Annotated in this window: 55 protein-coding genes and 1 tRNA gene (2 of these 56 only partly in view); 22 read left to right on the plus strand and 34 right to left on the minus strand. The window is 65.4% G+C overall.

The annotated features are described in order from the left end of the window. The 3 genes in view from ACE3TJ_RS10905 to ACE3TJ_RS10915 are tightly spaced (at most 10 nt apart) and all read right to left on the minus strand, a layout consistent with a single transcriptional unit that may run on beyond the window. Window positions 1-286, minus strand: partial view of a VOC family protein gene (locus ACE3TJ_RS10905; RefSeq protein WP_374596083.1) — the 5' portion only. 269 nt of this gene lie to the left of the window's left edge; the window shows 286 of its 555 coding nt (coding positions 1-286); its start codon is at window positions 284-286; its stop codon lies off the left edge, out of view. 10 nt (window positions 287-296) lie between these two features. After that, window positions 297-1,049: an SDR family oxidoreductase gene (locus ACE3TJ_RS10910; protein WP_374596084.1), complete on the minus strand. Its 753-nt coding sequence runs from the start codon at window positions 1,047-1,049 to the stop codon at window positions 297-299. Between the two features lie 5 nt (window positions 1,050-1,054). Further along, window positions 1,055-1,840 carry an SDR family oxidoreductase gene (locus ACE3TJ_RS10915; protein WP_374596085.1) on the minus strand — a complete coding sequence of 262 codons (786 nt, stop codon included), beginning with the start codon at window positions 1,838-1,840 and terminating at the stop codon, window positions 1,055-1,057. Window positions 1,841-2,029: 189 nt separating this feature from the next. Between ACE3TJ_RS10915 and ACE3TJ_RS10920 the strand changes: the two genes are divergently transcribed. Beyond that, the gene (locus ACE3TJ_RS10920; protein WP_374596086.1) at window positions 2,030-2,509 is read left to right on the plus strand and encodes a 2,4'-dihydroxyacetophenone dioxygenase family protein; all 480 of its coding nucleotides are present in this window, start codon (window positions 2,030-2,032) and stop codon (window positions 2,507-2,509) included. Window positions 2,510-2,517: 8 nt separating this feature from the next. Beyond that, window positions 2,518-4,143: a long-chain fatty acid--CoA ligase gene (locus ACE3TJ_RS10925; protein ID WP_374596087.1), complete on the plus strand. Its 1,626-nt coding sequence runs from the start codon at window positions 2,518-2,520 to the stop codon at window positions 4,141-4,143. A gap of 2 nt (window positions 4,144-4,145) precedes the next feature. Here the strand turns inward: ACE3TJ_RS10925 and ACE3TJ_RS10930 are convergent, their stop codons facing one another. The 8 genes from ACE3TJ_RS10930 to paaI form a co-directional block, all read right to left on the minus strand. After that, window positions 4,146-4,940 carry a PEP-CTERM sorting domain-containing protein gene (locus ACE3TJ_RS10930; protein WP_374596088.1) on the minus strand — a complete coding sequence of 265 codons (795 nt, stop codon included), beginning with the start codon at window positions 4,938-4,940 and terminating at the stop codon, window positions 4,146-4,148. 104 nt (window positions 4,941-5,044) lie between these two features. Continuing rightward, window positions 5,045-6,124, minus strand: a complete 1,080-nt coding sequence (paaE, locus tag ACE3TJ_RS10935; RefSeq protein WP_374596089.1) for a 1,2-phenylacetyl-CoA epoxidase subunit PaaE — start codon at window positions 6,122-6,124, stop codon at window positions 5,045-5,047. Window positions 6,125-6,132: 8 nt separating this feature from the next. After that, window positions 6,133-6,600: a 1,2-phenylacetyl-CoA epoxidase subunit PaaD gene (gene paaD / locus ACE3TJ_RS10940; RefSeq protein WP_374596090.1), complete on the minus strand. Its 468-nt coding sequence runs from the start codon at window positions 6,598-6,600 to the stop codon at window positions 6,133-6,135. Beyond that, a complete protein-coding gene (paaC, locus tag ACE3TJ_RS10945; protein WP_374596091.1) occupies window positions 6,597-7,349 on the minus strand; it encodes a 1,2-phenylacetyl-CoA epoxidase subunit PaaC in 753 nt (250 codons plus the stop codon). The genes paaD and paaC overlap by 4 nt, the downstream gene beginning before the upstream one ends. Further along, complete coding sequence (gene paaB, locus ACE3TJ_RS10950) at window positions 7,349-7,633, minus strand: 1,2-phenylacetyl-CoA epoxidase subunit PaaB (protein ID WP_374596092.1); 285 nt, start codon at window positions 7,631-7,633, stop codon at window positions 7,349-7,351. Before paaB ends, paaC begins: the two co-directional genes overlap by 1 nt. A 14-nt stretch (window positions 7,634-7,647) precedes the next feature. Then, on the minus strand, window positions 7,648-8,634 hold the full coding sequence (gene paaA / locus ACE3TJ_RS10955; RefSeq protein ID WP_374596093.1) for a 1,2-phenylacetyl-CoA epoxidase subunit PaaA: 987 nt from the start codon (window positions 8,632-8,634) through the stop codon (window positions 7,648-7,650). Window positions 8,635-8,702: 68 nt separating this feature from the next. Next, window positions 8,703-9,905 (minus strand): 3-oxoadipyl-CoA thiolase, encoded by a 1,203-nt coding sequence (gene pcaF / locus ACE3TJ_RS10960; RefSeq protein ID WP_374596094.1) that lies wholly within the window; start codon window positions 9,903-9,905, stop codon window positions 8,703-8,705. Next, a complete protein-coding gene (paaI, locus tag ACE3TJ_RS10965) occupies window positions 9,902-10,369 on the minus strand; it encodes a hydroxyphenylacetyl-CoA thioesterase PaaI (protein ID WP_374596095.1) in 468 nt (155 codons plus the stop codon). The genes pcaF and paaI overlap by 4 nt, the downstream gene beginning before the upstream one ends. Before the next feature lie 91 nt (window positions 10,370-10,460). On the opposite strand from paaI, the gene paaG reads away from it, so the two are divergent. Both paaG and paaZ read left to right on the plus strand, forming a co-directional pair. After that, window positions 10,461-11,249, plus strand: a complete 789-nt coding sequence (gene paaG, locus ACE3TJ_RS10970) for a 2-(1,2-epoxy-1,2-dihydrophenyl)acetyl-CoA isomerase PaaG (protein ID WP_374596096.1) — start codon at window positions 10,461-10,463, stop codon at window positions 11,247-11,249. A gap of 23 nt (window positions 11,250-11,272) precedes the next feature. Continuing rightward, the gene (paaZ, locus tag ACE3TJ_RS10975; protein WP_374596097.1) at window positions 11,273-13,285 is read left to right on the plus strand and encodes a phenylacetic acid degradation bifunctional protein PaaZ; all 2,013 of its coding nucleotides are present in this window, start codon (window positions 11,273-11,275) and stop codon (window positions 13,283-13,285) included. On the opposite strand, the gene ACE3TJ_RS10980 is transcribed toward paaZ, so the two are convergent. Together ACE3TJ_RS10980 and ACE3TJ_RS10985 are read right to left on the minus strand one after the other, a co-directional pair. Continuing rightward, on the minus strand, window positions 13,282-14,013 hold the full coding sequence (locus tag ACE3TJ_RS10980; protein ID WP_374596098.1) for a LuxR C-terminal-related transcriptional regulator: 732 nt from the start codon (window positions 14,011-14,013) through the stop codon (window positions 13,282-13,284). The genes paaZ and ACE3TJ_RS10980 overlap by 4 nt on opposite strands. 19 nt (window positions 14,014-14,032) lie before the next feature. Then, complete coding sequence (locus ACE3TJ_RS10985) at window positions 14,033-15,127, minus strand: LuxR C-terminal-related transcriptional regulator (RefSeq protein WP_374596099.1); 1,095 nt, start codon at window positions 15,125-15,127, stop codon at window positions 14,033-14,035. Between the two features lie 278 nt (window positions 15,128-15,405). On the opposite strand from ACE3TJ_RS10985, the gene ACE3TJ_RS10990 reads away from it, so the two are divergent. Continuing rightward, window positions 15,406-17,607: a TonB-dependent receptor gene (locus ACE3TJ_RS10990; RefSeq protein WP_374596100.1), complete on the plus strand. Its 2,202-nt coding sequence runs from the start codon at window positions 15,406-15,408 to the stop codon at window positions 17,605-17,607. 63 nt (window positions 17,608-17,670) lie between these two features. Here ACE3TJ_RS10990 and ACE3TJ_RS10995 read toward each other — a convergent pair whose 3' ends face one another. Genes ACE3TJ_RS10995 through ACE3TJ_RS11040 form a run of 10 tightly spaced genes read right to left on the minus strand, consistent with a single transcriptional unit; the run spans window position 17,671 to window position 31,258 of the window. Continuing rightward, the gene (locus tag ACE3TJ_RS10995; RefSeq protein ID WP_374596101.1) at window positions 17,671-20,034 is read right to left on the minus strand and encodes a TonB-dependent receptor; all 2,364 of its coding nucleotides are present in this window, start codon (window positions 20,032-20,034) and stop codon (window positions 17,671-17,673) included. A gap of 34 nt (window positions 20,035-20,068) precedes the next feature. Beyond that, window positions 20,069-21,208, minus strand: coding sequence for a thiolase family protein (locus tag ACE3TJ_RS11000; protein ID WP_374596102.1), 1,140 nt, complete (start codon window positions 21,206-21,208; stop codon window positions 20,069-20,071). Between the two features lie 7 nt (window positions 21,209-21,215). Further along, a complete protein-coding gene (locus ACE3TJ_RS11005) occupies window positions 21,216-21,629 on the minus strand; it encodes a Zn-ribbon domain-containing OB-fold protein (RefSeq protein ID WP_374596103.1) in 414 nt (137 codons plus the stop codon). After that, the gene (locus ACE3TJ_RS11010) at window positions 21,626-23,236 is read right to left on the minus strand and encodes an AMP-binding protein (protein ID WP_374596104.1); all 1,611 of its coding nucleotides are present in this window, start codon (window positions 23,234-23,236) and stop codon (window positions 21,626-21,628) included. The genes ACE3TJ_RS11005 and ACE3TJ_RS11010 overlap by 4 nt, the downstream gene beginning before the upstream one ends. A 7-nt stretch (window positions 23,237-23,243) precedes the next feature. Continuing rightward, the gene (locus ACE3TJ_RS11015; protein ID WP_374596105.1) at window positions 23,244-25,322 is read right to left on the minus strand and encodes a hydantoinase B/oxoprolinase family protein; all 2,079 of its coding nucleotides are present in this window, start codon (window positions 25,320-25,322) and stop codon (window positions 23,244-23,246) included. A gap of 12 nt (window positions 25,323-25,334) precedes the next feature. After that, a complete protein-coding gene (locus ACE3TJ_RS11020; RefSeq protein ID WP_374596106.1) occupies window positions 25,335-27,476 on the minus strand; it encodes a hydantoinase/oxoprolinase family protein in 2,142 nt (713 codons plus the stop codon). Between the two features lie 14 nt (window positions 27,477-27,490). After that, on the minus strand, window positions 27,491-28,243 hold the full coding sequence (locus tag ACE3TJ_RS11025) for a hypothetical protein (protein WP_374596107.1): 753 nt from the start codon (window positions 28,241-28,243) through the stop codon (window positions 27,491-27,493). After that, window positions 28,240-28,578, minus strand: a complete 339-nt coding sequence (locus tag ACE3TJ_RS11030) for an acetone carboxylase subunit gamma (protein ID WP_374596108.1) — start codon at window positions 28,576-28,578, stop codon at window positions 28,240-28,242. The genes ACE3TJ_RS11025 and ACE3TJ_RS11030 overlap by 4 nt, the downstream gene beginning before the upstream one ends. A 3-nt stretch (window positions 28,579-28,581) precedes the next feature. Next, complete coding sequence (locus ACE3TJ_RS11035; RefSeq protein ID WP_374596109.1) at window positions 28,582-30,597, minus strand: hydantoinase/oxoprolinase family protein; 2,016 nt, start codon at window positions 30,595-30,597, stop codon at window positions 28,582-28,584. Between the two features lie 43 nt (window positions 30,598-30,640). Then, window positions 30,641-31,258 carry a TetR/AcrR family transcriptional regulator gene (locus tag ACE3TJ_RS11040; protein ID WP_374596110.1) on the minus strand — a complete coding sequence of 206 codons (618 nt, stop codon included), beginning with the start codon at window positions 31,256-31,258 and terminating at the stop codon, window positions 30,641-30,643. 274 nt (window positions 31,259-31,532) lie between these two features. Here ACE3TJ_RS11040 and ACE3TJ_RS11045 point away from each other — a divergent pair, with 274 nt between their 5' ends. Next, window positions 31,533-32,402: an alpha/beta fold hydrolase gene (locus tag ACE3TJ_RS11045; protein WP_374596111.1), complete on the plus strand. Its 870-nt coding sequence runs from the start codon at window positions 31,533-31,535 to the stop codon at window positions 32,400-32,402. Then, window positions 32,399-33,175 carry an SDR family oxidoreductase gene (locus tag ACE3TJ_RS11050; RefSeq protein ID WP_374596112.1) on the plus strand — a complete coding sequence of 259 codons (777 nt, stop codon included), beginning with the start codon at window positions 32,399-32,401 and terminating at the stop codon, window positions 33,173-33,175. Before ACE3TJ_RS11045 ends, ACE3TJ_RS11050 begins: the two co-directional genes overlap by 4 nt. Here ACE3TJ_RS11050 and recQ read toward each other — a convergent pair. The 6 genes from recQ to hisG form a co-directional block, all read right to left on the minus strand. Continuing rightward, window positions 33,172-34,944, minus strand: a complete 1,773-nt coding sequence (gene recQ, locus ACE3TJ_RS11055) for a DNA helicase RecQ (protein ID WP_374596113.1) — start codon at window positions 34,942-34,944, stop codon at window positions 33,172-33,174. The genes ACE3TJ_RS11050 and recQ overlap by 4 nt on opposite strands. A gap of 51 nt (window positions 34,945-34,995) precedes the next feature. Beyond that, window positions 34,996-35,628 carry a TonB family protein gene (locus ACE3TJ_RS11060; RefSeq protein ID WP_374596114.1) on the minus strand — a complete coding sequence of 211 codons (633 nt, stop codon included), beginning with the start codon at window positions 35,626-35,628 and terminating at the stop codon, window positions 34,996-34,998. Window positions 35,629-35,632: 4 nt separating this feature from the next. Further along, window positions 35,633-37,750, minus strand: coding sequence for a TonB-dependent receptor (locus ACE3TJ_RS11065; RefSeq protein WP_374596115.1), 2,118 nt, complete (start codon window positions 37,748-37,750; stop codon window positions 35,633-35,635). 97 nt (window positions 37,751-37,847) lie between these two features. Continuing rightward, on the minus strand, window positions 37,848-38,243 hold the full coding sequence (locus tag ACE3TJ_RS11070; protein WP_374596116.1) for a hypothetical protein: 396 nt from the start codon (window positions 38,241-38,243) through the stop codon (window positions 37,848-37,850). Window positions 38,244-38,302: 59 nt separating this feature from the next. Further along, entirely contained in the window at window positions 38,303-39,583 is a 1,281-nt protein-coding gene (gene hisD / locus ACE3TJ_RS11075) for a histidinol dehydrogenase (RefSeq protein ID WP_374596117.1), read from the minus strand. Continuing rightward, entirely contained in the window at window positions 39,573-40,229 is a 657-nt protein-coding gene (gene hisG / locus ACE3TJ_RS11080; protein WP_374596118.1) for an ATP phosphoribosyltransferase, read from the minus strand. The genes hisD and hisG overlap by 11 nt, the downstream gene beginning before the upstream one ends. 95 nt (window positions 40,230-40,324) lie before the next feature. On the opposite strand from hisG, the gene ACE3TJ_RS11085 reads away from it, so the two are divergent. From ACE3TJ_RS11085 to ACE3TJ_RS11135, 11 genes are all read left to right on the plus strand, one after another. Beyond that, window positions 40,325-40,627, plus strand: coding sequence for a hypothetical protein (locus ACE3TJ_RS11085; protein ID WP_374596119.1), 303 nt, complete (start codon window positions 40,325-40,327; stop codon window positions 40,625-40,627). Between the two features lie 102 nt (window positions 40,628-40,729). Then, on the plus strand, window positions 40,730-40,948 hold the full coding sequence (gene infA, locus ACE3TJ_RS11090) for a translation initiation factor IF-1 (protein WP_121053282.1): 219 nt from the start codon (window positions 40,730-40,732) through the stop codon (window positions 40,946-40,948). An 11-nt stretch (window positions 40,949-40,959) separates the two neighbouring features. Then, window positions 40,960-41,538: a nucleoside triphosphate pyrophosphatase gene (locus ACE3TJ_RS11095; protein WP_374596120.1), complete on the plus strand. Its 579-nt coding sequence runs from the start codon at window positions 40,960-40,962 to the stop codon at window positions 41,536-41,538. Beyond that, window positions 41,531-42,508 carry a ribonuclease gene (locus tag ACE3TJ_RS11100; RefSeq protein ID WP_374596121.1) on the plus strand — a complete coding sequence of 326 codons (978 nt, stop codon included), beginning with the start codon at window positions 41,531-41,533 and terminating at the stop codon, window positions 42,506-42,508. Before ACE3TJ_RS11095 ends, ACE3TJ_RS11100 begins: the two co-directional genes overlap by 8 nt. Then, the gene (locus tag ACE3TJ_RS11105) at window positions 42,492-42,668 is read left to right on the plus strand and encodes a DNA gyrase inhibitor YacG (protein WP_374596122.1); all 177 of its coding nucleotides are present in this window, start codon (window positions 42,492-42,494) and stop codon (window positions 42,666-42,668) included. The genes ACE3TJ_RS11100 and ACE3TJ_RS11105 overlap by 17 nt, the downstream gene beginning before the upstream one ends. 70 nt (window positions 42,669-42,738) lie before the next feature. After that, a tRNA-Phe gene (locus ACE3TJ_RS11110) sits at window positions 42,739-42,814 on the plus strand. A 363-nt stretch (window positions 42,815-43,177) separates the two neighbouring features. Next, window positions 43,178-43,933: an SDR family NAD(P)-dependent oxidoreductase gene (locus tag ACE3TJ_RS11115; protein ID WP_374596123.1), complete on the plus strand. Its 756-nt coding sequence runs from the start codon at window positions 43,178-43,180 to the stop codon at window positions 43,931-43,933. A gap of 235 nt (window positions 43,934-44,168) precedes the next feature. Further along, window positions 44,169-46,493, plus strand: coding sequence for a TonB-dependent receptor (locus ACE3TJ_RS11120; RefSeq protein ID WP_374596124.1), 2,325 nt, complete (start codon window positions 44,169-44,171; stop codon window positions 46,491-46,493). Between the two features lie 93 nt (window positions 46,494-46,586). Then, a complete protein-coding gene (locus tag ACE3TJ_RS11125) occupies window positions 46,587-47,567 on the plus strand; it encodes an MBL fold metallo-hydrolase (RefSeq protein ID WP_374596125.1) in 981 nt (326 codons plus the stop codon). A 23-nt stretch (window positions 47,568-47,590) separates the two neighbouring features. Further along, window positions 47,591-49,243 carry an FAD-binding protein gene (locus ACE3TJ_RS11130; protein WP_374596126.1) on the plus strand — a complete coding sequence of 551 codons (1,653 nt, stop codon included), beginning with the start codon at window positions 47,591-47,593 and terminating at the stop codon, window positions 49,241-49,243. A gap of 14 nt (window positions 49,244-49,257) precedes the next feature. Then, window positions 49,258-49,629: a VOC family protein gene (locus tag ACE3TJ_RS11135; RefSeq protein WP_374596127.1), complete on the plus strand. Its 372-nt coding sequence runs from the start codon at window positions 49,258-49,260 to the stop codon at window positions 49,627-49,629. A 3-nt stretch (window positions 49,630-49,632) separates the two neighbouring features. Here ACE3TJ_RS11135 and ACE3TJ_RS11140 read toward each other — a convergent pair whose 3' ends face one another. From ACE3TJ_RS11140 to ACE3TJ_RS11155, 4 genes are all read right to left on the minus strand, one after another. Next, a complete protein-coding gene (locus ACE3TJ_RS11140) occupies window positions 49,633-50,079 on the minus strand; it encodes a nuclear transport factor 2 family protein (RefSeq protein WP_374596128.1) in 447 nt (148 codons plus the stop codon). Next, on the minus strand, window positions 50,069-50,638 hold the full coding sequence (locus ACE3TJ_RS11145) for a carboxymuconolactone decarboxylase family protein (protein WP_374596129.1): 570 nt from the start codon (window positions 50,636-50,638) through the stop codon (window positions 50,069-50,071). Before ACE3TJ_RS11145 ends, ACE3TJ_RS11140 begins: the two co-directional genes overlap by 11 nt. Before the next feature lie 25 nt (window positions 50,639-50,663). Then, the gene (locus ACE3TJ_RS11150) at window positions 50,664-51,218 is read right to left on the minus strand and encodes a hypothetical protein (protein ID WP_374596130.1); all 555 of its coding nucleotides are present in this window, start codon (window positions 51,216-51,218) and stop codon (window positions 50,664-50,666) included. Between the two features lie 72 nt (window positions 51,219-51,290). Beyond that, a complete protein-coding gene (locus ACE3TJ_RS11155) occupies window positions 51,291-52,226 on the minus strand; it encodes a VOC family protein (protein WP_374596131.1) in 936 nt (311 codons plus the stop codon). A gap of 109 nt (window positions 52,227-52,335) precedes the next feature. On the opposite strand from ACE3TJ_RS11155, the gene ACE3TJ_RS11160 reads away from it, so the two are divergent. The 4 genes from ACE3TJ_RS11160 (at window position 52,336) to ACE3TJ_RS11175 (ending at window position 55,408) form a co-directional block, all read left to right on the plus strand. Further along, entirely contained in the window at window positions 52,336-53,544 is a 1,209-nt protein-coding gene (locus tag ACE3TJ_RS11160; protein WP_374596132.1) for a flavin-dependent monooxygenase, read from the plus strand. 20 nt (window positions 53,545-53,564) lie between these two features. Further along, window positions 53,565-54,389 carry an alpha/beta fold hydrolase gene (locus ACE3TJ_RS11165; protein WP_374596133.1) on the plus strand — a complete coding sequence of 275 codons (825 nt, stop codon included), beginning with the start codon at window positions 53,565-53,567 and terminating at the stop codon, window positions 54,387-54,389. A 66-nt stretch (window positions 54,390-54,455) separates the two neighbouring features. Further along, entirely contained in the window at window positions 54,456-54,929 is a 474-nt protein-coding gene (locus ACE3TJ_RS11170) for an Lrp/AsnC family transcriptional regulator (RefSeq protein ID WP_374596134.1), read from the plus strand. Beyond that, a complete protein-coding gene (locus tag ACE3TJ_RS11175) occupies window positions 54,926-55,408 on the plus strand; it encodes an Lrp/AsnC family transcriptional regulator (RefSeq protein ID WP_374596135.1) in 483 nt (160 codons plus the stop codon). Before ACE3TJ_RS11170 ends, ACE3TJ_RS11175 begins: the two co-directional genes overlap by 4 nt. Here ACE3TJ_RS11175 and ACE3TJ_RS11180 read toward each other — a convergent pair. Continuing rightward, window positions 55,403-56,211, minus strand: partial view of an acyl-CoA dehydrogenase family protein gene (locus tag ACE3TJ_RS11180; protein ID WP_374596136.1) — the 3' portion only. It continues 160 nt past the right edge of the window; 809 of the gene's 969 nt are visible here — the last part of the coding sequence; the start codon falls outside the window, past its right edge; the stop codon is at window positions 55,403-55,405. The two genes, ACE3TJ_RS11175 and ACE3TJ_RS11180, sit on opposite strands and share 6 nt — an antisense overlap.

Raw genomic sequence — 56,211 nt, forward strand, 5'->3', positions numbered from 1 at the left:
AGCCGCGCTTCTGCTGCACTTCGGTGTAGACCGAAGGCGTCTCCCAATTGTTCTGCTGGATGAGCTCAAAGCTCATCGAGCCCGAGAAGCCGATGGCGAGCGTGATGTCGAGCTCGGTGGGTTCACCCCGATACTGCGCATCAAGCAGCGGGAAGTGTTCGATCACGAACCACGGCCCGCAGTTCAGGCGCGGCATATAGTGTTTCATCGCCGTGGTGATGTCGGGCACGATGTAGGCGATCTGCATGATGCCGCCCATCGGCTGGCCGAAGTCCAGTGTGCGCACGGATAGTCTCCTAGTTGGTCAGGCTCATGCCGCCGTCCACGACGACGGCGGTGCCGGTGATGAAGCGTGCCTCGTCCGACACCAGGAACAGCACCGCGTTCGCGATATCCACGGCCTCCTGCCACGTCTTCATCGGCACCTTGGTGAGGAAGGCCTGCGCGGCGTCATCCTCGCTGATGCCGTGCTGCGCGGCGGTGCGCGCGATCAGCACGTCGTGCATCGGCGTGCGAACTTGGCCCGGGTGCACGCTGTTGCAACGGATCGCGTAGTTCTTCTCGCAGCAGTGCAGCGCGAGCGAGCGCGTGAACTGCGCCACCGCGGCTTTCGATGCGCCGTAGGCCGCGATGAACGGTGTCGGCACCAGCGCGCCGATCGACGACATGTTGACGATGGCGCCGCCGCCGCCTTTCGCGATGGCGGGCATCGCGTATTTGCAGGCGAGGAAGACGCTTTCCACGTTCACCGTGTTGATGCGGCGCCAGTCCTCGAGTTCGGCACCTTCGGGATCCATCGGGCTCTTGCTCGACGAGATGCCGGCGTTGTTGACGAGCCCGTCGATGCGGCCGTGCTTCGCCATCGTGTCGGCGATTAGCGTCTTCCAGCCCGCCTCGTCGGCGACGTCCTGTTGCACGATGCCTTCGCCTGCGGCGATGTCGGTGCGGATCACGGTGGCGCCTTCTTCCGTCAGTCGCTTGGCGATTGCCGCGCCGAGGCCCGCCGCAGCGCCGGTGACGATAACGACCTTGTTTGAAACCCGTCCCATGATGTTCAGCCTTTCGTGTGCGCGCTGGAGGGGCCGGCAAGCTGCGCCCCGTCGATGATCAGCGGCGATCCGCTCAGCATGGCGGCTTCGTCCGAAACCGCGAAGAGGATCGCGTTCGCGATATCCTCGGGCTTTGCGATCCGGCCCATCGGCACCAGGCTCGCCATGCCCGCCACCATCGCCGCGCGGTTTCCTATCGCGTCGGCGATAGGATCCAGCATTTCGCTGTCCACATACGTCGGATGCACCGACACACACCGTATCGGTAGTCTTTGCTCCGCGCAGTAAAGCGCAACCGATTTGCTGAGCGTGGTGACGCCACCCTTCGAAGCGCAGTAGCCCGCCACATCCGAAATCCCCACGAGACCCGCGAGCGAGGAGACGTTGACGATCGCCCCGCTGCCCCCCGTCTCCGAGATCGCGCGGATCGCCGCCTGGCAACCGAGCATCACACCGGTGAGGTTCACGGCGATCATCTTGTTCCAGTGCTCGATCGTCAGGTCCATGATCGTACCCGGGAAACCAATGCCCGCGATGTTCGCGAGGCTGTCGAGCTTGCCGAAGCGCTTGACCGTGGCGGCGGTCGCCTCTGCCCACGCCGCTTCGCTCGTCACGTCGAGCGGAAGCGCGATCGCGGCCTCCCCGATCGCGGCGGCGGTCGCCTCGGCGCCCGCAAGATTGATGTCGGTCACACCGACCCGCGCACCTTCGCGTGCGAAGGCGATGGCGGTTGCACGGCCGATGCCGGAGGCCGCCCCGGTCACGATGGCGACTTTGCCTTGAAGGCGCATGATGTTCGAACCTCTCCCCAATGCCCCTGTGGGCAGTCCTCGCAGTGTTGCACGAAAGGCTAGAGGTGCGGCCGGTCATTCCAATAGCGGGAAACACCTAAGCACCTAGGTGTTTCCCGCCATTTCGGGACTCGGAACGCCGCGTCACAATGCATGTCTGAAAATCCGAAAAACGAGGGAGGTTTGATCATGGTCCTGCTGACGCGCGAGGATGCGCCCGACATTGAAGAGACGAAGCGCCACACGCCGGCGTTCTACAACATCCAGAATCTGCCTTGGCATGACTGGGTGATGCCGGAGACCTGGTTCAAGCTGCTCAACATCAATCCCTTCACCGGCGGTTTCACGATGCTGCTGAAGGTGGGGCCGAACAACACTGCGCCGGTTCACGGCCACGTTGGTTCGGTTGAGGGCATCCTCATCGAAGGCGGCTTCGGCTATGGCGACGACCGCGGCCGCGCCGGCGATTACGTCCGCGAGATGGGCGGCATCAACCACATTCCGAACACCGATGACGACGGCATGGTGATGTTCGCGGTCGTGAACGGGCCGCTGATGGGCTACAATGCCGACGGCAGCATCGCCGCTGTTGTCGATGCGAAGTTCATGTATGGTCTTGCCGCGGCGCAGGGTGCTGCCGATCACATCGAAAAGCCGGCTGACTGGTAAGGGGAACAATGCTGGGTTTGATGCAGGACAGCCCGCTGCTCATCAGCGGGCTGCTCAGCCACGCCGCTGCGGCGCACGGCAGGCGGCCGATCGTATCGCGTCTCGTGGACGAGCCTCTGTGGCGCTATGATTATGCCGGGCTCGCCGCGCGCGCAGCACGTGCTGCGCATTTGCTGCGCAGCATGGGCGTGGCGCCCGGCGACCGGATCAGCTCGCTCGGCTGGAACACGCATCGCCACATGGAGCTGATGTTCGCCGCGCCAGGCATCGGCGCCGTGCTGCACACGGCAAACCCGCGCCTCACCGACGAGCAGATCGCTTACACGATCGAACATGCGGGCAGTTCGATCCTGTTCTACGAGCGCAGCTTCGCGGACCTCGTCGAACGGCTGGCGCCCCGGTTGCCGCAGCTCACGCGCTTCGTGATGCTGAGCGATGCCGAGCACACCATTCCCGGCAGCGTCGGCGCAGAATCGTGGGAAACACTGATCGCAGATCAACCCGATACGATCGCATGGCCGCGCCTCGACGAGAATGCGGCGGCGTTTCTCTGCTACACCTCAGGCACCACGGGTCACCCCAAGGGCGTTGTCTACAGCCACCGCTCGACGGTTTTGCACGCGATGGCGGCGAGCCTGCCGTCGGCTTTCGGGCTCGACGTGTTCGATTGCATCATGCCGTGCAGCAGCTTCTATCATGCGACCGGCTGGGGGCTGCCCTTCGCGGGCGCGCTCAACGGCTGTGCGTTCGCGCTGCCGTGCGACCGGATGGACCCGGCAAGCCTGCACGAACTCGTCATCAGTGAAGGCGTCACCTTCTCGGGCGGCGTGCCGACGATCTGGACGATGTACCTCGATTATCTCCAGCGCACTGGCGGAATCGCAGGCAAGCTGCAGCGTCTGGTGATCGGCGGCTCGGCCGTGCCGCGCGCGATGGCGGAGGACTATTCGCGCACATACGGCGTCAAGGTGCTGCAGCTCTGGGGCATGACCGAACTCAATCCGCTCGGCGTCGTCGCGACGCCGACGCCCGCGCTTGCCGAAGGCGGCACGGATCATGTCGACGACATCATCTGGACGCGGCAGGGCCGGATGCAGTTCGGTGTCGAGCTGCGCATCACCGACGAGGAGAACCGCGTCCTCCCGCACGATGGCGAGACTTCGGGCGCACTCAAGGTGCGCGGACCGTGGACGATCGGACGCTATTATCGCGCGGAAGCCGACGCACTCGATGAAGACGGCTGGTTCGACACCGGTGACATCGCCACGATCGACGGCTACGGCTTCATGCGCATCACCGATCGCGCGAAGGACGTGATCAAGTCGGGCGGCGAGTGGGTCAGCTCGATCGATATCGAAAATATCGCGGTCGGCTTTCCCGGTGTGAAGGTCGCGGCGGTCGTAGGCGTACATCACCCCAAATGGGAAGAACGCCCTGTCCTCGTCCTCGATCTCTACGAGGATGCCGATGTGACCGAGGAAGCGATGCGCGCGCACCTCGCCCCGGCCATCGCGAAATGGTGGATGCCGGATCGTGTCTACTTCGATGCCGTGCCGCTCACGGCGACGGGGAAGATCGACAAGAAGACGCTACGCGCGCGCTACGTGAACTGTCTGGACGGGCCCGGAGCCTGACCTCAGATCCTGCGGCGTCTCAATGCAAGTCCTGCGAGCCCAAGGCCGAACAGAGCGAGAGCGGCGGGCTCTGGAGTTTTGATAACCCGATAGTGCCAAACGGTATCAAACTCTACCGTCACACCGCCAAGCTCGATCCAATACGGCGTAGGCGACTCCGGATCGCCTAGTTCAAAGTGGTACTCGGAACCATAAAGGTAAGCGTATACACCCGCGGCGGTGCCGGGTCCGGACACGCTGAAGAACTTATCCATCTCCGGGTCGAAGTAGTAAAAGCAGCAGTCGAGCGTCGCTAGGCCGTCAATGATCTGGTAGTTCAGGTCTACCGCGCCAGTCCTCAGATTGAACAGTGGACCCTCACCATAGCCACTTTCCCATCCGTCGATCGCCGTCGCATTGCCGCCATCTGCACGCTTCAGCCGCGTATAGTGTGCTGCAGGGCCGCCGCCGCATCCGTAGTCCATGCCCGGCGCACCGTCACCACCTTCGCCGCCCTTAGCCGTACCGCCAAACTGTAGCAGGTCGTAGTCTTCCGTGCAGGTGAACGTGTCCTTGGGCTTGATCCGCCAACGCATTTCGAATTTGTCACCGATGTTCCAGCCGAGGCGGTCAAGCTCGCTCACAGAGAAGTCGCGGATATAACCGTCAGGCCCGAACAGCTTGCCGCCTCCCGTCACACTCGTGACGACAGACTTAAGTGAGATTTCGACGCTCCACTTTGAATATGTCGTAATCGGAGCTGCAAGTGTGGGCGAAGCAACACACACGACAAGCGCGGCGCAGAACAGTAAACGCATAGTAAGGCCCTCCCTGTTACGAGACAGGCTATGGTTAACATGTCGTTGCGGCAACGATTCGATTTAAGCGTTACCGTGATGCACCCCGCAAGGGCGCTTACCCATCACGCGTCGTAGTCGACCGCCACGTTGTCGGTCAGCGGTACGGCCTGGCAGGTGAGGATGTAGCCCTGCGCGACCTCTTCGGGCGAGAGGCCGTAGTTCGCCTTCATGTGCACCTTGCCGTCGATCAGCTTTGCGCGGCAGGTCGCGCAGACGCCCGCCTTGCAGGCGAACGGGGTTTGTAGCCCGGCGGCGCGGGCGTTTTCGAGGATGCTGCCCTGCGCGCTGTCGAAGGTGATGCGGCGGCGGCGACCTTCCAGCGTCACCTCGACCTTGCGGCCTTCGGCTTCGCGCTCAAGCTCGCGCTCGACGGCCGCCTGCTCGGCGGTCGGGCGGTCGATCGTGAAGCGCTCGACCTTGATGCGGTCAGCGGGAACACCTGCGGCGGTGAGCGCGGTTTCCACGGCGTCCATCATCGGTCCGGGGCCGCAGATGAACGCAGCGTCCACGTCGTTGGCGTCGATGAGGCCGCCGAGCAGTTCGGTGAGCTTCGCCGAATCGAGGCGGCCATTGAAAAGCGCGATGTCCTCGTCGTCTTCGTCTTCAAGGAAGTGGTAGGCTTCGAGCCGGTCGAGGAAGCGGTCCTTGAGCGCGGCAATCTCTTCCAGGAACATGATCTCGTTGCTGGCGCGGTTGCCGTAGAACAAGGTAAAACGGCTTTTCGGCTCTTCGAGAAGCGTGGTCTTGAGGAGCGAGAGAACGGGCGTGATGCCGGAGCCGCCCGCGAAGCCCACGTAATGCTTCTGCGCGTTCGCATCGAAATCCCACGAGAAGCTGCCATGCGGCGGCATCACTTCGATCGTGTCGCCGGCGGCGAGCGCGGTGTTTGCCCAGCGGGAGAAGCGGCCGTCGGAAATCGCCTTGATGGCGACGCGGAGCTGACCTTCGTGCGGCGCGACGCAGAGCGAATAGTTGCGGCGCAAATCCTCGCCATTGATGTCGGCGCGCAGCGTGATGTGCTGGCCGGCGCGGAAGGTGAAGGCTTCGCGCTCGGCTTCAGGCACATCGAACAGGATCGAGATGGCGCTCGGCGTTTCGCGGCGGACTTCGGCGATTTTCAGCGTGTGGAAATGTGTGGACATTCAGGGCCTCAATGGCATTTGAAACGATCGAAGGGTTCGCGGCAGCTGTCACACTGCCAGAGCGCCTTGCAGGGGGTGGAACCGAACCGACTGATCTCGTGCGTCTGTTTCGAACCGCAGCGGGGGCAGGTGGCCGGGTGGCTGTTCAGCTTTATGTCGTCGGGAGGTGGATCGATCCCGTAGGCGCGCAGTTTTTCGCGGCCGTCCTCAGTGATCCACGCCGTCGTCCACGGCGGCGACAGGCGGGTTTCGATCGCCACATCCGCCATCCCCGCCGCATCCAGCGCTTCGCGCACTGCGAGCTGGATGTAGGCGGTCGCTGGGCAGCCCGTGTACGTCGGCGTGATCAGCACGCGCGCCGGTTCGGCATCGGTGAGCACATCGCGCACGATGCCGAGATCGACGAGCGATACCGCCGGAATCTCAGGGTCCGGCACGGAGGCAAGCACGGCCATGATGGCGCGTGCGTCGTTCACCAGACGGCTTCCGGGTAGGTGCGCGGAATATGCTGCATCACCGCGAGCATGTGCCCGAGATGTTCGGAATGGTGGCCCTTGCGCCCGCCGACGACGGCGCGCGGCAGCTTCATTTCGGGCAGCCCCGCCTCGGCGAGCACTGCCGCGACGCGGGCTTCGAACACCGGACGCAGCGAAGCGGGATCGACCGCGACGCCTTCGGCGACGAGCGCTTCGGTGACGGCATCCGTCTGGAACAGCTCCTCGACGAAGCGCCAGTGCCAGTCGAGCCCGTCCACCATGCGCGAGCGGCTTTCCTCGGTGCCGTCGCCGAGACGGATCACCCAGTCGGCGGCGAGGTCGGCGTGGTAGGCGACTTCCTTCACGGCCTTCGCGGCGATTTCCGCAAGGCGTGCGTCCTTCGAGAGCGCGAGCCTTTCGAACAGGGCCTTCTGCCACGTGGAGAACAGGAACTGCCGCGCCATGGTGCGCGCGAAGTCGCCGTTCGGCTGCTCGACCATCAGGCAGTTCGTCCACGCGAGGACGTCGCGGTGGAAGGCGAGGCGGTCTGCGCTGCGATCCTTGCCTTCGACTTCGCCGGCATAGCCGAGGAAGAGCTGCGCCTGCCCGACGAGATCGAGCGCGACGTTGGCGAGCGAGAGGTCGACTTCGATGGTCGGCGCATGGCCGCACCATTCGGAAAGCCGCTGCCCGAGCACGAGGCTGTCGTCGCCGAGACGCAGCGCGTATGTGAAGAGTGCGTTTTCCATCACATGTGCTTCACGGCATCGGGGAGTTCGTAGAAGGTCGGGTGACGATAGATCTTCGTCTCCGCCGGTTCGAACATCGGCCCGGCCTGCGCGGGGTCGGACGAAACGATGTCCGCCGAACGCACGACCCACAGGCTGACGCCTTCCATGCGGCGCGTGTAGGTGTCGCGCGCATGGCGGAGCGCGATTTCGGCGTCAGGCGCGTGCACCGATCCTGCGTGGCGGTGCGAAAGCCCGCCGCGTGCGCGCACGAACACTTCCCAGAGAGGCCAATCGGTCTTCATGTCTCGTCTTTCCTTCAGGCTGCGGCCTTGATGCGGCGGCGGGCTTCGTAGGCATCCGCGGCTTCGCGCACCCAGGCTCCATCGTCCCACGCCTTGCGGCGGGCTTCCATGCGTTCCTTCGCGGTCGGGCCTTCGCCGCGCACGACGGCGTAGAACTCTTCCCAGTCGATCACGCCGTAATCGTAGTGGCCGCGTTCCTCGTTCCACTTGAGGTCAGCGTCCGGCACTTCCATGCCGAGCAGGTGAACCTGCGGCACGGTGGCGTCGATGAACTTCTGGCGAAGCTCGTCGTTCGTCTCGCGCTTGATGCGCCAGCGGATCGACTGCGCGGAGTTCGGCGAATTGTCGTCGGACGGGCCGAACATCATGATCGCGGGCCACCACCAGCGATCGATCGCGTCCTGCACCATCGCCTTCTGCTCGTCGGTGCCTGCGGCCATCACGAGGAGAGCATCGTAGCCCTGACGCTGGTGAAAGCTCTCTTCCTTGCAGACGCGGACCATGGCGCGCGCATAGGGGCCATAGGATGTCCGCTGCAGCGGCACCTGGTTCATGATCGCCGCGCCGTCCACCAGCCAGCCGATGGCGCCGATGTCGGCCCAGGTCAGCGTCGGGTAGTTGAAGATCGTGGAGTATTTCGCCTTGCCGCTGTGCAGCGCGTCGATCATCTCCTCGCGCGAGGAACCCAGTGTCTCCGCGGCGGAATAGAGGTAGAGGCCGTGGCCGCCCTCGTCCTGCACCTTCGCGAGCAGGATCGCCTTGCGCTTCAGCGACGGCGCGCGCGTGATCCAGTTGCCTTCTGGCAACATACCTACGATCTCGCTGTGCGCGTGCTGCGAAATCTGGCGGATCAGCGTGCGGCGGTACGCCTCCGGCATCCAGTCCTTGGGTTCGATGAATTCGTCCGCGGCGACCCGTGCCTCGAACGCATCGACGAGTTCCTGCGGATCCCGCGCGGGGGCCTGCTGCGGATCAACCTTCTGAAGTTCGGTCGTATACACGGGGTGCTCCTTCCTCCCTGTCGTATCTATAATAAATCGACCGACCGGTCAATTATTATTTAAAGTGTTCAGACGTGCTCGATGAGAAGCGCGATCCCCTGGCCGACGCCGATGCACATCGTGGCGAGGCCGTAGCGCCCACCGCGATTCTGCAGCTCGATCGCGGCGGTCATCGCAAGCCGCGCACCCGACATGCCGAGCGGGTGACCGAGGGCGATGGCGCCGCCGTTGGGGTTCACATGCTCGGCGTTGTCGGGCAGCCCGAGCTGGCGCAACACGGCAAGGCCCTGCGCGGCGAAAGCTTCGTTGAGCTCGACGACGTCGATATCGCCGATCGACACGCCGGTGCGCGCGAGCAGCTTCTTCGTGGCGGGAGCCGGGCCGATGCCCATGATGCGCGACGGCACGCCCGCGACGGCACCGCCGACGATGCGCGCGATGGGCTTCAGGCCGTGTTTGGCCGCGGCGGCTTCGCTCGCGATCAGCAGCGCCGCGGCGCCGTCGTTGACGCCGCTCGCATTGCCCGCGGTGACGGTGCCGTCCGGGCGGACGATCGGGCGCAGCTTCGCCAGCGTCTCCATCGTCGTTTCACGCGGATGCTCGTCGCGGTCCACGATCACCGGATCGCCCTTTTTGCGCGTGATCGTGACGGGTACGATTTCCTGCGCGAAGCGTCCGCTCGCCTGCGCGGCGGACGCACGGCGCTGGCTTTCGACCGCGAACCGGTCCTGATCCTCGCGCGAGATGCCGAAGTCGTCCGCCACGTTCTCCGCTGTCTCGGGCATAGAATCGACGCCGAAGCCCGCTTTCATCGCGGGGTTCACGAAGCGCCAGCCGATCGTGGTGTCGTAAACGGTGTTGCTGCGCGAAAACGCGCTGTCCGCCTTGGGCATCACGAACGGTGCGCGCGTCATGCTCTCGACGCCGCCGGCCACAACGAAATCGGCATCTCCGCTACGAATCGCGCGTGCGGCCATCGCCACCGCATCGAGCCCCGAGCCGCACAGGCGGTTCAGCGTCGTGCCGGGCGCGGTCTCGCCGAGATCGGCGAGCAACGCGGCCATGCGCGCGACATTGCGGTTGTCCTCGCCCGCCTGGTTGGCGCAGCCCATGATCACGTCGTCGAGCGCGTCCCAATCGATGCCGGGGTTGCGCGCGGCGAGCGCCCTCAGCGGCACTGCGGCGAGATCGTCCGGCCGGACCTCGGCAAGCGATCCGCCGTAGCGTCCGATGGCGGTACGCGCGGCGTCGCAGATGAAAGCGTCGGTCATTCCTGTTCCTCTTCGATCACGGGGCCACCGATCGTGCGGCTCAGCCCCTGGAATTCAGCGATGATGCGGCCGTCTTCGCCGAAGACGCTGACGGCATAAACCCCTGTGCGGCCTTTAAAGGCGCGCTCCCGCGCCTCGGCGACGATTCGCTCGCCCGCGCGTCCGGCATCGATGAAGCTGATGCTGGCGTGCTGCGCAACCGTCTGCACGTTGCGCGAATTGCAGGCATACGCGAACGCCGTGTCGGCGAGCAGGAACACCATGCCGCCGTGCGCCATGCCGAAGCCATTGAGCGTCGCGGGCGACAGCCGCATGGCGACGCGCGCATGGCCTTCACCCGCCGCTTCGATTTCAAGGCCCAGCGCAGGCGTGGTGCCTTCCTTCGCGGCCATTGCGCGCGCGATGCGCAGCGCCTTATGGTCGGCTTCGGAATCGCGTGGAGTCGGCGGTGTGGAATCGGGCATGGTGACCCAAATAGCTGACGATTTCGTGCTTGCCAATAATAGTTCGACCGTTCATTCTATCATTAAGCATTGCGGATGGGGAGGCTTTCTCGTGTCTTACGAAACGATACTGTTCGACATCAGCGAAGGCGTCGCGACGCTGACGCTGAATCGTCCCGATCGCCTCAACAGTTTCACGGTGAAGATGCACGGCGAAGTCGCCGAGGCGCTGGATCGCACGGAGAAGGAAGGCGCGCGTGCGCTGCTGCTGACCGGTGCCGGGCGCGGTTTCTGCGCGGGGCAGGATCTTTCCGACCGTGCCGTGGCGCCGGGGGAAAGCGCCGTCGATCTCGGTGATTCGGTCGAGCGCTTCTACAATCCGCTGATCCGCCGCCTGAACACGATTGCCATGCCGGTCGTCTGCGCGGTGAACGGCGTTGCCGCGGGTGCGGGCGCCAACATCGCGCTCGCCTGCGATATCGTGCTCGCCGCGAAAAGCGCGAAGTTCATCCAGTCGTTCGCCGCGATCGGTCTTATCCCCGACAGCGGCGGCACTTGGGTGCTGCCGCGCCTCATCGGCCAGGCACGCGCGCTCGGCCTTGCGATGACCGGCGAGCCGCTGTCGGCGGAACGTGCCGAAGACTGGGGCCTCATCTGGAAGTGCATCGACGACGAGGCGCTTGCAGGCGAAGCGCGTGCGCTTGCCGTTCGTCTCGCTGCCGGGCCGACGCAGGGCCTTGCGGCGACGCGGACCGCCATTCGCGGCGCGTGGGCGAATACGCTCAACGAGGAACTCGACAACGAGCGCGACCTGATGCGCCGCCTCGGCTTCTCGGCCGACTACAAGGAAGGCGTCGCCGCCTTCATGGAAAAGCGCAAACCCAAGTTTACCGGCGCCTGAGCCGATTTCGGAGCGATGACTTCATGACCACGATTCTCGAAAATTACGCCGAAGGCCGCTGGGTGAAGAGCGCGGGCGGGCTTTCGCCCATCCATTCCGCGCTTTCCGGCGATGTCGTTGCCGAAACCGGCAGCGACGGCCTGAATTTCGGCGGCATGGCGGACTTTGCGCGGAAGAAAGGCGGCAAGGCGCTGCGCGCGATGACCTTCCACGAGCGCGCGCTGATGCTGAAGGCGCTCGGCCAGGCGATCATGGAGCGCAAGGAGGAGCTCTACGACCTGTCGTGGGACACGGGCGCGACGCGCACGGATAGCTGGATCGACATCGAAGGCGGCGCGGGCACGCTCTTCTCCTACGCCTCCAAGGGGCGGCGCGAACTGCCGAACGACCGCATCCTCCTTGACGGCGATACCGAGGTGCTGGCGCGCGACGGCAGCTTCATCGGGCAGCATGTCTACACCTCGATGCAGGGCCTTGCGCTTCATATCAACGCGTTCAACTTCCCCGTTTGGGGGATGCTCGAAAAGCTGGGGCCGACGCTGCTCGCCGGTGTTCCCGCGATCGTGAAGCCCGCGTCCGCCACGGCGTACGTTGCCGAGGCCGCGTTCCGCATCATGATCGAAAGCGGCGTGCTTCCGGAAGGCGCGCTGCAGTTCATCGCCGGGATGCCGGGCGACCTGTTCGATCACCTCACAGGCCAGGATTCGGTGGCGTTCACCGGCTCGGCGAACACCGCTGCGAAGCTGCAGCAGATCCCGGTGATTGCGCGCGAAGCCGTGCGCTTCACGGCGGAGCGCGATTCGCTGAACGCTTCGATCCTCGCGCCGGATGCGGTGCCGGGCACGCCCGAGTTCGATCTGTTCGTGAAGGAGGTCGCGCGCGAGATGACGGTGAAGGCGGGGCAGAAGTGTACCGCGATCCGCCGCGCGCTGGTGCCTGCGAACCTCATCGACGCAGTGCAGGAAGCGCTCTCCGCCCGCCTCGCGAAGGCCGTCGTCGGCGACCCGCGAAACGAAGGCGTTACCATGGGCGCGCTTGTCAGCCGCAGCCAGCTTGCGGATGTGCGCGCGAAAATTGCCGAGCTTTCGGCGGTCGCACCGGTTGTCTACGGCGACCCGAACGGGGCGGACGACGGCAAGGGCGCATTCTTCGCGCCGGTGCTGATGCGCACCGACGATCCGTGGAAGGCCGAAGCGATCCATGAGGTCGAGGCGTTCGGCCCGGTCGCCACGCTGATGCCCTATGCCGATCTTGCGGATGCGGCCGCGCTCGCCAACCACGGCAAGGGCTCGCTCGCGATTTCCGTGTTCACGCACGATGGTGCGACGGCGCGCGAACTCGTGCTCGAATCGGGCGCGTTCCATGGCCGCATGGCGTTCCTCAATCGCGACTCCGCGAAGACCTCGACGGGCCACGGCTCGCCGCTTCCGGTGCTTGTCCACGGCGGCCCTGGCCGTGCGGGCGGCGGCGAGGAGATGGGCGGCATCCGCGGTGTGAAGCACTACATGCAGCGCACCGCGCTGCAGGGCGATCCGGGGCTGCTCTCGAAGGCGCTCGGCGAATATCTGCCCGGCGCGCCGATGGAGGAAGGGACGGTGCACCCGTTCCGCCTGCGCCTCGGCGAGCTGGAGCCGGGTTACACGCTGAAGACGGGTTCGCGCACGATCACGCTCGAGGACATCGAGCATTTCGCGGAATTCACCGGCGACAATTTCTACGCGCACATGGACGAGGAAGCCGCGAAGGCGAGCCCCATCTTCGGCGGGCGCGTGGCGCACGGCTATCTGATCCTGTCGTTCGCGGCGGGCCTCTTCGTCGATGCGCCTCCGGGGCCGGTGCTCGCCAATTATGGCCTTGAACACCTGCGCTTCGTGAAGCCGATGAAGCCGGGCGATTCGATGAAGGTGTCGCTCACCGTCCGGTCGAAGTCGCAGCGTTCGGCCGAGATGGGCGAGGTACGCTGGGCCGTGCGCGTCACCAACCAGGACGACGAACTCTGCGCGACCTACGACCTGCTGACGATGAACGCCGTCTAGTCGAGGATCGCGGGCAGGAAATCTGCCGCGCCTGAGAAGCCCAGCCGCTGATAGGCGCGCTGGCGGTAGGTAAGGACGCTGCTCTGGCGGATGTCGAGCGCGTCCGCGGTGCGCTCGGCAGTCCAGCCCGCAACGGTGCGTGCGGCGACCTGGCGTTCGCGCAGGGTGAGCACCGGAAACGCACGCGCGATGCGCGCTTCCAGACGTTCGACGAGGCTGAATTCGGACGTGGGAACAGCCTGCCGGGCGAGCGCGGTGAGGCCGACGTTCGCGAGCGCGGCAAGCGCGGCGGTGCCTTCGCTGTCGCGGCGGCGGTAGAAGCTCAGCACGATCGCGCGCCCGGCGCCGCGCCAGCCGAAGCAGAGCTTGTCGGCGAAGCGCGGTTGCTCGAAGCAGATCGCGCGGTAATCGCGCAGGCCGATCTCGGCGGCGCGGACGCAGGCGACGAAGCCGCGCCCCGCTGCCGTGCGCTGGCGGGCATGGACGACGGGATCGTGATGGTAGAAGCGCTCGGCATAATGGCGCGCGCGGCGGTCGTGATCGCCGCGCGCGCTGATCGAGGAGAGCGCGACCGGGCGTTCGCCGTCGCGGACGTGATAGGCGAAAATCTCGTCGACACCCGCCACGCTCTGCGCGGCGTCCAGCATCCGCGCGCCGAACACGGGCGTACCGACCGCATCGATGAGTGCGGCACCGATATCGGGATCGAGGAGCGGAAGTTCGGCCATCGCCGAAACGCTACCCCAGCTACTGGATGTGCAGCAAGCGCGAGACGAGTTGCGTCCGGCTGCTGACGCCCACCTTGCGGTAGATCGAGCGGAGGTGGTTTTCGCCGGTGCGCAGCGAGATGCCGAGCTCGTGGCTGAGCGAGGCGTTGCACTTGCCCGATGCGATCTGGCGCGCGATTTCGGTTTCGCGTTCGGTGAGACCGAACCGGCGGCAGGCGTCACCGATCGCGTGGCGCGGTCCGCCGCCGCTCGTCACGACGAGATGAAAATTGCGACCGTCGGCGGTTTCGAAATTGCGCACCTCGACATCGAACGTGCGCAGACCGCTCGCCTTGAAGCTGAACGAAACGCCCGGTGCGCGATCGGCGGCGAGCAACCGCGCCTTGATCTCGCCGAGCACCGACGAGCCGCCGTGCGCTCCGCCGGTGAGGCCCAGATCCTCCATGCCCTTCGCATTGCCGTTGCGCACCACCAGATCCTCGTCGAGGATCAGGAAGCCCATTTCGGTTCCGGCCTCGCGCGCCGCGATGGCAATGGTTTCGGAAAGCGCCAGGGCCTCCTTGCAGGCGAGTGCGTAAAGCACCGAGCGGATCGCCGGCACCAGCCGCTGGAACCACGAAAGCTGCTCGGGCAGGAACGCGATGTCGCCGTGGCGGCGATGAAAGCCCACACAGGCAAGCTGCGTTTCCAGCCCCGTCCGCATCGGCATGGCGACGGCCACGACGTGGCCGATGTCATAGGGGCGCAGAAACGTATCGCGGTACTGCGGGTCTTCTTCCAGATCGCGTTCGAACGAGCCGGTGAGCAGGCTAGGCGCCGGGCCGCGCTCGTCGTCCAGCCAGTCCATGACCGGACGGATCACGGGATCGAGCGCATAGAGCCCGTCCACATACACATCTACCGACGTGGGTTTGCTGCCCACATAGCTGCGCGCGCCGAAATGCCGGTCGCCATAGGGCGAGGAGAAAATCTGCATGAACACGCCGCTCGTTGCGCCAAGCGCATCGACCATCGGTTCGAGCAGGGTTTCGCTGACGGCGTCAGCGGTCTCGCAGGACAGAATCTTCTCGAAGAGTTCCGCCGAGGGGTCTCCCCCGAAATTCGCGCTGGGCACCTCCGCCTCCCCTAAATCCCTCGGTCGTGCGCGCTCTTCAAAGGCGCTGCGTATAGATCGACCGATCGTACAATTAATCTACTGCCCCTGCAGTACGCATTCAATCAGAAAACAGGCCGCAGGGAAAGTGCCGGATATTCGCGGCTTTCGTGCCACACCCCCCATGAGTGTTTCCCGTTATAGGCAGGGGTGCCGCAAGCGAGGCATGAAGCGTGCTGAGAAGCAAGATGCCGGCCGCCATGGGGCGCGACCGGCTTTTCGGGGGAGGTACCAGAATCATGAAACGGACCAGCGGCTTCAACACGGGCGCCGGTGTTCTCGCGCTTGCGATCGCGCTTTCCGCAGGCAGCGCCGCAGCGCAGGACGCCGCAACCAGCAGCAACGACACGATCGAGGAAATCGTCGTTACAGCGACTCGCCGCGCCGCAAACGTTCAGGACATCGGCATCGCCGTGACGGCGCATGGCGGCGATCGCCTGCTCGAACTTGGCCTGCGCGACACGACCGACCTTGCCGCGATGACGCCGGGTCTGCAGTTCGTTTCGCCGGGCGGTCCGCCGGTTGCCGGTCTCATCTCGATCCGCGGCGTTTCGCAGAACGATTTCGCCGGCCACATCGAACCGGCGAACGCCTTCTACATCGACGAAGTCTACCAGCCCTCGAGCGGCACGAGCGTGCAGCAGCTGTTCGACGTCGGCCGCGTCGAGGTTCTGAAGGGCCCGCAGGGTACGCTGTTCGGCCGCAACGCGACGGGCGGTCTCGTCCACATCATCACCGCCCAGCCGGGCGACGAACTCGACGGGTACGTCGATGTCACTTACGGCAGCTACGACCAGCTCCGCTTCGAGGGTGCCGTCGGCGGCCCAATCGCGGAAGGCGTCTCCGCGCGTCTGTCGTTCATGAAGGACAAGCACGACGGCTATGTGAAGAACGCGATCGGTCCCGATCTGCTTGCGGACGACACACTTGCCGGGCGCTTCCAGCTGCGCCTGGAGCCGAACGAGGCGCTGACGATCAACCTGTTCGCAGACTGGTACAAGACGCGTCCCGTCACGAGCGGCGGTGCGATGATCACCGGCGCGACGCAGGATGCCGATGGCCTCGGCGTTGCACTGCCGAAGGGATCGCCCACCGGCTTCGGTTATGCGGATGCGGACGGCGACCCCTATACGGGCGCCTTCAACTACGCGGGCCGTTTCGCGCGCGAAACGTGGACCATCGGCGGCAAGATCAACTATGATCTCGGCGGCGGCTATTCGCTCGCAACCGTCACCAGCTATCAGAAGCTCGACAGCACCTACGCGGCCGACAACGACTTCTCGCCGGTCGACATCGGCGTGTTCGAACAGGACGCGAAGGCGAAGCACTTCACACAGGAAATCCGCCTGATCGAGGATGATGGCGCGTTCCGCTGGACCGCGGGCCTCTATTACCTCAACATCAACGGCGACTATTTCCAGGGCTTCAATCTCTCCGGTTTCGGCACCTACCCGCGCGCCGACTACAGGGTCGATACCAAGTCTTATTCGGGCTTCGTGCAGGCCGAATATGATCTCTCCGATCAGCTCAAGCTGTCGGCGGGCGTCCGCGTAACGCGCGACGAGAAGGATTATTACTACTCCGAAGTCTGCGATGGTCCGCTCTGCCCCTTGTTCATCGCACCGGGCTCGCTCGCCGCGAACGGCGTCACCACGGACAAGCATGGCGAAACGGGCTTCTCCGGCCGTCTCGCGCTCGATTGGAAGCCGAACGACGCAACGCTGCTCTATGCGAGCATCAACCGCGGCTACAAGGCGTTCAACTACAACGCCGGCTTCGTCGGGCAGGCGCCGCTCTCCGGCTTCCGCTTCAAGGGCGAAGACCTGATGGCGTATGAAATCGGCGGCAAGTTCGAATTCCTCGATCGCCGCGTGCGCTTCAACGCCGCGACCTTCTACTACGATTATTCGGACTATCAGGCGTTCGACCAGCGCGGCTTCAACTTCACGCTGTTCAACACCGATGCCGAAATCTACGGCGCGGACTTCGAACTGTCGCTGCATCCGGGCATGGGCTTCCGCTTCGATGCGGGCCTCGCGCTGCTGCACACGAACGTTCAGGATATTCCGATCGGCACGCGCCTCGTCGATCGCAAGGCGCCGCAGTCGCCGGGCCACACGATCAACCTCGCCGCAACGAAGGATTTCGATCTCGGCTTTGGCGAGCTGAGCACGACGTTCAACGCCGTCTACACCGCGGACTTCTACTCGCAGCTCACCAACGCGGCGGTGACGAAGGTTCCGGGTGGCTGGCTCGCCAACGCGCGCGTGTCGCTGAAGACGATGGAGAACAAGCTAGAGCTTTCGGTGTTCGCGAACAACGTGTTCGACAAGGCCCGCAAGATCTTCTCGTTCGACGTTTCGGCCCCGCCGCTCGGCGGTGCCTACGACACCTACACGCAGCCGCGCTGGTTCGGCGCGCAGGTGCGGTACAACTTCTAGGCATAGAAACGGCCGGAGGCGGGGCGCCGCCTCCGGCCGATACCGACAATCCAAAAAGGATCGTCAGAAACGCGCGGTGAGTTGCAGCCCCCATTCGCGGGGACGTCCCACCACCATGTTCTGCACACCGAAGGCCGGCACGAATTCGGCGGCGGTGAAATAGTCTTCCTTGGTCAGGTTCTTGCCGAAAACGGCGACCTCGAATGCCTCGCTTGATGATGTCCACGCGAGGCGCGCATCGACAAGCGTATAGGATGGCTGCACGACCGAGAGCGAATTCGCCGGATCGTGATATGTCTTGCTGCGGTGGCTGAGATCGCCGCGCACCGTGAGCCCGCCCATCGTTCCCGGTAGATCGAGACGATACTGCGCACCAAACGCGAGCGTCCATTCGGGCGCCTTCGGCAACGTGTTGGTGATCGGATAGCCCGTGCCCACCGCGAGCGATTGATACTCATTGTGCAGGTAGCCAATGCTGGCATTGAGATCGAGGCCGGGAAGCGGCGCGGCAAGGATTTCCGCCTCGAACCCGTAGAGGTCGACGCTGCCTGCGTTGTCGACCGTCAGGATCAGACCGCCCGTTGTCGGCGAGACGCTGTTGGTCTGGAGCTGCAGATCCTTGTACTGGCTGTAGAAGCCGGCGAGGTTGAAGGTCATCAGGCCATCGAGCAGCCGTGACTTCAGACCCGCTTCGTACGCGGTCAGTTTCTCGGGGTCGTAGGACTTGAATTCCTCGGGCGTCAGCGGACGTGGGTTCCAGCCGCCGCTCTTGAAGCCCTTCGACCACGACGCATAGAGCAGCAGGTCGTCGCTTGCGCGGTAATCGATGCCGATCTTCGGGGCGAAGTTCTTCCACGTGCGCTGATCGTGCGTCGGCGGCGTCGCGATGCGGCCCGAATTCGGATAGATCGAATCGATGAAGTAGCGCTTGCGCTCCCAGCTATAGCGCCCGCCGACGGTGAGCGTCAGCGCGGAGACGATCTCGTAGCTCGCTTGACCGAAGACCGCCCAGTTGTTGGTGGTGAGCGCCGTCTGCGGCCGCACGTCGAGATCGAGCAATGCGTTGAACGGATTGCCCGCGCCGCCCGCGCACGGCAGCCCGGCGACCGGGGGCGGGCAGGGCACGCCCGCGACGAGCGGGATCAGCGCATCGGGCAGCAGTTCGAGCGCATCGTAGAGGCCCGAGGCAAGAAGCGTCTGGTTCACGTCGTGCGCGCGTTCGCGGAAATAATAGCCGCCGACCAGCCAGTGGAGCCTTTTGTCCTCGGTTGCGCCGCTCAGCTGCAATTCCTGGCTGAACTGGTTCTCGCTCTGCACCTCGTCGGTGTGGATGATCGGGAACGGGGACTGGTCCATGTCGACCTGGATTTCCGCATCCATCTCGCGGTAGCCGGTAATCGACTTCACCGCGAGCGCCGGGCTCGCCTCCCACGCGATGGTGAGGTTCGTGCCCCACACATCCGCCTTGTCGCGCGTCGGGCCCGTGCCGTTGCTGACGCGGCGGTCTGAGGAGACCCAGCGGTCGTCGAACAGCGAGCCCGCGGGCAGCCCGTCGCGCGCGGCGACGAGCGGCGCGGCGATGGCATTGTAGAGATCATAGAGACCGCCGGGGAACGAGAACGTATCGGAAAGGCGCTGCGGCGATCCGTTCTGACGGATGCGCGAGGCATCGAACGACAGGTCGACCGTCCAGTCCTCGGACGGATTCCACGCGACCGCGAAGCGGCCCGCGTCGACGTTGATGTCGCCAAGGTCGGTGCCGTCCGGACGGATCACGTAGCCGTCCTGATTCTTGCTGGCGGCGGCGATCTTGATCGCGAGCACATCGGGGATCAGCGGCACCGAGATGCGGCCTTCCACATCGATGCGGTCGCGCGCGCCGACCGTGGTGCGGACCTGCCCGGCAAGTTCGTTGCCGGGGCGCGAGGAGATGATGTTGATCGCGCCGCCGATCGTGTTCTTGCCGTAGAGCGTACCCTGCGGGCCGCGCAGCACCTCGATGCGCTCGATGTCGGAAAGGTCCATCATCGCGCCGATCGAGCGCGCGATATAGACGCCGTCGACGTAAACGCCGACGCCGGGATCGGTCGGGAAGATGAAGTCGTTCTGGCCGACGCCGCGGATGAAGATCGCCGCGTTGGTGCTGCCGCCGTCGCCCTTGCCCGAATTGATTTCGACGTTGGGCACATAGGCGGCGACATTGCCGATGTTGGTGACGTCGCGCGCGTTCATCTGCGCCTCGCCGAAGGCGGAGACGGAGAGCGGCGTATCCTGCAGGCTCTGTTCGCGCTTCTGCGCGGTGATGATGATCTCGGCGATGCCGGTTTCATCGGTATCCTGTGCGGCGGCGGGCAGGGCAATGAAGCCTGCCGCCAATGCCGAAATCGAAATGCCGGTCCTTATGGCACCGGCAACAGTTCTTATCATGATGTGATCCTCCCGTTTTCTGATGTTGCCTGCTTCACCGCGAAAGAACCGCCACGGTGCAGGATTTCGTGTCGCCGGCGAGGTCGCCGCCCATGCACTGGGCGAGGCCGACCTTGGCGCCTTCCACCTGGCGCGCGCCGGCGGTGCCGCGCAGGTGCGCGGCGATTTCGGCGATCTGGGCGACGCCCGTCGCCGCGACCGGGTGGCCGCGGCTGATGAGGCCGCCCGAAACATTGACGGGAATGCGGCCGCCGAGCGACGTCGCGCCGCTCGCCGCAAGCGGCCCGCCTTCGCCGGGCGCGCAGAGACCGAGCGCCTCGCAATGCAAAATCTCTGCGATCGAGAAGGCGTCGTGGCACTCGACGAGATCGAGATCTTCAGGACCGATTCCCGCGCGCGTGTAGGCGGTGGCGGCGGTCTTGGTGTCAGTGTCCCAACGCGCGAGGTCGGCCGGGTTGTCGTAGCCGCCGCTCGCCAGAACGGCGCTGTCGATGCGCACCTTCGCACCCAACTCGCGCGCGAGACGTCCGGAGCCGATGACGATTGCCGAGGCGCCGTCCGCGATCGGGCAGCATTCGGAGCGGGTGAGCGGATCGGCGACCGCCGGACCGGCGAGCACGTCGGCAATCGTTTCCGTTCTCTGGAAAAGCGCATTCGGATTGAGCGCACCGTGGCGGCGGCTCTTCTCGACGACCGCGGCCATCTGTCCACGCGTGGTGCCGAATTCGTGCATGTGCCGCTGCGCGCGGAGCGCGAAGCTCGCGGGCGTGACCAGGCCGAGCAGCGTGTCGATCTCGGTGCGCCCGGAATTGATGAGGCCGAGCGAGGGCACGCACATGCGCTCGACGCCGAGCACGAGCGCGGCTTCCATCTGCCCGGCGCTCACCGCGTTCCACGCGAGCCACAGTGCGCTAGATCCCGATGTACAGGCGTTTTCGACATTCACGATCGGCAGGCGGCGCAGGCCCACGTCGCGCAGCAGCGTCTGGCCGATCGTCGTGTCGCCGAACAGCATCCCGCCGAGCGCATTCGCCACGAACGCGCCTTCGATGCGCGTGGGCGCAAGGCCGGCATCGGACAGTGCGAGGCGCGCGGCTTCCACACCCAGTGAAACGATCGTTCGTTCTATTTTTTGCGTAAAGCGTGTCGTGCCGACGCCGAGGATCGCGACCATGGGTGGATCAGTCTTTCAGTGCAGGCGTGAAATAGGGACGGATGCAGGGCTCGCCGCCGAGGCCGACGCCGAGCGCGCCGCTCTTCAGCGCAAGCGGCATTCCGATATGGAAATCCTCCGTGTGTTCGGGATCGAGCAGCATGAAGATGCGCAGCGGGTGTGCATCGAGATCGACGTAGCCGACGGCGTAGGGCGCGGGGAGGCCGAACGGCGGCTTGGTGCGGATCACCGTGGCGCTGTAGAGCGTGCCGCTGCCGCCGAGGCTCACGGTCTCGGTTTCGGCCATGTCGTCTGGGCAATGCGCGCGCGCCGGGAAATGCTGCGCGCCGCATACGGGACAGCGGCTGCCGACGAGTTCGGCGTGCGTGCCATCTGCCTTGAAGATCCCTTCGGCGAACGGCGGGAGATTGCCGCCGCTCATGCCGCTTCATCCTTCAGCAGCGCGTGCCATGCGGGATCGACCTCGCGGTCGTAGGTGTCGGGGGTGACGCCCTCGGCGCGGAGCGCATATTTCTGTATGCGTTCGGTCGGCGTCTTGGGCAGGGCATCGAGGATGCGGACGTAGCGCGGCACCATGAAGCGCGCCATCTGCCGGAGGCAATGCTGCATCAGCGCGATCGGTTCGAGGGCCTGGCCGGGGCGCAGCGTGAGGCAGATCATCACCTCGTCCTCGCCGAGTTCGGACGCGACCGCGACTGCAGCACATTCGAGAACGCCGGGATGCGCGGAGACGCCGCGTTCCACCTCATAGCTGGAGATGTTCTCGCCGCGCCGACGCAGCGCGTCCTTCTTGCGGTCGACGAAGTAGTAATAGCCGTCCACGTCGCGCCTCAGATAATCGCCGGTGTGGAACCAGAGATCGCGCCACGCCTCCACGGTTTTTTCCGGCATCCGATAATATTCCAGCATCATGCTGTTCATCGTCTTCGGCCGGATAAGCAATTCGCCGGGCGTGTCGTCGGGCACGTCGGCGCCGTCGTCGTCGACGAGCCGCACCTCATATTGCGGAAGCGGCTGGCCGCAGCATCCGGAGCGGCGGTGATCGATGCTGTTGTTGAGCGGAATGCCGATCTCGCTCATGCCGTAGCCTTCGACGAGGCGGACGCCGAAGCGCTGCTCGAATGCCTCGAACAGATCTTTGGGCGCGCCCGCACCCATCATCAGGCGAAGGCTGTTGTTCGCATCCTCAGGCGAAGGCGGTGCCTTCCAGAGAATCGGGAGAATACCCCCGATATAGTTGAACGCAGTGCAATTGTACGTGCGCACCTCGTCCCAGAAGGCGGAGGCCGAGAAGCGCCGTGCCAGCACCATGCGCGCGCCTGAAAGCAGGGCGGGAATCGTCGAGAGGAACTGCGCATTGCCGTGGAACAGCGGCAGCGCGTTGTAGAGGCAATCCTCGGGCGTGTAGCGGCAGCCCTCCGCGATGATCGCGGCTTGCATCAGCACGTAATTCTGCGGGAGTACCGCACCCTTGGACGGGCCGGTGGTGCCGGACGTGAACATCACGGCGACGGGATCGGCGGGACCGATGAGCGGTGCATCGCCAAGCGGTGCAGCGGTTTCCAGCGTACGGAAGTCAACGACCTGCTGTTGGATGCCGTCCAGCCCCGGACCATCCAGAAGCGCCACGGTCCGCAGTTTCGGCAGATCGGCAGCGATGTCCTGAAGGCGATCCTGAAACGTGCCTTCGAGAATCAGCAGCGAGCAATCCGCCTGATCCAGCATGTAGTGCAGCAGCGTGCCGCGATGCGCCGTGTTGATCGGCACCTCGATGGCGCCGAGCTGCGACAGCGCGAACCAGCAGATGAGGAATTCCGGGCGGTTCCCCATCATGATCGCGACCTTGTCGCCGCGCCCGATGCCGAGCGCGGCAAGGCCGCCCGCTACGCGCGCCGCCGCCGTGTGCAGTGCGCCGAACGTGAAGTCCTGCCCTTCGAAATAAAGGAACGGATCGTTCGGGCGTTCAGCGGCCCGCTGTTTCAGCAGGCCGTGAACGGTGCGTTCGGTAACGTTCGCGAGAATGTCCACCGGCATCTCAGGCGGCGCGAAGCTGCACGATCGGCTGCATCCCGTCGCGCGGGTTGGGCCAGCTGCCGTAGTAGCGGAGCGCATCCTCGGGCGGCGAAAGCTTCGACCAGTCCTTCACGAAGTCGCCGTAGGGCTTCGCGCGGGCGAGGCGCTCGGCACGTGCCGCCTTGCGCAGCGCATCGGTGCCCTCGGCGTCGAAGCGCATCGTCCCGGTGTCGTAAGCGATCTTGTAGATGTTCGCCGCCGCCCAGTGCGAGACGCGGCCATTGCGAAGATCGCCGAGCACGCTCGCCGGATCGCGCTCCAGCGGATCGCCGTAGCCGCCGCCGCCGCCGACGCCGACATAATAGGTGTCGCCGTCGTTGAACGGCTGCACGACCATGCTGACGTCCATCGCCTGCTTCATGCCGATCTCGGGATTGTTCGCCGCGAACACGCCGGAAAGGTCGTGCGGCAGCGGTGTCTTTCCGTCCGCCATCAGCGTCTTCAGGTTGCTGTCGTGCACGGTCTGCACGAACACCGGCGGCACCGCGTAGCCGCCGAACAGGCCGAGCGTCGTCGGGAAGCGCGAGCCGCCGCCCATCGAACCGAGCATGAAGCGGTTCGTATCGTGCACCATCAGCCCGAAGCCGACACCGCAACCGCCGCGCTGCTTGCCGTGGCCGTAGCTGTTGTTGAAGAGATTGCGGAACGTGTAGAGGAACGGCCGGTCGCTTTCGGTCGCCTCGACGTCCGAGCAGTCGCTCATCGTCGCGAAGAACGCGCCCGCCGCTTCCACGCCGTCCATGTCTGGCCGCGCGCCGCAGCCCGTGGCGTTGATCTCGGGGGTGATGTCCGCGATGCCTTCGCCGAACTGGTTGATGCCGCCGAACGTCGGGATCGCGAAGCCCGAGAACCACGCCGCCACTGCGCGCGAGGAATCGTAGCTGTAGGTCATCCGCGCGCCGGTCAGGAAGATGCCCTGCGTGAAGCAGGTCTGTACCAGCGGCGCGAGCGATGTGGAGGCATCGCCCTTGGCGTTCACCATGCAATCCTCTGGGAAGCGCCAGTCGATCGCTTCGAGGAGGCCATTGTTGGCGGGCAGATCATGGAACAGCCAGCCGCAGTAATAGACGCAGGAGAGGCCGAGGATGCCCTGAAAGAAGCTGTTGATCGGGCGGCCTTCCACGAGCGGCGACGTGTTCTCGAAATCCATGATGATGCGGTCGCCCTGCTTGATCATGGTGAGATTGATCTTGGTGAGCCCGGATTCGGTGCCCACCGTGTCGAGGAAGCGCGGCTGCCGGTAGATGCCGTCGTTGAGCTCGGCGACGCGGCGCTTCGCGGCTTCGCCCGTCTGCGTCAGGATCCGGCGCAGGCCGCCGATGAAGAACTCGGGTCCCTTCTCCTCGATCACTTCGAGCACGCGGCGCTGCGCGATGCGCGCGGCAGCGAGGCGCGCCTTGATGTCGAGGATCATGGTGCGCGGATCGCGCGTCATCGCCGCCAGCATGTTGAGGATATCCTCGCGCAGCTGGTAATTCTCGCCGATCTTGATCGGCGGCACGAGAAGCCCTTCGTCGTACTTGGTCTTCGCGGTGTTGCAGGTGCCGCCGGGCTCGGTGCCGCCCGCCTCGCCGGTGTGCACGGCGGCCGCGATGAAGCACATCAGCTCGCCCTTGTAGAACACGGGCACGGCGAGACCCATGTCGGCGTTGTGCACGCCGCCGTAGAAGGGGTCGTTGTAGAAGAAGCTGTCGCCGTCGCGCACGCCCACCGATGGTTCGTCCACCCAGTGCTTCACCGCGTATTTCAGCGGCAGCTGGCCGAGCACGGCGTGGTGATAGATGCCGGTTGCGCAGACGCTGAGATCGCCCTGCCGTGTGAAGACGCCGAAGGCGACGTCGCCCCAGCGCATCGCGGTGGAGGCGCCGAGCTTCATCGTCGTCTCTTTGCCCTCAAGCGCGATCATGTGCATCTTGTGCTTGAAGATGTCGAACTCGACGGGATCGATGTGCGCCTGTGCGGCGGCTTCGGCCTCGGTCATCGGTTCGGGGCGCAGGCGCTGAACCACCTCGTAGTCGCGGGCGTAGGCTATGCCGGTCATGTTCTCTCTCCCTCAGGCGCTGCGTTCGAGGACGCCGTTCCGCCAGGCGTCGATGTGGAAGGACCAACCCGGCGCGACGACATAGGTCGTGTCGGGGCTTTCGATGACGGCGGGGCCGGCGAGCCGGTTGCCGGGTTTCAGGCGGCGCGCGTCGTAGATCGGCGTAGCGACGAAGCCGTCCGCCGGGTCCCAGTAGACGGGGCGTGTTTCGGTCTTCGCGCTTGCATCGGGTTCGGCCGCGGCGAGTGTTTCGGCGGGCAGTGCGAAGGGATCCTGCGCGACCGACGCGGTGAGGAAGAAGCTCTCCACGTTGATTCCGCCTGCCGGGAAGGTCGCCTCTGGCGAATAGACCTCGGCGTAGCGCGCGGTGAATGCATCGCACAGCGCCTTCACGTCGTCGGCGTTATCGAGCCGCAGCTTCGGCGCGGTGACGCGTGTCATGTTGTATTGGCTGCCGTAGCGCATATCGAGTTCGAGCCGGAACGCCATGTCGCGCTCGTTGAAGCCTTCGAGCTTCAGGTCGCGCGTCGCGAGATCGACGAGTTCCGAAACCAGATCGTTGAACGGCGCGAGATCGGAAAGATACGCCTGCTCCGACCAGTTGAAGAGCTTCAGCGAACGCGAACGTTCCCACACTTCCTTGATCGCCATCGTCGAGGCGCCGAACGCGCCGAACACCGACGATTGCAGCGGCACGACGATCTTGCTGACGCCGATGAACGGCGCGAAGCCCACCGCGTGTGCGCCGCCCGCGCCGCCGCAGGCATAGAGAACGAAGGTGCGCGGGTCGTGACCCTTCAGCGCAACCTCGTTGAACACCTCTTGGCCCATGCGCGCATCGATCATGCGGCGGATGCGCCATGCGGCTTCCTCCACCGGAATGCCGAGCGGCTGTGCGATCTTCTCGCCGATCGCTTTCTTCGCGAGATCGATGTCGAGCAGCATCTCGCCGCCGAGATAATTCTCGGCATTGTAGAGGCCGAGCACGAGATCGGCGTCGGTCACGGTCGGTTCCTTGCCGCCCTTGTCGTAGCAGGCCGGCCCCGGCATCGACCCGGCCGATTGCGGACCGACCTCGAGCGTGTCACCGAGCGTGCGGTTGATCCACGCGATCGATCCACCGCCCGCGCCGATCGATTTCACTTCGATTGCCGGAATGTTGGTGCGCCAGCGGTCGATCACCGGGATGAAATCGTGCGCCTTGATCGCGCCGCCCTCGATGAGGCCGATATCGAACGAGGTGCCGCCCATGTCGGTGAACACGATGTTGCCGTCCGCCGACAGCCCGCCGAGCGCGGCCGCGCCGTGCAGCCCCGCGACCGGCCCGGCGTTGTGCGTCAGCACGGCGCGCGTGCGCGAGGCTTTCTTGGTGCCGCCGGTGTTGTGGACGAGCGTCAGCGGCTTTTTATAGCCGCCGTCGCGCAGTTCGTTGCCGAGCTTGTTGAGTTCGTCGGCCATCAGGCCGTGGATGTAGGCGTTGACGACTGCGGTCATCGTGCGCGTGTATTCACCCGCCTTGGGCGAGATTTCCGACGACAGGATCACCGGCATCGAGCCAAGATAATCCTCGGGATATTCCTCCTCGATCACCTGCTTGATGAATTGCTCATGCTCCGGGTTCACGAACGACCAGAGCAGCGAGACGACGAAGCCTTGCGCGCCGCGATCGACGAGCGACTGCAGCTTTTCGAGAACCTCCTCACGCGAAAGCGGTGCGATGATCTTGCCTGCGTAATCGATGCGCTCGCGCACGCCGACGACCATCTGTGGATCGATGAGCGGCGCGGGCTTTTCGATGCGCGCGAGGTCGCGGCCCTGCTGCCAGCCGAGCCCGTCCGCCCAGCTGCGCCCGCGCCCGATGAAGATCGTATCCTCGAAGCCAGCGGTGGTGATGAGGCCGAGCTTGGGGCCGGTGCGCTCGATGAGCGCGTTGGTGCCCACCGTCGTCGAATAGCGCACGCTCGAAAGACCGCTCAGGAATTCGGGCAGCTTCAGTTTCAGCCCCTTCGCGAGCAGCCCCATGCCGCGCATGAAACCGACCGAAAGGTCGTAGTGCGTCGTCGGTGTTTTCGCCGTGTGGAAGCCGCCGCCCTCGTGGGCGCAATAGAAGTCGGTGAACGTACCGCCGACGTCGATGCCTACCGTGTAACTCATCGCTGCCTCGTCCCTCAAGGTTGGCGGGCGCCGCTGAAGGCGCCCATGAATGCGTGCATGGTTTCCACCGGCAGCGGATCGGGTCCGCCGCCGAGCGTCGTGATGATGAGCGGCCGCGTCGCCGCGAGCGCGGCTGCTGCTGTCGTGTCGTCCACGGAAAGCGCGATCCCGATGGCGGGGCCTTCGGCGGCGATGCGGTCCAGCAGTTCGGCGTCCGCAATTCCAGCGGCGATCACCGCATCGGGTTTCAGTCGCACTGCCGCATCGGCGGCGTCTTCGTCCGGGATCGCCATGATGATGCCGAGCGGTACGTCGAAATAGGCGGTGACGTTGCGCAGCGTGTTGAACAGCTTGCGCGCGCCCATGCCGGCGAGTTCCGATGCGGGTACGGCGCTTTCATCGAACAGCAGCAGCGCCGGGCGTGCCTCGACGATACCCGTCAGAACCTCCTTCGCGGCGTCGGCGTCGCTCGTCGCAGCAAGCGTCACCGGGCCCGGCAGAATGGGAACGATCGGGCGGCCATTCTCTGCGGCGAGGCGGCGAACCGCTTCGACCGTGCTCGCGCTGTCCGACGCATCGATTTCGATGACGATGGCATCCGTGTCGAACAGCGCGGCGATGCGCTTCGCCGCCTGCACGATCTGCCCTGCATCGGCGACTAATGCGCTCCACGGCTGGCCGCACACCGGCGCGGCTGCCGTTGCAAGACGCGGCAGCACCGCCGCGCCCGCGTCGCCGCCGAGAACAGAGGCCAGCCGGTTCGTCATGCGGCGGCGCCGTGGCGGCGCTTCAGCGCGGCGATGTCGAGTTCGATCTCGTGCGTGATCGGGTGGCCCGGCGGCAGATACTCGTTCTCCAGCATCGTCGCGCAGCCGGGGCAGTAGAATTCCACGAGGCCGCAGTATTTGCTGTCCGGCGTGAAGCTGTAATTGCCCTCCGCGACGAGCGGCGGGTGCACCTCTTCAAGCGGTCGCTGCGCAACGACGCAGCCTTCCTTGTAATTCCCGTGCGCGGAGCCGAGATCGTGGCCGCAGCGGTTGCAGCGCCACGTTTCCGTGGGCAGATCGATATCGAGATACTCGGTGATGCGGACTTTGCTCATCGCCTAATTCCGTTCGAGAAGCGCGTTGTCGTAAGCGTCGATGCCGAGGCTCCAGCCTTCGGGCACCAGGATCGTCGTCTGGTTCGATTCCACGATCGCGGGCCCGGAAAGCGCGTGGTCGGGACCCATGCGCGCGCGGTCGTAAACCGGGGTTGCGATGCGCTCCGATCCGCCGAACCACACCTGCCGGTCGGCAAGGCGCGCGGCTGCGAGATCCGCCGCCGCCGTCAGCCCCTGCCGCCATTCGAAATGCGGCACGCGCGCAGAGGCGCTGTAGGCGATGCTGGCAAGGCGTAGCGGACCTGCGGTTCCGAGCGCTTCGCGTGCGGCGACGAGCGCTGCGGCGGCGGCATCGGTGTCGGAGACCGCCACGGTTTTAGCGGCCACGAGCTTTTCGGGCTCACCGCCTGCACCGGTCCAGAAGAGTTGCAGCCGCGCCTCGGCGTCCGCCGGTTCGAAGCCCTCACCGCGCATGTCGCGTGCCGCTTCTGTCGCCATCTCCGCAACGAGCGCACCGGCGGAGAGCAGGTCGCTCGCGCTTTCCACGAGAATGTCCGCGCGGCGGTAATAGATGTGGCCCACGTCCATCAGCGATGAACCGAACGCCGAGGAGACGGCGGAGAAGGGCGTGATGATCACGCGGCTGACGCCTGCATTCACCGCGATGTCCGCGGCATGGATCGCGCCCGCGCCGCCATAGGCGATGACGGGAAGACCGCTTGGGCGTCCGAGGCGTTCGGCGACCGCGCCGACAGCCTTGCCCATCGCGGCTTCCACATTGCGGCGGACGGCGAGCGCGGCGTCTTCGATGCTGAGACCGAGCGGCTGCGCGACGGCGGCGTCGATCGCGGCGCGCGCCTTCTCAAGATCAAGTGTCATGCCGCCGCCGAGGAAGCGCGCGGGATCGAGGATGCCGAGCACGAGGTTCGCGTCCGTCACCGTTGCCTTCGTGCCGCCGAGGCCGAAGCAGGCCGGGCCGGGGAGCGCGCCCGCCGATTGCGGCCCTACCTTCAGCACGCCGTCTTCGACCTCGGCGATCGATCCGCCGCCCGCGCCGAGCGCGTCGATTGCCATCATCGGCAGGTTGCAGGCGAAGCCTTCGACCTCGGGCTGCAGCGCGTAGCTCGCCTGTCCGCCCTCCACATAGGAGATGTCGAACGAGGTGCCGCCCATGTCGGTGGCGATCAGCGTTTCGGCGCCGTAGAGTGCGCCAATGGCGCGCGCGCCGTAAAGACCGCCGGTGGGGCCGCTGTTGTAGGTGTTGATCGCGCGTGTCTTCGCAACACGGGCGACCGCGCCGTTGTTGTGGCCGATGAAGAGCGTGCCGCGATAGCCGCGCAGGCGCAGTTCCTCACCCGCCTTGTAGAGCAGGCGCGCGAGCTTGCCGTGGATATAGGCGTTGAGCACGGCGGCGTTGATGCGCTCGCGCGTGCCCGGCCGCGCCGAAATGTCCGACGCGAGGAAGGTGGGCACCGAGCCGAGATAATCGCGCGGATACTCGGCCTTGATCACCGCGCGCACGCGGCGCTCGTTCGCGGGATTGAGATCGGAGTTCGCAAGTGCGACGACGATGCCGCGCGCGCCCCGATCGATCAGCGTCTGCGCCGCATCGAGGATCGCGGCGGCGTTCGGCGATGCCGTCACCGCGCCGTCCGCGCCAACGGTCTCGGCGATCCCGATCACCATGTCCGGCGCGACGAGCGGCGACTTGCCCTCTTCGTCATGCGTCGGCGCCAGCGCTTCCGAGCCCGCCGTGACGATGAGCCCGATCTTGGAGCCGTTGCGCTGGATGATCGTGTTCGTGCCGATCGTGTTCGAGAAGCGGATGATATCCGTCTCGCCGAGGAAATCTTCGATGCCGCGTTCGAATGCCTCCGCGCCTGCGCTGATGCAGTCGAGGAAGCAGGCGGTCAGGTCGTGCGGCGTCGTCGGCACTTTCACGGTGCGCACGTCGCCGTCCCGCACGATGAAGCCGTCGGTGAAGGTGCCGCCGGTGTCGATGTCGATGGTGATGCCCATGAGGTTTTCGTTTTCCCTTGCGCCGGCCTGTCCGGCGATTTGCCTATTGTTCCGAACCGGTGCCGCGCAGGATGAAGGCGAGCACCTGATCGACGGTCTGCTCGCGCTTCGCCTGGCCTGCGGAGGGTTTTGACCAGCGCAGGTACCAGTTGATGACGCCGAGCATGTTGAATGCGGTGATGCGGACGTCGCCGTCGGCGAGGAGGCCCACGGCGCGCAGGCCTTCGAGCTCAGCGACGTAGATGGTGAGGATTTCGCGCTGGATGCGCTTGTTGGCCTTGTTGCCGCTCGCGGACAGGCGCTCCTCGTCGATGAAGAAGATGCGCGATTCCCGCCGGTATTGTTCCGAGACGTCGAGATGTTCGCGCACCAGCGCGGCGATCCGGGCGCGCGGTTCCGAAACGCCGTCGATCGCGCCGCGCAGGCGAGCAGGAAGCGCCTTCACCGAGCGTTCGAGGATGGCGAGCCAGAGCGCCTCCTTGTTCTCGAAATAGTGGTAGACGTTCGAAACGCTGCGCCCCACCGCATCGGCGATGTCGCGGATCGAGGTGCCCGCGAAGCCGTTGCGGGCGAACAGCTCCACCGCGACCTCCACGAGTTCCTCGCGGCCTCGCGCCTCACGGGCGGCAGGCGAATTCTTCAGGCTGACGACGCGCGCCATACACTCTCCCAAGGTTCCAGTCCGCCGAGTCGCGGATCTTGTCTGTTCTATCACGGCTTCGAATCAACCCGTCTAGAACGATCGTTCTATAATTGGATGATCGGTCGAAGATTTGTCAAGAGAGGAGTTCGTGAGCAGCGAATTTAGATTATCTATCTGTTTTTTATGAATAAAAAATTCAGTTGAGCAAGAAGGTGCATGGCGGCATATACTGGGTTGCGAAAAGATCGACCGATCGGTCTATTTATAATCCTGGTCTTGAGGGGGAGTTGACATGGACGGCGCCTATTCGCGGCTGATCCCCATTGGTGCCGAGCGTATGCACGTCCGCATCTGGGATGCGGACGGTCCCACGGTGATGATCGCACACGGTGTCACCGGCACCAGCGCCGATCATACGCCGCTTGCGCGCAACCTTCGGGCGCGCGGCTTCCGCGTGATCGCACCCGATGCGCCGGGCTGCGGTCGATCCGATCCGTCACCCGATCCGGAAAACGGCTACGGCCTCGGCACGATGGCGGTCACCGTGCGCAGCTTCCTCGATGCTGTCGCTGACGGCCCCGTGCACTGGGTGGGCGCTTCCAAGGGCGGTGCGCTCGGTATCCGCATCGCGGGGGAAACGCCGGAGCGCATCGCGAGCCTCGTGCTCTACGATGTCGGCACCACGCTTCCCGATGCGATGCGCGGCGTGCTCGGCGAGCGCCTGGGTGGCCCGCCGCGCTTTCCGAACATGGGCGCATTCCGCGAACACGTTGGGCGCTTTTTCGAGCGGGCGGGGGCCGCGCTCTCCGCCGACCGGCTCGACGAGATCACCATCGGCTGGTCGCGCCGTCTCGACGACGGCGGCGTCGGCTATCACTACGATCCGGCGCTTTCCAATCAGTTCCGCAACAACCCGGAAGACTTCGCGCTCTGGCCGTGGTGGGACCGCGTCGCCTGCCCGGCGCTCATCATGCGTGGCGAGCGTTCCAACGTGCTGAGCGAAGCCGAACTTGCCAAGATGGCCGCGCGCAACCCGCGCGCCGCCGCGCACACGGTGCCGGGCGCCGTGCACGTCGACATGCTCGACAGCGCCGAGATGCAGAACACGATCATTGATTTCATCACGGCCCAAGGGCTGTCCGGGGAGGGAGTCGCAGCATGACAGGACGGGTTCAGGACAAGGTCGCGGTCATCACCGGCGCCGCGGGAGGCCTCGGCCTCGCGATGGCGGAGGCGCTCGGGCGCGAAGGCGCGGTCGTCGTCATCACGGATATCGACGCAGCGCGCGGCGAAGCCTCGGCGGCGGACCTTGGCGGCAAGGGCATCCGCGCCCGCTTCGTGCGCCACGACGCGACGACGCCCGAGGAATGGGAGCGTCTGACGGCAGACGTGCTCGCGAACGAAGGCCGCATCGACGTCCTCGTCAACAACGCCGGCGGCGGGCTCGACATGGACATCGAGAGCATGGATTTCGCGCACTACAAGCGCATGATCGCGCTCAATCTCGATACCGCGTTCTTGGGGTGCAAATACGGCATCGCCGCGATGAAGGGCCGGGGCGGATCGATCATCAACATCTCGTCGGTCGGCGGCCTCATCGGCACGGCGGCGCTGCCTGCCTATTCGGCAGGCAAGGGCGGCGTGCGGCTGCTCACCAAGTGCGTCGCGGCGCACTGCGGCCAGCGCGGCTACGGCATCCGGGTGAACAGCGTCCACCCCGGCCTCATCCGCACGGCGGCGGGCGTCGAGGTGACGCGCATGGCGACGGGCCTCGACGAGGAGGGCGCAATTGCCGCCTTCGCCTCGCTGCACCCGATCGGCCGCGTCGGCCAACCGCACGAGATCGCGAACGGTGTCGTCTTCCTCGCCTCCGACGAATCGAGTTTCATGACCGGCTCGGAACTCGTCATCGACGGCGGTTACACGGCCGTCTAGCCGCCGAACGCCCTGATCGTTTCGATGAAGCGGTCGCCGTAGGCGTCGAGCTTGCGCGCGCCGACGCCGGAAATCTCGGAAAGGCCATCGCGCGAGGTGGGCCGTGCCGCCGCCATCTCGCGCAGCGTGCTGTCGTGGAAGATCACGTAGGGCGGCACGCCCGCCTCCTGTGCGAGCGCGCGGCGGCAGGCACGTAGTGCCTCAAACATCGGATCGTCGACCGGGTTCTCGCCCTGTGCCTTCTGTCCGCGTCGCGCGCGCTCGCGGCGCGGCGGCAGCACCAGTGTCACGCTTTCCTCGCCGCGCAGGATCGCCCGCGCGCCGGGGCCGAGCGCGAGCCCGCCATGCTCGGTGGGCGTCACCGCCTCGTGCACCAGCAGAGCACGCGATACCGGCTTGAGCAGAGGCGCTTCTTCGGCGGAGACGATGCCGAAAACGGTCAGGCTGTCGTGGCCCCGTGTGCGGACCTTTTCGCTCGCCTTGCCTGTCAGCACCTCTTCCAGATGCCCGATGCCGTAGCTTTGACCGGTGCGATAGACGGCGGAGAGGAACTTGCGCGCCGTCTCCGTGGCGTCGATGCTTGCGGGCGGATTGAGGCAGTTGTCGCAGTTGCCGCACGTCGGCGGCGGGCTTTCGCCGAAATGCCGTAGTAGCACGGCGCGGCGGCAGCCACCGGTCTCGACAAGCGCGCCGAGCGCCGAGATGCGCGCGCGCTCACCCGCCTGCCGCGCTTCTTCCACCTCGGACACACGCATTCGCGCGCGCGCGAAATCCTCCGCGCCCCAGAACAGATGCGCCTCGGCGGGCTCGCCGTCGCGGCCCGCGCGGCCGCTTTCCTGATAATAGCCCTCGATCGATTTCGGCAGGCCCGCGTGCGCCACGAAGCGCACGTCGGGCTTGTCGATGCCCATGCCGAACGCCACCGTCGCCACCATCACCATGTCCTCGCTGGCGATGAACGCGGACTGGTTCGCCGCGCGCACATCGGCAGGTAGCCCCGCGTGATAGGGCAGCACGCGCCGCCCGCCGCGCGTCAGCGTCTCGGCAAGGCTTTCCGTCGCCGCGCGCGTCTGCGCGTAGACGATGCCGGGGCCGGGGTTTGCGGCGAGGAGGTCGCTTAGCTGCCGCGTCAGTCCGTTTCGCGGATGCACGGTGTAGCGGATGTTCGGCCGGTCGAACCCCGCAACGATCATGCCCTCTTCGGGAATGCCGAGCGCCGCGAGTACGTCGATCCGCGTGTGGGCGTCGGCTGTGGCGGTCAGCGCGAGGCGCGGCACGTGCGCGAAGTCGTCGAGCAGCGGGCGCAGCAGGCGGTAATCGGGCCGGAAATCGTGCCCCCATTCCGAAACGCAGTGCGCTTCATCGATCGCGAACATCGAAATGCGCGCATCGTCGAGAAGCTGGCGGAAGCCGTCGCCGCTCGCGCGCTCGGGCGCGACATACAGCAGGTCGAGTTCGCCGGCGCACAGCCGTCGCTGCGTCTCCCAGCGGTCGGTATCCACCGACGTGAGGCTCGCCGCGCGGATGCCCACGGCCTCGGCCGCGCGAAGCTGGTCGTGCATCAGTGCGATCAGCGGCGAGATGACGACGCAGCAGCCCTCCATCGCAACGGCGGGAAGCTGGTAGCAGAGCGACTTGCCCGCGCCCGTCGGCATGATGGCCAGCGTGTGCTGCCCGGCGAGTACGCGCGAGACGACGGTTTCCTGCACGCCCCGGAAGGCGGGAAAGCCGAAAACCTCGTGAAGAATGGCGGCGGGATCGCGTCGCATGGCAGTGCGTGTAGGGAAGCAGCGTAGACCGTGCAAAGCCGAAACGCTGCGTCAGCGAAAATGAAACGTCAGCGTGAAGCGCAGCGCGTCGTCGGGCAGCGTTTCGGGCGGCGTCGGCACGGGCGCCGAAAACCGCACGGTGCGCAGCGCCAACCGGTCGAGCGGCGCGCTGCCGCTCGATCGCGCGAGCGCGATGTCGGAAAGCGTGCCGTCCCGCGCCACGCGGAACGCCACCACCGCCTCGCCGTCCAGCCGTAGCCCCTGGGGCCGCCGCGCGGCAATCCACACCCACAGCCGCCGCGCATATTCGTCGCGAATGGCATCGGCGTTCGAAGGCGGCGGCGTCTCTGGTCTTGGTGGCGGCGTGATGGCCTGAACGTCGGGCGGGGCAGGGGCGGAGACTGCGGGCAGCGAAATCGACACGATCTCCGGCGCGGCGGACGGCGATGCGGCGCTGCGCTGGAGTGGTGCCGCTCGTACCGGCGGGGGCACCGCAACCGTCTCCGCCGGTTCCGCAACCGGCGGCAACAGCGTGATCGCCGCCGTGTGCAACACAGGTGCGGGCGGCGCCTCCGTCTGCCCGCCGATCACGAACGCGGCAACACCAAGGTGCAGGCCGGCGGACACGAGGATCGCTGTGGTCCTCGCGCCGCCGGTCAGCCTGCCGGGGCCGCGCCCGCGCATGGATTCAGAACGAGGCCGAAAGGCCGACGTTCACCGAACGGCCGCGCCCCGGCACGGGCCTCAGTACGCCCGTCTCGCCATAATCGCCGAGCGATTTGCCGCCGAGCGGCAGTGCGTAGCCCGTGTCGAACAGGTTCTGCACGTCCACGCTGATGCGATAAGCGCCGAAGCGATAGCCGGTGGAGATGTTCACCAGCGCATAGCTGTCCGTCACGGGTTCGTTCCGCGTCGCGTCCACGCGCGTCTTGTCGTCCACCAGCTCCACCTCGATCAGGCTTTCCCAGCCGCCGAGGCTATGCTCCAGCCCGATCCGGGCATTCAGCGGCATCTGGTGATAGAGGGAGCCGCCGTCGTCGCGGTTCTTGCCGCGCAGCCAGCTCGCGCTTGCCGTCAGCTTCGCCTTGCCTGCCGCGTCACTTGCCCACAGCGGCACCGCGCCCGACACATCGACGCCGTAGAATTCGGCGTCCTGGTTCACGAACTGCAACTGCGCGAACGGCGTCGGCATCCCCATCATGTCGGTGAAGTCCTGCAGCTTCACGGCGTCGATATAATCGTCGACGCGCGTGTAGTGTGGCGCGATCTTCAGCGACCAGCTCTCGGCGCCCTTGCCCTTCAGGCTCAGCGCTGCGCTCAGCGTGTCGGCCTTCTCGGGCTTCAGCGCCAGATTGCCGACATAGCCGTTGCCGTCGCCGTACCAGCCGATCATCCGGCTCGACATCGAACCGCGGCCCCACGAATAGCGCTCGTAGACGTTTGGTGAACGCACCTTGCGCGCGTATCCGATCTCCAGCGTCGCCCGTTCGCTCGCCGCATAGCGCGCGATCGCGCTCCAGCCCCAGTTGCTGTCGTGGCGCTTGTGATCCGCCGCGTTGAACGCCATCGCCGCCATCGCGTCGTCCATGTTCATCATGGATGTCGAATAGGGCTGCACGTCGCCCGTGTTCATCCACACCTGGTCGTTCCTCACGCCGATCGTCGTCGTCAGCGCGGGCGACCATTTCGCTTCCCATTCGGCGAAGCTGCCGAGCCGGTCGCGTTTGGAAGCGTTCACGTTGATGTAGATGTCCGGCCCCATCATCATGCTGCCCGCAACCGGCGGCCAGTAATCGTCGAGCCACTGGTGGTGGAATTCGCTCCCCAGGCGCAGCGTGTCGCGCGCGCTGAGCGGCAGTTCCGTTTTCAGCGTATAGCCGATCGTATGCACCTCTGTGTTCATCGGCATGCCGCCGCCCGCCGTGCCGCCCTTGTCGGCCAGGAAGTTCATGCGGTGGTCGGTGTCGCGCCAATAGGCGCGAAGGTCGATGTCACCCCAGTCGAACGCGCCCTTCCAGCCGCCGTTCAGGAACCACGACCGGTTCGATGTCATGTCCATGTACTGGTTCGGGAAGCCTTCGTAGGGCGAGAAGTGATAGCCGCCCTTCAGCGTGAACAGCCCGGCGTCCGTGTTTGCCGCGAAGCTCAGCGCATGATCGGTCTTCTTGTATTCGGTGGATCGCACCGTGCCGTCGTTGCCGCCGCCCTTGTAATTGTCGCTCTGGGTGAAGGATCCGTCATAGGTGAAGCTGGTCTTGTCGCCCGCGATCGTCAGCGATGCGGCGCCACCGAAACCGTCGCCGTTGCTGCGATAGAAGGTCGAAACCTCGCCCGTCACGAGCGTCTGGCCTGCTGCCGCGAATCGCGGGCTTGCGGTTTCCACCGAGATGACGCCGCCGATGCTGTCACCGCCCATCGAAACGGGTGACACACCGGTGATCACGCTCACGGCGTCGATCGTCTGCGGGTCGGTGTAAGAGAGCGGCGGGTTCATGTCGTTGGGGCAGGCGCTGTCGATCGGCGCACCGTCGACCCGGATCGAAAGCCGCGGGCCATTCAGGCCGCGGATCGTCGGCAGGCTCGAAAACCCGCCCGCGCCATAGGCGGAAACGCCGGGGATGCGCGAAATGAGCGCGCCGGTGTCGCTGCTGCGGACGGCGGAAATGTCGTCCTTCGTCAGCGTTTCGGCAGAGGCGGGGCCGGCGCCGGACTCGATATCGATGGCGGGAAGCGCGGTCGGATCGGCGGCGGCGGGCGTGGCAACGGCAAGCGCAGCCGCAAGTGCGGCAAAAGAGGTGCGGGACATGGAAACTCCATCCTGTGCTTTGGGGTAGCGGCCGGGCGCGGATGGTCCGGTAGGCGGTGGAGATGCGTCCGCAGAAAAGGAGGGCGTCGGGAAAGGCCTAGCTGCGGACGCGAAGGCCCGGAGGTCCGCGCAGCGGCGGTCGCAGCCGCAGCGTGGCGGGATGCGGTGTTTGCTGCGGCGTGTGCAGCGCGGCGGCGAGGAGGAACAGGATCGCCAGTGCGAGCAGTGCGGGGTCGACCGCGCCCATCATCGGTGCCGCAAGCCCGGCGAAGGCGCACGGCATGTCGTTGCCGCCCGCGTGCTTGCTCTCGGTGGGCGTGGCGACGGCGACCGATTTCAGCCCATCGCCCGTGCAAAGCTCGATGACCATCACACCGTCGACGACGGCGGGCATGAACCCCGTCGGCACCAGCACCTTCACGAGCAGCGCGGCGGCGGCCAGCCAGACGGCCAGCCAGCGATAACGCAGCAGGATTTTGTGCATGGTGTTCACGGTGCTCGCCTTATGTCGCCGCGCGCGTTCTGTCGCGGCGCAAGTGTGTCGCACCCGGCTTAGCCGAGGCGGCGCGTCACCGAAAGCGCGTGCGCGGGCAGGCCTTCCGCCTCCGCAAGCCGTGCGGCGGCAGGGCCGATGGCGGCAAGGCCTTCCGCCGAACAATCGAGGAAGGTCGTGCGCTTCATGAAGTCCGCTACCGAAAGCCCCGAGGAGAAGCGCGCACGGCGTCCCGTGGGCAGCGTGTGGTTCGGCCCGCCGATATAGTCGCCGATCGCCTCGGGCGTGCGGTAGCCCATGAACACCGATCCCGCGTGGCGCACGCGCGCGAACATGGCCTGCGGGTCTGCGATGCTGAGCGCGAGATGCTCGGGTGCGAGCGCGTCGATCAGCGCGGGGGCTTCGTCGAGGCTACCGACCGTGATGATCGCGCCGAAGCGTGCCCAGCTTTCGCGCGCGACATCGGCGCCGAGGACGTCGAGCGCAGCGTCCACGGCCTGCATCGTGCGCGCGGCAAGGTCCGCATCGTCGGTGATGAGGATCGCCTGCGCCACGCGGTCATGCTCGGCCTGGCTCAAAAGATCGGCGGCGAGCCAGTCCGGGTCCGCGGCACTGTCCGCGACGACGAGGATTTCCGAAGGCCCCGCCACCATGTCGATGCCGACGCGGCCGTAAAGCTGCCGCTTGGCTTCGGCGACATAGGCATTGCCGGGGCCGGTGATCTTGTCGACCGGGCGGATCGTGTCCGTGCCGAAGGTCAGCGCCGCGATCGCCTGCGCGCCTCCGATGCGGTAGATTTCGTCAACGCCCGCCAGGCTTGCGGCATAGAGCACCAGCGGATTGACCGCGCCGCCTGGCGTCGGCGTCGTCATCACCAGCCGCCGCACGCCCGCGACCTTGGCGGGGATCGCGTTCATCAGCACCGTGGAAGGATAGCTCGCAAGCCCGCCCGGCACGTAGATGCCTACGTCGTCGATCGCCGACCAGCGCCACCCGGCGCGCACGCCCGCCGCGTCAACCGCGTCGTGGTCCGCCGGAAGCTGCCCAACGTGAAACGCGCGGATGCGCTCTGCCGCAAGCTCGAGAGCGGCGCGCAGCTCCGGTGCGACCTGGTCTTTCGCGGCGGCGATTTCAGCGTCGCTGAAGCGCAGCACCGTCACGTCCAGTCGGTCGAAGCGCCGCGTCAGTTCGAAAAGCGCCGCGTCGCCGCGCGCCCGAACGTCGGCGATGATCCCCGAAACCGCCGCCGAAACATCGCTCGCCGTCTCGCGCCCGGCGTCCACGAAGTCCGCGAAACGTTTCGCGAAATCCGCGTCGGCGGTGGAAAGTTCAAGCGGCACCGGCGGCTTCCCGGAAACGCTCGATCCATGGCGCGATCGCCGCCGCCTTGGTCTTGAACGCGGCGCGGTTCACGATCAGGCGGCTCGTCACGTCGGCGATCTTCTCCACCTCGACAAGGCCGTTTTCCTTCAGCGTCCGCCCGCTCGACACGAGGTCGACGATGCGCTGCGTCAGGCCGAGCTTCGGCGCCAGCTCCATCGCGCCGTTCAGCTTCACGCACTCCGCCTGCACGCCGCGCGATGCGAAGTGCTGGCTCGTGAGGTTCGGGTACTTGGTGGCGACGCGCACGTGGCTCCAGCTCCTCGGGTCGTCCCCCGCCGCCATCTCGGCGGGCTCCGCGACCGAAAGCCGGCAGTGCCCGATGCCGAGATCGACCGGCGCGTAGATCTCGGAGTAGGCGAACTCCATCAGCACGTCGTTTCCGGCAATACCGAGGTCCGCCGCGCCGTGCGCCACGAAGGTCGCCACGTCGAACGCGCGCACGCGGATCAGCGAAAGCCCGGCGATGTTCGTGGCGAACTGCAGCGCACGGCTGTTTTCGTCCGCGAACGCGGGCTCGGGTTCGATTCCGGCGCGCGCGAGCAGCGGCAACGCTTCCTCAAGGATGCGTCCCTTAGGGATTGCAAAGACCAGTTCCGTTTTCATCGCGACTGCCTGTAAAGAAGGCGGTGCTGCGCTGCAACGGAGTCGGCGGTCCGTCAGTGCGGATAAACGTGCGCGTATAAAGATGCGGGGTATGTATGGTCGACTGGTGGGGTTCAGGTCCGCAGATGGTGCGGCTCTGGCGCATGTCGATGGAAACCTGGTCCGCCTCGATGGTCGTCATCGCGGAGCGCAGCGCCATGCTCGGCAACGCGGCGTTCTTTCCGCAGGCCTTCGATGCCCAGGAATTCAACCGCATGGTGCCCGAAAAGGTGGATGCCTTCACGCGCGGCATGATGGGCGCGGCGCGCGCCCGCGATCCCATGGAGGCGGCCGAAAACGCGCTCGCCCCCGTGCACAGCCGCGTCACCGCGAACGCGCGGCGTCTCCGGCGCCGCTAAGGGCGCCTGCAGTTCGGGCCAACAGCAACCTTGCGTTTCCGCGCCTTTTCCGCCAAGGGCAGGCAGCATTTGCGGGCACGCTTGCCCGCGCAAGGAGACTGAATGGCGAAGGAAGAACTTCTGGAAATGCGGGGGATGGTCACCGAACTGCTCCCCAACGCGATGTTCCGGGTCAAACTTGAAAACGATCACGAGATTCTGGGCCACACCGCCGGCAAGATGCGCAAGAACCGCATCCGCGTGCTCGTCGGCGACGAAGTGCTCGTCGAACTGACGCCCTACGACCTCACCAAGGGCCGCATCACCTACCGCTTCAAGTAACGGAACCGTTTGTGCCGGCGCTGGTCCTTGCCTCATCGAGCCCGCGCCGCCGCGCCCTTCTCGAACAGATCGGCATCTCTCCGGCGCGCACGCTTTCGCCCGACATCGACGAAACGCCCCGGCGCGGAGAGCTTCCCCGCGACTATGCCGTGCGGCTCGCCGCCGAAAAGGCCGCAGCCGTGCCGCGAGGGCCGGATGAGGCGGTGATCGCGGGCGACACCACGGTCGCTGCAGGCCGCCGTATTCTGCCGCCTGCCGACACGGATGATATCGTTCGGCAGTGCCTCACGCTGCTTTCGGGGCGGCGGCACCGCGTCTTCAGCGCCGTCGCAGCTATCGATGCGGAGGGGCGCCTGCGCCAGCGCGTTGGTGTAACCATCGTAACCTTCAAGCGGCTGTCCGACGCCGAGATCGATGCCTATGTCCGCTGCGGCGAGGGGCGCGGCAAGGCGGGCGGCTATGCGATCCAGGGCCGCGCCGCCGCCTTCGTCCGCTTCCTCTCGGGCAGCTATTCGGGCGTCGTCGGCCTGCCGCTTTACGAGACGTCGGCGCTTCTCGCCGCGTCCGGCATCGTCCCCTCCGATGGCTGAATGGCTGATCGAGCGCGGCATCGGCGAAACCCGCGCCGCGCTCATCGAGGCCGGCACGATCGCCGAAATGCGGATCGCGCGCAAAGGCAGTCCCCGTGCGGGCGAAATATGGGATGCGCGGCTGACGGCGAAGCTCGGCGCGCGGCGCGGCATCGTGCTGCTGGGCGATCATGAGGCGCTGCTCGAACCCGTCCCCCTCGCTCTCACCGCGGGCGGCCTCGTGCGCGTCGTCGTCGTGCGCGAACCGATCCCGGAGCGCGGCCGGCCTCGACTTGCGAAGGTGCGGGCCGAAGGCGTCGCAGGTGCAGCGCCGGGTCTGATCACGGCCTCCGCATGCGAACCGCCGCGCGCGCGGGTGCTTGGCCATGGCGAAACGCTGGATGATCATGGCTGGGGCGAAGCGATCGCGGACGCGGAAAGCGGCCATATCGCGTTCTCCGGCGGCAGCCTCGCGATTGTGCCGACCCCGGCGATGACGACCATCGATATCGACGGCGATCTCCCCGCGGCCGATCTCGCGATGGCTGGGGTTCGCGCCGCCGTCGCCGCGATCCGGCGTTTCGATATCGGCGGCTCCATCGGCATCGACCTGCCGACGCTGCGCGACAAGGCCGCGCGGCAGGCCGCGGACGATCTCGTCGACAGCCTGCTGCCGCAGCCCTTTGAACGCACGGCGGTAAACGGCTTCGGCTTCCTGCAGATCGTCCGCTCGCGCCCGCGCGCCTCTATCATCGAGCTTGTGCAGAACGCACCAGTGGAAACCGCCGCGCTCGCCCTTCTGCACGTTGCGGCGCGGACGCCGGGGGCAGGGCCGCGCACGCTCACCGCCGCGCCGCGCGTCGTCACATGGCTGCGCGGGCGCGCAGCCCTCGTCACCGAGCTCGAACGCCGTATCGGCGCGCAGGTCGTGCTGGCCGAAGATGCCGCGCTCGCGCTACAAGCCGGCCATGTCCATGCCGCCCAAAGCTGACTCGCGCATCGGCCGCTGCCCCATCTGCGGCAAGCCCGAAACCGCCGTGCACAAGCCCTTCTGCTCGCAGCTCTGTCGCGACCGCGACCTCATATCGTGGCTCGACGAACGCTACCGCGTGCCCGTGCATTCCGATGAGGAACCCCCTGCCGAGGATTGACGCGCGAGTGCTGGACAAGCCCTGCGCAGGCCATTAAGAGGCGCGCTTCATTCCGCGTTCGCCGGAATGTGCCCGGGTAGCTCAGTTGGTAGAGCATGCGACTGAAAATCGCAGTGTCGGCGGTTCGACTCCGTCCCCGGGCACCATTAGCCCTTCCGCACACATCCGCAGGCGTCCAAAAAACGGCAGAATTCCCAACCTTTTGACGGTACATCGTCTGCTCGTGACCGTCCCACTTTGTTGTCAACTTTTGCTGCTGACGATACATTTGACGGTATCAGAAACTGACACCCTACTCCCATCATTTTGAAAACATTCACAAAGGCTGGTTTATTGGACTCCGGCCGTGCCAGGGGCTTTCCGCAACCGGCGTCTGGCCTTGCGGGTCTCCCCCCAACCGAAATCCCTCAAACTGAGGCGATGCGAGCAGGTTGCGAATTAATCGGCGGTCGCCGACAGGTTAAGTCGGGAACGCGGACACGGTCGAGGCGGCGCGCGGGGAGGGGGATATGTCGCACCAGAATGGTGCTCTTGCGGGCAAAAAAGCCATCGTGACTGGTGCCGCAAGCGGCATCGGGCAAAGCATATTCGAGGCCTTTGCCGCCGCGGGTGCGGCGGTGCTGGGTATCGACCTGCCCTCCGCCCGCTGGTCCACAAGCGACGGCACTGCTCTGCCTACGGCAAGGCTGGCCATCGACATCACCGAAGCAGGCGCGCCCGTGGCCATCGCGGAAACGGCCGAGCGCCTGCTGGGCGGCATCGACATTCTGGTCAACAATGCCGGCACCACCATCGCGGGCGATGCGGAATCCACATCAGACGCGCATTGGGACCGCATCATGGCAATCAACGTCAATGCGGTGTTCCGCCTGACGCGCGCGGCGGTGCCTGCGCTAAAGAAAAGCGGCAACGGCTGCATCATCAACACCGGCTCGATTATGTCGGAACTCGCCGGCCCCGGCGTCATCGCCTACGTCACCTCGAAACACGCCGTCGCAGGCATGACCAAGGCGATGGCGGTCGACCTTGGCAGATATGGCATTCGCGCGAACTTCCTCCAGCCCGGCAGCGTGGTCACGCCGCTCGTCGCGCCGATCATGGAGGACCGCGACTTCGTCAGTTACTGGGAACGCAAGACACCGCTCGGCCGCCTCGGTGTGCCCGCGGACATCGCGCCTGTCGCCGTGTTTCTCGCTTCCGACGCGGCACGCTACGTATCGGGCGAGGGACTGCGGATCGACGGCGGCGCGGCGGTCAACATATGACGTATCGCAGGACCGATGCGTGATATCATGTGCCTGAATTCCATCACAATTCGAAGCAAGGGTCGGCACGGTTCCTGCCGTCATCACGCCCGCCCGGCGCCGGGGCTTCTCAGACCAACGAGAGCCAAAGCGAGTGGAAAGCGAGGTTTCATTTCGGTCGCCCGGTTTTATCTGACGGACGGAAATTCACACAAGGCACAATGGCGCCAAACGCCATGACCAAGGGGAGGTGGTAATGAGGGATCTGAATTCGAAACTTCTGCAATCGGCAGCCATGGTGGCCGTGGTCATCATGACGACGCCGGCGCAGGCGCAGATCGAGGAGATCGTCGTCACCGCGCAAAAGCGCGAACAGTCGATACAAAAGGTTCCGATCTCGATCCAGGTTGTATCGGGCGATGATTTGCAGGCCCGCCAAATTTCAGGTGCGGAAGATTTGGCGGATTCGCTCCCGAACGTCGTGATTTCGAAGGACTCGGTTTCCAACAACATCTATGTTCGCGGTGTCGGATCGGGTGCGAACGCGGGGTATGAGCAGGCGGTCGCCACATTCATCGATGGCGTCTATCATGGCCGTTCGCGCTATACGCAATCGACGCTGGTCGATGTGGAACGGATCGAAGTGCTGCGCGGACCGCAGACGACCTATTTCGGCAACAATGCAATTGGCGGCGCCTTCAGCGTGACGACCAAGAAGCCCGATCTCAATGACTGGGAAGGCTATCTGCAGGCGGCTTACGAATTCGTCGGCAACGAACCGACGATCGAGGGGGCGGTCGGTGGACCACTGATCCAGGACCGGTTCGCTGTCCGCATCGCCGGGCGCTATTCCGATCTCGACGGCTTCATCAAGAACGTGGCGACGGGTGAGGACAATCCCAAGATCAAGGACAAGTTTCTGCGCTTTTCCTCGGTGCTGCAAGTGACCGATACATGGAGTGCCTCGTTCAAGGCCGAATATGGCAAGCAGGATTCAAAAGCGCCCTTCGCGGTGCAATTGACGAGATGCCCGCCATCGGCGCCGTTCTCGGCGGCAACGACCTTTTCATGTGCCTACGCATTGGCGACGGGGCAGGAGAGCGAATTCGATTACCGCAGGGCCAATGCCGCCGGTGAACGCGGCGATATCGAGGCGAAGGAATTCGTGTTCAATCTCGAGCGCGACAATATGGACGGCCCCGGCTTTGTTCTGCAGGCATCGCACAGCAAACATGATTTCCTGCTGTCGGCGGACTCCGATGGCGTGCCCGCGGATTTCTTCAGCTACAACACGCTGGAGAAGCTCAATCAGAACACGCTTGAAGCGCGTCTGACCTCGCCATCCGATTCCAGTATCGACTGGATCATCGGGGCCTATTATCTCGATTCCGATTCCCGCATCGACACGACGCTGAACTTTCCGTTCGCAACGCCGCTGCTGGCCGGACCACTGGCGGCGCTGGCACCTTACGCGCCGCTTTCCGGGGATATCTATCTCGATCAGGGGGAAAAGGCTTACGCCTTCTTCGGCGCTGTAACGGTTCCCTTCAACGACCGCTTCTCGGCCACGATCGCCGCGCGCTACACGCATTCGAAAAAGACCGGAACACAATCGGCGACGAACGCCACCAGAAACGATCTCTACGGCTTCTCGGTGACACCGTTGCCGACAGCGTTGCAGCCCGTCGCGGCATTCCTGACGGGCTTCAACAATCACACGACGACTGCCGTCGTGAAGGACAGCGATTTCCTGCCTTCCGTGTCACTGCAATATGAAGCGAATGACGATGTTTCGCTTTATGCGAAGTACAGCGAAGGCTTCAAGGCGGGCGGATTCGATGCGGTGGAGCTGACCGGCATTCCCGACCGGCTGACCTTCGAACCGGAAACCGTGCGCGCCTACGAAGCCGGCATCAAATCCTACCTGGCCGACCGCACGCTGTCGCTCAATCTCGCATTTTTCCGCAGCAATTATAAAAATCTGCAACAGGCCGTCGCACAGTTCACTGCGACGTCTGCCTTCATCACGATCGCCAACGTCGGTGGGCTGCGTACCCAGGGCGTGGAGGCCGACGTGCTCTGGCGGCCGACCGACCGCTTCGAGCTGGGCAGCAATTTCGCGCTGCTCGACGCCAGCTACAAGAACTTCGAAAACGCGGGATGCAACGCGCTCCAGGCCTATGAAGCGCAGCAGGCCGGCCTGACCGGCTGTTCGCAGAACCTGAGCGGCAAGGCGCCGCCTTTCGCACCGAACTACTCAGGGAATGTGCGGGCGGGTTACAACCAGCCTGTCGGCGATGCGCTGAAGATCACGCTCGATGCCATGCTGTCGTTCTCGGCCAAATATGATGTCATCGGCGACAAGGATCCGAACACCCGCCAGGGCGCGTGGCAGAAGGTCGATTTGCGCCTCGGCATTGGCGACATCGATGACAAATGGGGCCTCGCACTCGTCGGCAAGAATGTGTTCAACGAAAAGCTTTATGGCTCCGCGAACGACATCGTGGCTTCGGCCGGTTCCTACACTGCCCAGATCATGCGCGGTCGGAGCGTTTCCGTTCAGGGACGCGTGAAGTTCTGATTGGGTGGCGGGCATCCGTAGCACGGGTGTCCGCCAACTTCGCCAGCGCGGCTCGGTGGCGATGGATGAGACAATCACCGCCGGGGGAATCGGATGAAGCGCTCAATCTTGTCCCTTCTCATCGTCGCGGCGATCGGGTTTGCGCCCGCCCGCGCTTCCGGGACCGCGGAAAGCGCCTATCTCATAACCCTCGGTACCGGCGGCGGCCCAGTCATCCAGACCAAACGATCCCGGCCCGCCAACGCAGTGGTGGTCAACGACTCCGTCTATCTGTTCGACCTCGGCGCGGGGACGCTGGCGCAACTGGCGAAGGCCGATCTCGCGCCGGGCAAGGTGAAGGGGGTGTTCCTGTCGCACCACCATATCGACCATGTCGCCGACCTCGGGCCCTTCCTCATCAACCGCTGGCTGCTTTACGGAGACGCGGCAATTCCCGTGAAAGGCCCACGCGGTACGCGCGACATGGTGGCTGCGATCGCCGCAATGTCCGGTCCGGTCGCGCTCGCGCCCGTGACCATCGGCGGCACGCCGCGCCCGCCGCTTTCACAAACCGTGGCGGCAAAGGATCTCGACGATCCGATGCACAAGGTGAAGGTCATCTATAAGGACGAGAACGTCCGGGTGCTTGCCGTGCAAAACGACCATTATCATTTCGAACCCGGAAGCGCAGCGGATCGCTATTCGCGCTCCTACGCATTCCGCATCGAAACCGGCGGTCGGGCCATTGTCTATACGGGTGATACCGGCTGGTCCGAGCGGGTCGTCGATCTGGCACGCGGCGCGGACCTGCTGGTCAGCGAAGTCATCGACATCGCCGGCGTCGAACAGGCGATGCGCCGAAATCCGGCCGTTCCCGAAAGCGCATTACCCGCCCTGCTGGCCCACATGGAGCAGGACCACCTGACCCCCCGGCAAGTCGGCGAGATGGCGAAGGCCGCCGGCGTCAGCAAGGTCGTGCTGACCCATCTGGTTCCCGGCGGCGATGACGAGACGGACAGCAGCCAATACGCCGCAGATGTCGCCAAGGTTTTCAGCGGGCCCGTGATCGTGGCCAATGATCTCGATCGCTTCTGAAGACCCATGCAGGACGACCGAAAATGAGAACCGACGATCCCAACTGGCATTCCCGTGTCGAAGCCCCGATCGCGCTGGGCGAGACAGCCACCGACTGGCACGACAGCGCCGACGTCGTCATCGTCGGCCTTGGCGGCGCCGGGGTTTGCGCCGCACTTGAAGCGCTGGATCAGGGCGCCTCGGTCATCGCGATAGACCGCTTCGCGGGCGGCGGGGCGACGCGGATGTCTGGCGGCGTCTATTATGCCGGCGGCGGCACGCGTTACCAAAAGGAAGCCGGCGTCCGCGACGATGCCGAGCAAATGTATAAATATCTGAAGCTGGAAGTCGGTGACGCGGTATCGGACGCGACACTGCGCGATTTCTGCGACACCAGTGACGAAAGCATCGAATGGCTCGCGCGCCACGGCGTGCCCTTCAAGGGCACCCTCTCGCCGGTCAAAACGTCCTATCCGGCCAAGGGGCATTTCCTTTACTATTCGGGCAATGAGGCACAGGCCGATTATGCCGACCATGCGCGGCCGGCGCAGCGCGGGCACCGCACGTTCGGCGACGGGCTGACCGGGCACCGCTTTTTCGATGCGCTGCTACAATCCGCGCTCGCCAAGGGATTGAAGCTCTACCCGTTCAGCGAAGCACGGCGGTTCATCCTGTCAGCCAGCGGGGAGATCGAGGGGATCGAGATTCGGCGGGTCGAAGAATCGCGATCAACGGCAGAACTTGCGCAGATCAGCAGCAAATTCGCCAAGCCCACGACGCTGCTGTTCTCGGGCATCGCCGAACGTCTGGTGCGAAATGCCAATGCGATTTCCGATCGCGACGGACAGACCACGGCGATCCGGGTCGACAAGGGCGCGATCCTGGCGGCGGGGGGGTATATTCACAATCGCAAGATGGTCGCCCACTACGCGCCCGGCTATCTGGGCGCCACGCCGCTCGGCAGCATCGGCTGCGACGGTTCGGGAATTCGGCTGGGGCAATCGCTGGGCGCTCGCACCGACCGGATGAGCAATATCTCCGCCTGGCGGCAATTCCAGCCGCCGGCCGCGCTCGCCAGCGGCATCGTCGTCAATGCCCGGGGCGAACGCTTCGTTTCCGAGGATTGCTACGGCGGCAAGATCGGCTTTCACATCGGCGAGGGAAACGACGGCAAGGCCTTCATCATCCTCGACAGCCGCCTTCGCCGCAGGGCGCTGCTGCAGGCGCTTCCGGGACGCGCCAAGCTGTTTCGCCTGCAGGGCGCGCCGGCGCTTATGGGCATGCTCCGCGCCTCCACCAAGGCGAGGACGCTGGAGGCGCTGGCGGAGAAGTGCGGCATGGACCCGGTGCGGCTGATCGAGGCTGTCGGTCACTACAATCGATCGTCGCGGGGCCTTGAAGCGCCACAGTTTCGAAAGGCCGCCGACTTCATCGGGGAAATCGTGAAGCCGCCGTTCTACGCGATCGATATTTCGATCGGCAGCAAGAATTATCTTTGTCCGTCCATCTCGCTGGGCGGCATTGTCGTCGACGAGCGGACGGGGCAAGCGCTCGACGAAAATTCGGTTCCCATCCCCAAGCTCTACGCGGCGGGGAAAAACGCCAAGGGAATATCGTCCCATCGTTATGTCAGCGGAATCTCGCTGGCAGATTGCGTCTATTCCGGCCGCATCGCGGGCCGGTCCGCGGCGCGCTGACAAAGGAACACATCATGCCAAGCCTCAGCTATTGCACAGTCGGATCGAATGACCTCGAAAAGGCCAAGGCTTTCTACGACCCCCTGCTCGCCTCGATCGGCCTCAACCCGATCATGGAATTGCCGGAAGGCGGGCGCATCTACGGTGACGGCACTTCGATGTTCGGCGTGCTTGTGCCGTACGACGGACAATCCGCCCGCGCGGGCAATGGTGCGATGTTCGGGTTCAAGCTTGGCGACGGCCAGCAGGTACGCGCCTTTCATGCCCAAGCGCTGGCCCTGGGCGCCGCCAACGAGGGCGATCCGGGCGAACGCGTTCCGGGCGTGCATTTCGCCTACTTTCGCGATCCGGATGGCAACAAGCTGTGCGCTTACGCCATGGGCTGAAGATCAGGCTTCAGGGGGCTGATCGAAAGCGATCACCGCAGGGTTGCCGACAAACAGACGAAAATCCGCGATCCGGCGGACGATCCGCCACTGGCCATCGTCACAGCGCCAGCTGTCGCGATATTCGCCGCTGGTGTCGAACCATTCGGTGGCGCGTTCGCCCTGCCCTATGTGACGCGCCTGAATATAGCTGGCGCTGGCCGGGGCCGCAGGGTCCTCGACGTCGATGACGATGCTTCCCAACATGTGTTGGGACGGGCCGCAGCGGTTGAGGTGGCGGCGGAACAATTCCCGCAGCGCAGCGAGGCCCGATCCGGTACGTCCGCCGCCATAGTCGAAGGTGACGTCCTCAGCGAACACGCGGTTCAGATCATCCCAGTTCCTGCCATCCAGAAGACGTGCGAACCGGCCCAGCTGGTCAGTGATCTCCGCCCGGATTTCAGCGGACATGTGAGCCCGCGTCTCCGAGTTCGAGGATCGAGCAGACCTTGTCGAGGCCGAGGACGTGCGCGACCCGGCCACTCGCGATGAACGACGCGATACACTGGCTGAGGTCGACGATTTCCTCGTCGGTGAACGCTGCCTTGGCGGCGGCCCAGAAGACCTCGTCGGACGCGAGCCCCTGCGGATCGAGACAGAAGCGCTCGGCATATTCGATGGCGATCCGCTCGCGGGCGTCATAACCGGGATAGGTCCGCCAGTTGGTGACGTTCTGGTAGAAGTCTTCGTCGGGTGCGGCGCCGTTTTCGATGACGGTTCCCGAAGCATCGATCGCCTGCACGCTGTAGAAATCCTTCAGATCACGCTTGGCGCGGAACGCCCGGCAGACCATGCAGCCGTTGATGTCGGCGGTACGCGCCCGCGCGCCTTCGAAAACGCGCAGGGGCAGCTGGGTTTTTCGGTAGACAGCCTGCGAGAAATTCTTCGACGCGCCAACCATCTCGCTGGAGAAATAGTCGCCGAGCGCCGAAAACGGGTCGGGATTGTCGTCCGGTATCGCCACGCGCATCCTTGCTTCCTTCCTGAATTCAGGCCTAGCCTTCGAGAACTGCCATCTCGTAACTCTGGCAGACCGGGTCCATCGTCAGCATGCCGCGCCCAACCAGTTGCACCTGATTGAGCCATGCGAGCCGCTTGTGGCCGGGATCGATCTCGATCTGCCCGGAGAGCATCACCGGCGCTTCGCCGCGCAGATGCGCCTCCATCTCGCCGACCGAGATATACTGGAAATAGAAGGGCGTGCCGTCGCCGGCCTGCAGCGCCATGCGGACCGTCACGTGCGCGGCATGTGGACCCTGCAGATAACTGCCCATGCCAACGCTGAGACTCACGTCGCCGAGTTCGTCAGTATGCCATTTCACACGCCCAAGACGCGCGGCCAGACGTGTCGCGATCGGCCCATCGTGGCGCACGGAGAAATCGGGAAAGACATCCAGAGTGCCGAACGGCCGCAGCTTCATTTTCATGGCGTTCTCATCCTCCCCTGCGCCTGCGATCTGGCGACCCATGGCGACGGAGTTCGTGACAAATGCGCCGCCGATACCGGCCCCGAACATCTGCAACAGCCGACGCCTGGGCAGCCGATCCATGACAATTATATCCTTCGCGCGACGGTGTCGCCGCCTCTCAGCGATAAGATTGACGGACCGGCGCGCTAAGCTTCAACTCGCTTTCGGCGGATCGCCGGCCGCGTTTCCCGCCTCCAGCGCGTCCTGCCAGGCCCAGCGGTGCCCCCATTCGCTTGGCGACATATGCGCCGTCGGCACCCACTTCGCGGGATCGATGACCAGCGGATCGCAGCCGATCTCGATGTCGAAGCCGGACGGGGTCTGCATGTAGAAGCCGAACGTCCGGTCGTTCACATGACGCCCGATCGTGGCGCTTTCCGGAATTTTCGCGGCGCGCATCCGGTCGTGGCACCGTCCTACATCGACCTGACTTTTCATTTCCAGCATGACGTGGAGGCAGCCGAACAGCGGCCCGGGGATGTCGCCGAGCGCGAGCGAGTGATGGCGACCGTTGGCGGCGTGCATGAAGGTAAAGCCCATGCCTGGGTCGGCGGGATCATCGCTGAATCGGTAGCGCGCGACATCCGTGTCGTGAAAGCCGATGCTTTCGTAGAAGGCGTGCGTTTCGGCGAAATTCGGCGCGGCGAAAACGACATGGCCCATGCCCATGTCGCCGGTGACAAAGCCGCTGACGCCCGCCGGCGAGACGAAGGGCGTGCGTTCGGGCGTGCCGCCATGGAAGAACTCCAGCCGGTTGCCTGCCGGGTCGCTCGCCCGGAAAAAGGCGGTGACGCAGCGTTCTCGCGCCGCCTCGGCACTGCCGTCCTCGACCGGCAATCCCGCCGCGACGAACCGGGCGCGAAGCGCGGCCAGTTCAGCGGGGCCGTCCACTTCATAGGCAGCGGCAGCGAGACGCTCGGCAGACCCGGTTTCGATGCGCAAACGAAAAGGCCGGTCATCGATGCGGTAGAGCGCGGCGCCTGGTGCGTCGTCGCCGCGCATCGCGCCGACGATCCGGGTCAAAAACGCATCCCACGCTTCCGGCTTCGCCGTTTCGATAACCACGTAGCCAAGGGCCTTAATCGCCATTTTCTCTCCCCTTCGGATGATCCTTGTGCGTGAGGATTGACAATATGCGTATTATTCGTCAATTATTTTTCGCAAACATCGACTCTGAGTGACATGGGGAGAGACGGAAATGGTCGGAGCAACAGCGGCCGAGGCGCCTGTGGAGACGTTTCCCACCGCCGGGGAATTGATCGATCGCGCCCGTGCCATGATCCCGACGCTGAAGCAGCGCGCGCGGCAAACCACGCTGGACGGCGACGTGCCGGCGATCACGATCGCGGAAATGCGGGATGCCGGCTTCTTTCGCATTCTCCAGCCGCGCCGCCATGGCGGCTATGAGATGCATCCCCATGTCTTCTACGACGTGCAGAAGTCGCTGGCGGAAGGCTGCATGTCGACGGCGTGGGTCTATGGCGTGATCGGCTGTCACCCCTATCAGCTCGCGCTGTTCGACGACCGCGCGCAACGGGAAGTGTGGGGAGACGACCCCGACATGCTCGTCTCCTCGACCTACCAGCCGGTGGGAAAGGTGGAAAAGGCTGACGGCGGCTTTTACCTTTCCGGCCGCTGGGGCTTTTCATCGGGCTCATCCCATTGCGGCTGGGTGCTGCTGGGGGCGCTGCATTTCTCCGAGGACGGGCCGCCTGACCTGCGCACCTTCCTGCTGCCCGCATCGGACTATCGGGTGATCAAGGGCACGTGGGACGTGTTTGGCCTGCAAGGCACGGGCAGCTTCGACATCGAGGTCGAGCGGGCCTTCGTACCGGAGTATCGCACCCATAAATCGGCGGACGGATTCGTCTGCGTCAATCCCGGGCAACAGGCGAATCAGGGGCCGCTCTACCGCTTGCCGTGGGCGCAGATTTTCGTCCGGGCGGTTTCCACCGCCGCCATCGGGGCCACGCGCGCCGCCATCGCCGCCGGCATCGACATCATGAACAGCCGGGTTTCGACCAACACAGGCAAGGCATCGAAGGCCGACCCCCTGCTCCACGCCGCGCTCGCGCGCGCCATCGCCGAGATCGACGAGATCGAACTGCGGCAGAGCGCCAGCTTCGACGATCTGATGCGCCATGCTGAACGGGGCGAGGCGATACCGATGGAGCGGCGCGCGCTCTTTGCCTATCAGTCCGCGACCGTTGTGCGGCGGACCGCCGATCTTGTCGACGATATCGTCAAGCTGCTGGGCGGCCGCGCGATCTACATGTCCAGCCCGATCCTGCAGCCCTGGCTCGACCTGAACGCAGCGCGGGCGCATGTCGCGAACGACCCCGGAACCCGCGCCGCCGACCTTCTCGGCACGATGGCGGGCGAGCCGCCGGCCTTCACCTATTTGTGACACGGCGGGGAGCGAAAGACATGCGCGAGACGAACGTGCGGGTGGCCGGCGGCCACGACATCCACATCAAGGAAACCGGAGCGGGACCGGCGGTCGTGTTCATCCACGGCAGCGGTCCCGGCGCCTCGGGCCTGTCGAACTTCCGGCAGAATGTCGACGCCTTCGTCGCAGCCGGCTACCGCATCATCCTTCCCGACCTGATCGGCTACGGCGCATCCTCCAAGCCCGAAGGCATTGATTACACGCTCGGGCTGTTCACCGACACGCTTCACGGGGCGCTTCGCGCGCACGGCATCGCGCGCGCCGCGCTGGTCGGCAACTCGCTGGGCGGCGGCGTCGCCTTGCAGATGACTCTGGATCATCCCGAATTCGTCGATCAGCTCGTGCTGATGGCGCCGGGCTGTCTCGCGCCGATGACGGACTATTTCGCGATGCCGGGCATCGCCAAGATGATGTCCGGCTTCGGCGGCCCCGATTTCAACATGGACGAACAGCGGCGGTTGATATCGAACCTCGTGCATCCCGACTTCGCCGGGCGGCTGACGGACGAACTTGTCGCCGAGCGCTTCGCCGTCGCCCGGACGCAGCCGAAGGACGTGCTCGCGCGGATGCGGACGCAGGACCTCAGCGCGCGGCTGCACGAGATCGAAAAGCCGATCTTCGTGCTGTGGGGGCATGACGACGAATTCTGCCCCGAGGCGCACACGCGCCTGTTCCTCGAGAATTGCCGCGATGCCCGGACGATCACCTTCCGGCGCACGGGCCATTGGGTGCAGGTCGAACGCGCGGGCGAGTTCAATGCCTATGTGACGGGGTTCCTTGGCGAACAGCGGAGGTCTTCCTAAGAGAGGCGCCACGTTGACAGCGCCGTGCGGCGGCGTGCATGTGCCGCGCGGACGGAGAACGGGCCCTTGAGCATCCATTTCGACGCGACGGATCATGCCATTGTCGACCTACTGCGGGACAACGGCCGGATCACCAATCAGCAGATCGCCGAGGCGTTGGGGCTGACCGCCGCGACCGTCTCGACGCGCATCCGCCGCATGGAAGACGCGAACCAGCTGCGGGTCGTCGCCGTGTCGGACTTCGCGGCGCACGGCTTCGATCTGCTTTTGCGCGCGATGATCACCGTCGACGGCCGGCCCGCTTCGGAGGTCGCGCAGGACCTCGCCGGGCTCGACGAGGTTTTCGCCGTGCATCTGGTCAGCGGTGGCCACGACATCGACATGCTGGTCGCGCTGCACGACGCCGGCGATCTCGACACCTTCCTGCTCGACCATGTCGCCCGGATCGACGGCATCCATGCCATCGACACGTCGATCATCGTCGATATCGTGAAGTATCAGTTTGGGGTCGTGCCGATCGAGCCGGAGACGGGACCGTGACGGCTATCCGGCTCGACGATCTCGATATGCGGCTGATCACGCTGCTGGCGTGCGACGCCCGTGTTTCGAACCGGACGATCGCGGGACAGCTGGGCGTCAGCGAGGGCACGGTGCGTGTTCGCATCAAGCGTTTGCAGGCCGAGCAGCTGATCGCGTTCACCGCCGTGACCGGCCTCGAAATGGCGCGCAAATCGCGGCTGGCGTTCATCAGCATTCAGGCCGAGGTCGGCGCGGCTCGCGCGGTCGTCGGCACCATCGCGGAAATCGCGGAAATCGATTGCGCGATGGCAGTGACGGGGCATTTCAACATCCTCGCCGTGTGTCTGTTCGACGCGGCTGAAATGCTCGCCCATGTCACGGATCGAATCCTGGCGGTGCCAGGCGTCCGTCAGGTCGAGACCGCCATCGTGACGAAGACCTTCAAGTATAATGTCCGGATGGTGAGAATCACCAAAGGCGACGTACCCGAGACCCTATAAGGCGGCCATGTCCGTGCGGATGAAATCCATCGAGCTCGCCGCGGCCGCAAGCCGGAGCGCACCGAGCTTTCGGTTCCAGTAGCTTTCCGAACCGTCCGCGAGGCGCCATTCCTGCAGGCGCCGCGTGAAGAGCTGGAGATCATGTTCAGCGCTGATGCCGATCGCGCCGTGCACAGCATGGGCAGTCGCGGCGATCCGCACTGCGGCGGCACTCGCGACCGACTTCGCGGTCGCGGCGGCCGCCAGCGACGGCGGGAAGGCACCCGCGCAGCCCAGCTGCGATGCGATCCGCACGGCCACCGCGTCTTCCGTCATCACTGCCAGATTCTGCTGCAACGCCTGCTGGCGCCCGATCGGCTTGCCGAACTGGGTGCGCTCATTGGCGTAGGCGACCGTCATCGCCATCAGCCGGTCGGCAGCGCCGGCGATGAGCGATGCACGCAGCAGCGCCGCGAGCGCGCGCAGTCCGCCGGCGGGTGCCGGGGCGATGCCGTCTCCGGTCAGCATATCGCGGCGGAAGCGCGCCGCCGTGTTGCCCTCGATGCCCGTCGGCGCCAGTGTGCCGAGCGCAACGAGATGCAATCGGCCCTCGGTTTCGACGAGCGCATGCGTGGCGACGCCGCCGAAGCAGAGGACAGTCTCCGCCGCGACAATCTCCGCGATGGCGATGGGCCCTTCGGGGCACGCCGCCCCGGCGACCGCCAGCAGGCGCCGCGCGATCATCGTGTCGCCGACGGGCAGCGGCACGGCACGGCGGCCAAGCGCCTGCCACAAGGGATGAACATCGGCCAAGCTAAGGCCGG

Origin of the sequence: Sphingosinicella sp. (assembly GCF_041916975.1) — a bacterium.
Lineage (GTDB): Bacteria > Pseudomonadota > Alphaproteobacteria > Sphingomonadales > Sphingomonadaceae > Sphingosinicella.

Coding starts and splice junctions, on each gene's coding strand:
- ACE3TJ_RS11000 (WP_374596102.1), bottom strand. CDS start 21,208: ATGGTCGCGATCCTCGGCGTCGGCACGACACGCTTTACGCAAAAAATA.
- ACE3TJ_RS11120 (WP_374596124.1), top strand. CDS start 44,169: ATGAGGGATCTGAATTCGAAACTTCTGCAATCGGCAGCCATGGTGGCC.
- ACE3TJ_RS11130 (WP_374596126.1), top strand. CDS start 47,591: ATGAGAACCGACGATCCCAACTGGCATTCCCGTGTCGAAGCCCCGATC.
- ACE3TJ_RS10980 (WP_374596098.1), bottom strand. CDS start 14,013: ATGGCCGAACTTCCGCTCCTCGATCCCGATATCGGTGCCGCACTCATC.
- ACE3TJ_RS11035 (WP_374596109.1), bottom strand. CDS start 30,597: ATGGGCATCACCATCGACATCGACACCGGCGGCACCTTCACCGACGGC.
- ACE3TJ_RS11015 (WP_374596105.1), bottom strand. CDS start 25,322: ATGACCGGCATAGCCTACGCCCGCGACTACGAGGTGGTTCAGCGCCTG.
- ACE3TJ_RS11050 (WP_374596112.1), top strand. CDS start 32,399: ATGACAGGACGGGTTCAGGACAAGGTCGCGGTCATCACCGGCGCCGCG.
- paaE (WP_374596089.1), bottom strand. CDS start 6,124: ATGTCCACACATTTCCACACGCTGAAAATCGCCGAAGTCCGCCGCGAA.
- ACE3TJ_RS11045 (WP_374596111.1), top strand. CDS start 31,533: ATGGACGGCGCCTATTCGCGGCTGATCCCCATTGGTGCCGAGCGTATG.
- ACE3TJ_RS10910 (WP_374596084.1), bottom strand. CDS start 1,049: ATGGGACGGGTTTCAAACAAGGTCGTTATCGTCACCGGCGCTGCGGCG.
- paaZ (WP_374596097.1), top strand. CDS start 11,273: ATGACCACGATTCTCGAAAATTACGCCGAAGGCCGCTGGGTGAAGAGC.
- ACE3TJ_RS11115 (WP_374596123.1), top strand. CDS start 43,178: ATGTCGCACCAGAATGGTGCTCTTGCGGGCAAAAAAGCCATCGTGACT.
- ACE3TJ_RS11145 (WP_374596129.1), bottom strand. CDS start 50,638: ATGCGCGTGGCGATACCGGACGACAATCCCGACCCGTTTTCGGCGCTC.
- ACE3TJ_RS11100 (WP_374596121.1), top strand. CDS start 41,531: ATGGCTGAATGGCTGATCGAGCGCGGCATCGGCGAAACCCGCGCCGCG.
- ACE3TJ_RS11155 (WP_374596131.1), bottom strand. CDS start 52,226: ATGGCGATTAAGGCCCTTGGCTACGTGGTTATCGAAACGGCGAAGCCG.
- ACE3TJ_RS10920 (WP_374596086.1), top strand. CDS start 2,030: ATGGTCCTGCTGACGCGCGAGGATGCGCCCGACATTGAAGAGACGAAG.
- ACE3TJ_RS11005 (WP_374596103.1), bottom strand. CDS start 21,629: ATGAGCGGCGGCAATCTCCCGCCGTTCGCCGAAGGGATCTTCAAGGCA.
- ACE3TJ_RS11160 (WP_374596132.1), top strand. CDS start 52,336: ATGGTCGGAGCAACAGCGGCCGAGGCGCCTGTGGAGACGTTTCCCACC.
- ACE3TJ_RS11020 (WP_374596106.1), bottom strand. CDS start 27,476: ATGAGTTACACGGTAGGCATCGACGTCGGCGGTACGTTCACCGACTTC.
- ACE3TJ_RS11060 (WP_374596114.1), bottom strand. CDS start 35,628: ATGCGCGGGCGCGGCCCCGGCAGGCTGACCGGCGGCGCGAGGACCACA.
- recQ (WP_374596113.1), bottom strand. CDS start 34,944: ATGCGACGCGATCCCGCCGCCATTCTTCACGAGGTTTTCGGCTTTCCC.
- hisG (WP_374596118.1), bottom strand. CDS start 40,229: ATGAAAACGGAACTGGTCTTTGCAATCCCTAAGGGACGCATCCTTGAG.
- ACE3TJ_RS11105 (WP_374596122.1), top strand. CDS start 42,492: ATGCCGCCCAAAGCTGACTCGCGCATCGGCCGCTGCCCCATCTGCGGC.
- ACE3TJ_RS11085 (WP_374596119.1), top strand. CDS start 40,325: ATGGTCGACTGGTGGGGTTCAGGTCCGCAGATGGTGCGGCTCTGGCGC.
- paaC (WP_374596091.1), bottom strand. CDS start 7,349: ATGGAAAACGCACTCTTCACATACGCGCTGCGTCTCGGCGACGACAGC.
- ACE3TJ_RS11040 (WP_374596110.1), bottom strand. CDS start 31,258: ATGGCGCGCGTCGTCAGCCTGAAGAATTCGCCTGCCGCCCGTGAGGCG.
- pcaF (WP_374596094.1), bottom strand. CDS start 9,905: ATGACCGACGCTTTCATCTGCGACGCCGCGCGTACCGCCATCGGACGC.
- ACE3TJ_RS11135 (WP_374596127.1), top strand. CDS start 49,258: ATGCCAAGCCTCAGCTATTGCACAGTCGGATCGAATGACCTCGAAAAG.
- ACE3TJ_RS11065 (WP_374596115.1), bottom strand. CDS start 37,750: ATGTCCCGCACCTCTTTTGCCGCACTTGCGGCTGCGCTTGCCGTTGCC.
- ACE3TJ_RS11165 (WP_374596133.1), top strand. CDS start 53,565: ATGCGCGAGACGAACGTGCGGGTGGCCGGCGGCCACGACATCCACATC.
- ACE3TJ_RS11150 (WP_374596130.1), bottom strand. CDS start 51,218: ATGGATCGGCTGCCCAGGCGTCGGCTGTTGCAGATGTTCGGGGCCGGT.
- ACE3TJ_RS11125 (WP_374596125.1), top strand. CDS start 46,587: ATGAAGCGCTCAATCTTGTCCCTTCTCATCGTCGCGGCGATCGGGTTT.
- ACE3TJ_RS10995 (WP_374596101.1), bottom strand. CDS start 20,034: ATGATAAGAACTGTTGCCGGTGCCATAAGGACCGGCATTTCGATTTCG.
- ACE3TJ_RS11030 (WP_374596108.1), bottom strand. CDS start 28,578: ATGAGCAAAGTCCGCATCACCGAGTATCTCGATATCGATCTGCCCACG.
- ACE3TJ_RS10915 (WP_374596085.1), bottom strand. CDS start 1,840: ATGCGCCTTCAAGGCAAAGTCGCCATCGTGACCGGGGCGGCCTCCGGC.
- paaB (WP_374596092.1), bottom strand. CDS start 7,633: ATGAAGACCGATTGGCCTCTCTGGGAAGTGTTCGTGCGCGCACGCGGC.
- ACE3TJ_RS11025 (WP_374596107.1), bottom strand. CDS start 28,243: ATGACGAACCGGCTGGCCTCTGTTCTCGGCGGCGACGCGGGCGCGGCG.
- ACE3TJ_RS10925 (WP_374596087.1), top strand. CDS start 2,518: ATGCTGGGTTTGATGCAGGACAGCCCGCTGCTCATCAGCGGGCTGCTC.
- paaI (WP_374596095.1), bottom strand. CDS start 10,369: ATGCCCGATTCCACACCGCCGACTCCACGCGATTCCGAAGCCGACCAT.
- ACE3TJ_RS11140 (WP_374596128.1), bottom strand. CDS start 50,079: ATGTCCGCTGAAATCCGGGCGGAGATCACTGACCAGCTGGGCCGGTTC.
- ACE3TJ_RS10990 (WP_374596100.1), top strand. CDS start 15,406: ATGAAACGGACCAGCGGCTTCAACACGGGCGCCGGTGTTCTCGCGCTT.
- ACE3TJ_RS10930 (WP_374596088.1), bottom strand. CDS start 4,940: ATGCGTTTACTGTTCTGCGCCGCGCTTGTCGTGTGTGTTGCTTCGCCC.
- infA (WP_121053282.1), top strand. CDS start 40,730: ATGGCGAAGGAAGAACTTCTGGAAATGCGGGGGATGGTCACCGAACTG.